We start from the raw sequence: 56,303 nt of genomic DNA on the forward strand, positions 1-56,303 counted from the left end.
GTGTGCCGAGCCGATGTGCTCGATATCGCGCGACCTGCGCCGTGAGGACTACAGGATCTGGACGGCCACTGCCCCCGACGCGGTCTTCACGGTGGGCACGTACGCCACCCGAGGAAACTATGAGCCATGGCCTAGTGCGCAAGTCCGCTGACAAGCAGCAGTAAAACCAAAGCTCACAGCGCTACGACCGAGCGAACCCCGCCCGGATGATCAGAGTCAGGTTAGGCGGTCGTGATCCACGTTCTTGATCGTCCGTCACCGGGCGACCTGTGGTGGTCAGAACGAGCAGGGCGCGCAGCAGGGTCGCGGCCAGGCTTGGCGACTTTCACAGTCCATCGCTCAGGTGTTTGAGTAATTCAGAGCACCAGCCAGTCAGTAACGGTGAATGGGCCGGGCTCGATGCGGATGAACATTTGCGCGTCGTCGGCGGGCTGCGCGGCAAGCAGTGCCCGGTCCAACTCCGGGACCATCTCCTCGGATCCGGTCATCGCGACGGTCACAGCGCCGAACTCGCGGGCGACGCCTGCATTTCCGCCGCCGAGATCTAGGTCCCAAACCCCGTCAGGGGAAGGCTCGCAGTTCTGCGGGGTCTGTTGGTCTTGTGCGTCGCCCTCTGCAACCAGCACCGGGGCGCAGGGCTCGTTGCCGGGGGTGACGGTCTCGGCGGCGAGCGCGACCGGCGGCAGCAGCCAGCCCTCGTCTTGGTGGAAAATCGCGGTCAGTATCCCGCTGGATCGGTCGTACTGGTAGGGCTCTTGCACAAGGCCCGATAAATCAACCCTCTGTATTATTTGGCGCGAGGTGATGCCCTGTGCGCGCATCCACTGCGTCGCGCCCACGTGCTGCTGCACCAAGGCGATCGGATGCGCCACGGCCACCGGCAGCACGCCAGCCGCCATTAACAGCGCCGCCATCACGGCGGGGCGGCGGGCGTGCAGGGCGGTGGCGGCCAGCAGCGCGGGCAGCAGGTAGAGCACGAGGGACAGCAGACCGACGCGGAACGGCGCGATGCGCGCGAGCGCGGCGTCGGTGAGGGCGAGCACGGCCAGCGCGATCCACAACGCGAGCACCGCCCGCCACGTTGGGCGCAGAGGCATGCGGCGGCGCAGCAGCAGCGCAGCGACCGTGCCCAACACCGCTCCGACCCCGAGCACACCCCAGCCCACGTCGGCGGACCGAGCGGATGTGCCGTCGTAGGAGCGCTCCAGTAATGCCAGGCCAGTCGCGGCGGGCACGGCAGCGAGCGCGCAGGCCGCACCGAGTACGATCACCCGGCGCGCCCGGACCACGCGCGATCTTGCTGGCGACGGCGCTGCACTCTCCTGCCGGATACCGGGCGTGTCAGTGTTCGTATCTGTCACTGAGGTCGGTCCGGGCTCGCCAGCCCGGCGGACGATGCGGCACCGGGCTGATCCAGATGTGCAGCGCGGTGCGGGTCGGCGTGCAACAGGGCGCGGGCGGCGGCGTCGGCATCGCGGGCCTTGGACTCCAGTCCGGCCGCGCGTAGCACCTGCGAGCGGATGTTCAGGGTGAGCGCTTCGCCGCGTGTGGCGTGCAGTTCGTGCAGCACGCCGCTGGCCAGGTCGAGTTCCAGCAGGGCGCGCTGCGGGTCGCCGTCGGCGGCCAGCGCGCGGGCATGGTGCGCCAGGCAGAGCGCGGCGCCGTACCGGTCGCCGGCTTGGGCCAGTGCGCGGTGGGCGCCGTCGAGCAGTTCGACCGCAGCCTCCGCCTCACCGCGGGATAGGGCGACCAGGCCCCGGCCCTGACGCGCGAGTGCGACGCCTCGCGCGTGCCCGAGCGTGGCGTGCAGCGCTTGGGCGTCGCGGAAACAGGTGTCGGCCTGATCGGTCTGGTCCGCGTCGAGTAGACACCCCCCGAGACTGCTCAGTGCCCAGGCCAGGCCGACGGTGTCCCCGGTGTGCTCGCAGTGCGTTACCGCGCGGCGGCCGTGCCCGTACGCCGCCACAGGGCTGACGGCGCGCGTCGCATCTGCCAGGGCGGTGAGCATCCATCCGGTGGCGCGGTCGCTGTATGCCAGCCGCGCGGCGGCCAGGCCGAGGGTGAGCGCCTCGATCAGCCGCCCGGTGCGGCGGCGCATCCACAGCGGCCACAGGCAGTACGCCAGGTCGCATACCAGGGCGTAGCGCTGGTCGGCGAAGGCGAACCGCACCGTGTCCAGGTACACCTGCGCCCGCGCGTCCACCCACTGTGCAGCCGCCTGCCCGTCCGGCGGGAAGGGCGGCGCGGGGGCGGGTATGCGCAGCTGTTCGCGCTCCCAAAGCGGCGGGCGGCCCGGGGCGATCAGGCGTGCAGCCGCATCGGCGGCGTCGCGCAGGAACGCCAGCAGCCGGTCGAGTCCGGCGGCGTCCAGTTCGCGCTGCTCAGCGTCGCTCGCCTCGGACTTAATGCGAGCGTGCAGGAGGGCGTGCGGGCTCAGGGCGAACCCGTCGCCGGCCTGGTCGAGCAGACCGCAGCCCACCAGCTGCTTGGGCAGGCGCTCGGCGGCGGGCGCGTCGAGGTCGATCAGTACGGCGAGGGTGTCGGTGTCGAACTGGTTGATCGGGCAAGCGCCCAGCTGCCGGTAGAGCGCGGCGGCCGGTCCGGGCAACGCATCGTACGCGGCATCCCGCTCGCGCGGGGTCATCGCAGTTGTGTGCTGGTCATCTCCCGCGTCGAACGCCGGACGGCCGGTGCCAGCGAGGACCTGCTCGCGTCTGACGCGCAGCTTGTGCTGCCAGGCGCGCACGGCCCTGCGCCGGGAGAAGGTAGTTGTTCCCGAGAACACGCGCAGGTAGAGCACGCGCTCGGGCGGCAATAGCTCGGCAAGCTCGAAGGCCGTAGGGCGCAAGAGGCCAGATGCCTGATCGTGGCCGGGCGTCGGGCGTCTGTGGCGCTGCGCGCGGGCGATGGCGAGTATCGCCTCAGTGGAGAAGGGCACGTGATCGCGTTCCAGGAACGCCAATGCGCCCCGGTGCGCGCGGGCGCGCTGTCGCTCCACCCGCGATGCAGGTCCGGGGGTATCCATCCGCAGCCTCCTCAGGCGCCGTGGTGATCGAATTAATGTGTACAAATGCAGGTTCGTGGTCTACAGGGTCACCGGTCAGGGTTTGCGGGCGACGGCGCTGTAGCCCCAGTTCAGGCCAGGATCTTCGGTGGGGTCTTCATCGGGGCGCCACCAGGGTTGGGCGACCAGGCCGGGCTCCAGCAACTCCAGGCCGTCGAAGAACCGTGCGATCTGCGCCGGGGTGCGCAGGGTGATCGGTATTCCGGCGTCGTGGTAGTGCTCTGCCGCAGCGCGCGCGAGGTGGCTTTGGCCTTCGGCGGTGGCGTGCGAGAGCACCAGGGCACTTCCCGGCGCCAGAGCATTGATTAGGGTCTTGATCTGGTCGGCGGGGTGGTCGTGGTCTGCGAGGAAATGCACGACGAAACCGAGCAGCAGCCCCACCGGGTGGTCCAGGTCCAACACGGAGCGCAAGGCAGGGTGATCCAGGATCGCCGCCGGTTCGCGCAGGTCCGCCTCGATCACCGCCGTGCGCTGAGGTTGCGGTCCGCGCAGTCGCGCGGCGGCGTGGGTGAGCACCACCGGGTTGTTGTCCGCCAGCACCACGCGCGCGCCGGGGCACAGGGCGTGGATAGTCTCGGCGGGGTGCTCATGGTCGGGCAGGCCGGTGCCGACGTCCAGGAACTGCTCGATGCCATCCGCGACCAGCGTGTGCACGGCACGGCGCAGGAAGGCGCGGTTGGCGGCGGCGATCTGCCGCATCTGCGGGAAGTCGGCCAGCACCGCCTCGGCCGCGTCCCGGTCGATCTGGTAGTTGTCCTTGCCCGAAAGCAGGTAATCCTCGACGCGGGCCGCGTGAGGGTGGGCGGTGTCGATCCGCTCGACCGGCCAGCCGACCGGCAGCGGCGGCGGGTCCAGCATCGTCAATGTGCTCATGTGTGAAGGTCTTTCTGTTCGGTGCCGCATGGCGCCTCGCCGCAGCGAGGGTTGGGCGTCGCCCCACCCCGGGGTGCGGGGGACACGGTGGGGGCGGGGCGACGCGGGCCCGGCCGGGCGCACGGCGGGACGCCTCGGCGGGGCCGTTCCGTCCGGTCCGGCGTGCTCTGCCAAGGGGGTGGCGAGCTGCGCCGTCGGTCGCCCGGACGGAATATCAGGAGCCTGTCACGGTGCGCGGGCTGGACTGGCGGACAGAGATTTTGCGTCGATGGCGAGCGCGTGTCCGGCGTGTGCCGGCGCCGGAGCGGGGTCCAGGTGTAGCGAGGAGATCAACGGTCGCCACACCAGCGCGGCGATCACGGCGACCAACGCGAGGCCGATCGCGAGCGCGACCACGATCAGGCGGAGGACCGGGCGGCGTTGCTCAGGCTGCCTGGCCATGGCGCACCTCCTGCCCCGCCCGTGCGATCCCGGAGATCTGTGGGTGGCCGGTGCGCTCGTTCGACACCGGGCGCGTCGGCCGAGCATCTGCGTTCGCCTGCGCGCGCCCGTGGTGGATCCGGTGCAGGTGCGCGTAGAGCGCACCGGTCAGTGCCGCGTCCATCGCGGTGCGCGTGGACCGGGGCGCGGTGGTCACTCCCAACTGAGCGGCGAGACTAGGCAGATTGGGCGGGCACCGCTCGCCGAGTAGCCGTCGGGCGAGCACGGTGATATCTACCAGGTGCGCCGCGTTCAGGGCTGGGCATGCGCCCGCGTGCCGGGCGATCACCGCGCCCAAGGCCGGCGCCTGGTGAGTGACAAGGAGGTAGGGCGGCGCGGTCAGATAGCCTTCCAATACGGTGAGCGCGACCGCGACCGGTGTCCGTTCTCGCACCTGGTCGAGCGGCAGGCAGCAACGTTCACCAATCAGCGCGGCGGACATCCCGGCGTGCAGTACGCAGTGCAAGCTGCCGACGAGGGTGTACCGCTCACCGGCGGGGCGCAGCGCGACCGCAGCCAAGTCGACGCGGTGGTCCAGCCCGCCGTCGGGGACCTCAAACGCGACCGCGAGCAGCGTGGCGACGGCAGGATCTGGGTTCTGCCGCGCCGATGACTGAGTGTGCGGCGGGACTCTGGTGGTGTTCAGGGCGTTCATGCGCGGGCGAACCCCCGCTCGCGCTCCAGGTCGCTGACCCGCCTCCGGTGGTACTCGGCCTCGTGCCACGCGGCCCGCACGTAGTGCGCGACCACATCCACACCGAGCAGCTCGGCGGCGAGTGCGGAATCCTGCATCCGGGCTGCGGCCTCGGGCAGCGTGCGCGGCAGGAACGTGGCGTGCGGATCGTCGTAGGCACTGGCGGCGACGGGGTGCTCGTCCAGCGGCAGCTTCTGCTCGGTGCCGTAAGCCACCGCCGCGATCAGGGCGGCGGCGGCCAGGTGTGGTTGCGCGTCGGCCCCGGGGATGCGGCACTCGATCCGCCCGCTCTCCCCGGCGCCCAAGACGCGCAGGGCGCAGGTGCGGTTGTCGTAGCCCCAGCTCAGGGTGGTGGGGGCGAAAAGCGGCGCGGTGTCTGTGTGCAGGCGCTTGTACGCGTTGACGCTCGGCAGCATCAGGACGGCCAGCTGGTCGAGCGCGGCCAGGCACCCCGCGACGGCGTGCTGTCCCAGATCGGTGAGCCGTCCGTGAGCGTCGACCAGAAGGCTGCGCTCCTGGTCATCGAGGAGGGAGAGGTGCAGGTGGCAGGAGTTGCCGTCACGGCCGGTGAACGGCTTGGCCATGAACGTCAGCGCCATCCCGGCGTGCTCGGCGGCGTGGTGGGCCAGCAGCTTGTAGACCGCGTGCTGGTCGGCCGCCGCCATCGGCTCGCCGTGCCGGAAGGTGACCTCCAGCTGCCCCGCGCCGGCCTCGGTTTTGATTCCCTCCAGCGGCAGCCCAGTGGCGTACGCGGTCTCTCGGATCCGCTCGATCAGGGCGGTGAGCCGTGCCGGGTGGGTCAGGGCGTAGTCGGTGTTGTGGTCGGCGGCCGGGGGCAGGTCGCGCCAGCCCCGCCGGGCCGCGTCGCCGTAGGAGGTGTCGTAGACCATGGCCTCGGACTCGACCCCCAGCGAGGCGGTCAGGCCGAGGTCGGCGAGGCGGTGCAGTTGGCGGGCGAGCACCGCGCGCGGTGCCACGGGGATCGGGCGGCCCTGGCGGTCGCACGGGTCGGCCAGCACCAGTGCGGTGCGCGGGGCCCATCCGGCGGTGCGCAGCGTAGCCGCGTCGGTGCGCAGCCACAGGTCTCCGGCGCCGTGCTCCCAGCCGCCGAACGCGAACCCGGGCAGTACCCGCATATCCGGGTCCGTGGTCAGCAGGTACGCGGCGGCGCGTGTGCCGCTCTCCAGCACGTGCGCGGCGAAGTACCCGGCGTCGTACGCCTTGCCGCGCAGCAGACCGCTCGGGCCCGGCACGGCCACCAGCACAGTGTCGATCTGACCGCTGCCGGTCCTCTCCAGCAGTTCGTCGGTGCTCAGGATCCCGCGCGGCGTGGCACCGGTGTCGTTTTCCGGCTGCGCGATGCTCGTCGTGGACATCGCGTCAGACCATCTCGTCCTGGATCCCGGCGGCCTGCGCCGCGCTCATGGTGGAGATCGGCGCGGCATAGGTGCGGCGCCGGCCCCACCACCACAGCTGCTCGATCACCAGGGTGCCGAGCAGTGCGATCCCGGCGTAGGGGAAGTTCTTGTGCGTGATCGGGCTGGCCTGCGGGGCGACCACGACCAGGCACGCGACCGTGATCCACACCAGGGCGATCCGCGCGAACCAGGGCCCCGCCGCGCCGCGGTTCCACGGGCCGGGGACGAACCGGTCGTCGCGGTGGCGCAGCCGCAGGTAGATCGGCACCGCGTAGGCCGGCAGGAGCCCGATCACGTTGATCGACACGACGTTGTTCAGCACCGTGCTGCCCCACAGCCCCGGCAGCGTCAGCGCGAACCCGAGCGCGACGGAGAGCCACACCGCGTTCACCGGCACCCGCGTACGAGACGAGACCTGGCTCCACCAGCGGTGCCCGGGAAACGCCTTGTTGCGCCCCGAGAACGCGAACACCTGCCGAGATGCGGCCGTGACGACAGCGACCCCGCAGAACACCTGCGCGCCGAACGCGACCACGAGCGCGATCTGCCCCCAGGTCGATCCCAGAGCGTCGAGGAAGATCTGCGCCGCCGCCCCCAGACTGGAGCCAAGTTCGGCGTTGTAGTCGCCGATCGCGAACAACAGTGCGCCGATCAGCACCACTCCTGCGACGGCGGAGACCCAGATCGCGCGCAGGATCGCCCCGGGCACCGTGTCTGCGGCCGAGCGGGTCTCCTCGCTCAGATGCGCGGCCAGGTCGTACCCGCAGTACACGTACGCCCCGCAGTTGAGCACCAGCGCGGTGGCGTACAACCCACCCCAGGACGCGTTGAACCCGGTCTCGTTGACCAGGTGCCCGAGCACGAACGCGACGTTCTGGTGATGCGCCGGCCGCAGAAACAGCGCCGCGGCGATGAAGACGGTGCCGCCCAGCAGCCACAGCGCCGACGCTTTGTTGACGATTCCGATGCGGCCGATGTCCAGCATGTTCACCAGGCCGTAGAGCGCCAACAGTCCGGCGGTGATCCACAGCGTGCGCGTCGGGCTCGTCGAGTACGACGGCCAGTGCAGCGCGATCAACGCCTGCAACGAGATCGCCCCGCCGTACGCGACGGAAGCGACGCCGCCGAGCAGACCCAGGAAGTTGAGCCAGCCGACCCGGTGCGACCAGCGCGGCGCCCGCTTCGGCGAAGCCAGGTCCGAGGTCCACTGGTAGAGCGCGGCGGCCGTGGGCATCGAGGAGGCCAGCTCCGCCATGCACACCCCGACCACCAGCGTGAACGCGGAGACCACGATCCACCCCCAGAACAGCGCCGCAGGTCCGCCGGCGGCCATCCCGGTAGCCAGGGTGCCGACCACCCCGGTGATCACGCTGATGATGTTGAACGGGGCGGTCCAGGCCGCGAACCACGATTGACGGCGGGCCAGCACCGGTGTGATGCCGAAACGCTCGCGTAGCTCCCGGTCCTCGTCCGCGGGGGTGCGCGGATGCGGCAGCGCATGGGATGCAGACACAGGGATCTCCTTCGCATATCAGGGCGAAACGTCGTGCCGTGGGCATGAAAGGGGCCGCGCCGCCGGTGCGGCGACCACAACAAGGCGGCAGCGGCGCGGCCCGGGTTGGTCCCGTGCGCGCCACGGAGTTCGCGCGCACGGGACGACTGAGGGGTTATCCGGACAGCTCGCGCCGTTCCCATCCGCTTAGCCGCCGCGGGGCCGGTACGTGCAGTGCGCGGGCCGCCTCGATGAAACCGGCCGCCCCGTCCTGCTGCGGATCGGTCACGGACCATGGATACGGTGCTGTGTACGGGCGCATCGCCTCGATCACCGCCCCCGCGAAAGTGCGCTCACCCGCCATGTACAGGGCGTGCGCCAGCAGCGAGCAGTCCGTCACCGGCAGCGGCCCGCCGCCCTTGCGCAACGGCAGGAACCAGTCGAAGTATGCGTTCACGCACACCCGCTTCTCCGTCCACACCACCCGCTCGGCCTCATCATCTTGCTGAGCTGCGCGATAGGCCTCCACCCGCGCGCTCAGCGGCAACAGCTGCAACGGATCATCGTCCGGGGCGGCCAGCACCACGAATGTCGCGAACTGCGTCATCGCGCGCGCCGAGCCGCCGCAGCGGGGAGAGAGGCATTCAAGCATTCGGTGGTGCCCCTCACGGCTGCGCGGATCACGCGCCCAAACCTCCAGCATCAGCTCCCACGGCCCCCGCGCGCTGATCAGCCCCAGCTGCTCCGCAGCAACCTCCACCCGGTTATGCGCGGCCCGCGACGGTGGCGGCCAGTGCTGATCGTGACCGCCCAAACCGCGGGCCACCCGCCGCCGCCAGCGCGCGTCCAGATGATCCGGGTGCTCGCGCGGCCCTAACGGTTCATGCCGCGCCCAATACGCGGCCCAACCCTCCCGCACCGTCACTCGTGGAAAGACACCAAGCCGTGCCAGCATCAACAGCGCCACCCATGGCGTGGGATCCGCCGGGAACGCCGCCGCCGCCTCGCTGCACGCCCGCACAGCCAACTGCGTCCAGGCATCTCGCACGCGCAACGAGCGCAGCGCCAGCACCACCGCCGTACGCGCCCACAGCAGCACCGCGTCCGGATCCTCCGGCGCCTCGCGCAACCAATGCCGCGCCGCCTCGCCCTCCCCGGCCGCCGCGACCGACGCCATCACCATCGAGCGCCGCGCACGGGTAGCGAAGTCCTCCCGCGTAGCCACCAACGCCTCCCGGGCCAGGCCGAACCGCCCGGCCTCCAGATCCCGGCACGCCGCCGCCAACTGCTCGTCGGCGCTTGCCGGATCCCACACCCATCCGGACCGCCCGGTCGACAACGCACCAATCACCGCCACGCCGGCCACCCCGGCCGCTCGACGCCAGTAGGCCGCACGGGTGCTGCGGTCTCCCCGCTCGGGCCTATCCGCTGTGCGGTCATCACATTTCCTCTCTCCGGTCTGCGCACGGCGTGCGCCGCCCCACGAAGCCGCCGGGCACGCAGCGAGCCAGAGGAAGTCAGCGAATCAGAAATCAAAGATGCATAACGGGGTGCGAACATATGGAATATGCGCGTGCAGTTCACACCCCGTGTGAAAACGAATTCGCTACCGTCGAACCACGAAGCGTGACCAACAGCGCTCTGTCGTGGGAAGGCGCCGCTTAGCGGTATACAGGCGTCGCAGGCTAAACACCTGAGCGACACAGTTGCACTGAGGCCTGTCGTCCTAGGTGCTAGCCGACTCACGATGCAGTTCATGACGCACCGGGAGCCGTGGGTCGGCTGATGGCTAGTTCCGCGTCGCGCTCTACATGTGGACTGCTTGTCAGATCCGCCGCGAGGCGCGTGTAGCGGATCCGCGGTGCTCGGTCGAGATCCAGCATGAAGCTGCTGATTGCGTCGCCGTCGCCCGTCGCCGGATCGAGTGTGAGGACGAAACCAGGCCCGCAGAATGCCTTTCCGGTCGTTCCGAGCGGCGTGAGGAGGTCACGGGTGCCGCGCCGAACCAGTGCTAGGTCCTTGCCGATCTTAAGCAGCTGAACGCGTCCAGGCACGTCGCTGGCGGCGAAGACACCTAGCTGTGTGTCCCCTGATTCACTTCGCCGTGTGCTCGGTTGCGTTTCACGTTCGCGAGCTGAGATCGGCGTTCCCCGCTCAAGGGCGATTCGCAACGCGTCGCTCGCGCATTGTGGCGGAACGGCCAACCGTCTGATCTCGGAGATAAGCCTCTCCGCAGGAGTCCAGGAAGCGTTAGCCACGCAGAGGATCGCCGCGCCGTCACGTCCGAGGATGGTGGATGCCGAGAACCCGTGCTCATGGCCGTTGTGGAATACCGACTGGGCGGGTTTGCTCGTCGCATACAGGCCAGGGCCGTAGGCGAACTCGGCGCGGTCGGCTGGAACATACGCAAACACTTCGCCGAAGGGCAGGTGTTCGCTCTCGCCGCTGACCCATAGCTGATGCAGGTTGAGCAGCCATCTCATGAGGTCCCGGGTGGAAGTCCACAGCGATCCGGGGCCAGCGAGGGCGACGGGCCGTGTCGCCTTGCGCACCTGGCCATTGCTGTTCTCGTATGAGGCGGCGGCGTGCAGGATCAGCGTTCGCTGGTCGTCGATGAACTGGGTATCTGCCATGCCGAGCGGAGTGAAGATCTCGTCGGCGGCGAGCCGCGCCAGGGGCGTACCGCATGTGATTTCCAGCAGCTTTGCGAGCAGGAGATAGTGCGTGTTGCTGTAGAGGAACTGCTCGCGGGGCACTGCGCGTGCTTGCTGCCGGTATGCCAGATTCAGCAGGTCATCGGCCGTGTAGTGATCAAGGTCTCGGTAGCCACACAGCGAGAGCAGCGTCTCGGCGTCACGGAAGCCGGCGGTGTGCGTGATCAGTTCGCCGACCGTGACGTCATCGATCTGGACTCGAGGCAGGTAGCGTCGGATGTTCGCACCGAGGTCGAGGACGCGCGCGTGATGCATGCGGATCGCCAGGTACGCGGTTATCTGCTTTGCGACGGAACCGACATTGAACACGGTCGACGCGCTCGCTGGGACTTCGTGTTCGAGGATCGCGTTGCCGTGCTCGGCGTAGGTTTCGTGACCGTCCGGATTGCGCATGGCGATGGCGATGGCGGATTCAGTCATAGGGATCGCGCTGCCTGGTGGACGGCCGCGAGGGTTTCACGCAGCTCGGGATCGTAGATCAGCTCCTGTGCCATCGAGTGCTCGCGGTCGGTTCCCGCCAGGAGCGATCGTTGCTGATCCAGGTAGGCGCTAAGGAATGTCGCCACGCGACCGATGGCCGATTCCAAGATCGTGGCGGTGAAGATCATGGTCAGGGGGAAGGCCCAGCAGGCGTGGAGGAACCCAAAAGGCGAACGCGACTGTTGCTTCCATGGCGAGTAGAACAAGGGAGAGTCGGAGATCTCGACCCCTCGGGCGGAGAGTACTGAGTTGAGCCAGTTGTGGCCGGCCTCGTGGATGAGATCGCGGGTCAGGACGAGAGGTTCGTCGGCATGGTCAGTGAAGACGGTGCCGGGCAGCCGCGTGATCGACCAGCTGGCCATAGTCGTGCCGAGCGGTCGCCGCCGCAGGAGGCAGATGATGGCGGCGTGGTGCCGCACGAGGGCGCCGAACCCAGTCTCGTCTGCAGCGGACAGGGCCGAATCCACCAGATGCAGCAGATCGTGCGAGGCAGGCTCACTGTCGGGCCCGAGCAGATAGAACGGTGCATCGGAGATCCCTGATTCGTCCAGTTGCTTTGGATCGATCGCCGGAGCTAGGTGGTAGGGGTGCTCGCTGGCCGTTCGCAAGTCGTCGAAGTCGTGGGAACTGCGTGACCTGTACCAGGCGAGCGTGTCCGCCTTGCCGGCGCGCGCCGCGCGCTCGGCACCTTCGAGCAGGTGATGGGCGATCGCGAACTCCAGTGCGGTCCCTGAGATGCCCGCGGCGTTCGTTGATTGAGTTGAAGGCTTGCGAAGCACCTGGTGCAGCTTGTCCAACCGCGCCTCCCGCCACCGGTCGACGTCGTGGGTGGCGAAGGCGATGAGGTCCAGAGTGTCCACGACGCTCCTCCTGGTGTCGTGCGCCATCCGGCGCCGTGGTGGTGGCGCCGGATGACACGGCTCTTGATCACTGATGCGGGCGGTAAGGCGCAGCGTCAGCTCGCGGCTGCGGTGACCTGCGTGTCCTCGGTGTCGACGATCCAGCCCTCGGCGGAGACGCTGGAGGTATGGGCGGTCGTGCGGACCGTCTCGTCGTCGCCGCGTAGGTCGTCCACGGCCGCGAGGAAGTCCTCAATCTCGGTGTTCTCGGGCACTTCGGTTCCTCCTGATGTCGGTTCGGGTGGTTGCTGAGCGATGGCGTCTGGGCGGCGCTCTACTCCGGTGACTCATTCGGACCCTCACTGCTCGCAGCTCTCAGCCGCCTCGTAGAGCGCTTCGGCTATTTCCGCAGCGACGGGGCGCATGCCCGGGTCATGCCGCAAGGCGGCCGGGACGAGTTGGCGTAGAGATGACGGAAGCTTCGGGATGTCACGCTTGCCGTCAAGTCGAGGCAGGTCGCCGATGAGGAAGCGGAAAACAAGAACAGCGAGGCTGAAGACGTCGGCGGCAGCAGCGGCCGAGTCGTACGCCGTCGCGTATTCGGGAGGCCAGTGCGGTTCCGGCGCCCGAGTTCGCGGCCCGCGGGGTGTACCGATCCGCCGGGCGGCACCGAGATCGGTGAGCAGACCGCGCCCGCCGTGTATCAGGATGTTCTCCTGATACACATCGCGGTGCACGATGCCATGCGTGTGAAGCGCAGCGATGCCATAGGCGATGTCGCCGAGAACGCGAAGTCCGATGGCGCGGTCTTTAGAGTCTCCGAGATAGGGACGGAAGTTGCCGCCATCGCACAGCGGCATGGCGTACCAGTCGAAGTGCTCGCTAGTGCCGTGCTCGACGGCTGGGACGATGTGCTCGATTGAGGTCGCGGCGATCGTAAGGTCACGCTCATATCGGAAGTCGTCGCGTGAAAGCGCCCGCTCGGCGTCAGTGAGCTGCTGATACCAGTAGAAGCCGTAGGCGGCCGGGCGTTGTTCGACACTGAGCTGGTGCAGGACATGGTTGCTGCCGAAACCCACCTTGACCACGAGCGGCGTCGAGGACCCTCGACTGGCGGCCATCAGTGTGCTTGACCTGGTGAAAGCCAGCAGGTCGTGGACTATCCAGCCCTCGGCACGCAGTTCTTCAACCACCCATGCCGCAGGGTGCATTGGATCGAGATGCATGGCGTCACCCACCCGCCGAGACGCCGCCGAGCAGCGTGAGGCACTGGGATGCGATCCGATCGAGATCGGCGCTGGTACGGCAGACGTGGCGCAGTACCGTCTTCCCGGTCACCCGGGTCCATGCCTCAGCGGCCTCCTCGAAGAGCAGCCCGAGCCTCGTCGCGTGGCCGGGTTCCTCGGTGAATCTGCGCGGGCTCTCGCGCTTCCACAGCCGCGCGAGACACACATGAGCCGGAGTGGTCAGCAGCACCGTGATGTCGGGATGGACGGCTGCGTCGGCCGCCAACTGCTTGACGTAGTAGCCGACGGAGCGGCGGTTGACCAATGCAAGCAAGCATGCTGTCGAGATCAGCCAGCGATCTGCGATGACCTGGCCGATGAGCCGGGCGGGTTGGAGATTGAAGTCGAGGTGCAGCGCAAGATCACGGCGGGCGCAGGCTAGTCCGCCAGGCTGACGCCGACCGGAACGCAGGGCGACAAGGGTTCGGGTGGCGCTGGGGTCTAGCCAGGAAAACTGTCCTACGTCAACCGCGGGAATCCCGCTGGAGCGCGTCTCGGAGAGCAGCCGGTCGCGTACGGTGCTCTTGCCGGCTCCGGCTATCCCTTCCAGAGCGATGAGCATGGTTCCTCCGACCGGGGTCAGTCCGCGGCGAGCCAGCTGATGAACTTGCGCGCGACTCCAACGAGCACGGGCTCGGTTCCATGGGCGAGTTGCGAGCCGTAGAGCAGTGCAGTGCCGGACCCCGGCGTGGCGGTCCAGCGAGTGCGCGGCATGGCCACGAACCAGGGCGTGGAATGGTCTGCTCCGTCGTGGGCCAGATGTGTTCCCGGGGCGTAGCCGGACTCTGGGCCAGCGAGGCCGTCTCTCCACAGCCGATGATCGGAGGTCGTTTCGACGTGGAAGGCCCCGCCGCGCTCCGGCTCGCTGATGACGACGCTGATTCCAGCGATCTGCCGCGGCCAGCTGAGCGGATCGGGCGCGATGCCGTCGAGGTGCGCGGTGATGTGCTGGCCTGGACCATACTCGACGTAGGTCCACGGACGGCACAACATGACGGACGGCAATGAGCGGTTCAGCGCCTCGCGTGACCGCTCGAACGCGCCCTGAAGGATCTGCTCGGCGTCGGATGGAATCTGCCGCACTTCAAGACGGCCGGCGGGCTCGTAGACTGCCATCGCGTGCTCGGCGGTGCGGCCAGGGATCTCGTGGATCGTGTCGCCGCGCTCGGTGTCGAAACGCTCGGGGCCGAAGTGCGCGAGATGCTTGGCCATGAGCTGTCCGAGCTGTTCGATCTCGTCCTGGCTGAGAAAGCCCTCGATGCTCCCGATCGTGAGCGTCTCGGCGAGGTGGATCAACGGTCGTGTCATGCCGCCCTCCGAGTCTGGATGACATGGCGCAGGTCGTCCATGCCGGCACAGTGGTTGAGCCATGTGAAGGCCTGGGGCGCCGCCGGCGAGAACGGGTCGCACCAGAGGTTGATGAGTTCGGCAGTCAGCGGCAGGTCGTTCTCCGCGGCCTGCGGGATCTCGCCGCCGTACGTGGAATCTCCGACCAAGGCGCAGGCAGTCTCCTGCTGCACAGCGAAGGCGTGGCCGAGTAGCAGCGAGATCATCGTGTCGGTGGCGTAATCAGGCGTCCCCGCGGGCTTGAAGACGCGCCGCTGCACAGCGGTCCAGGCTGTGGCAACGCACAGACCGTCCGCGATGACGCGGCAGGTCGGACAGCACTCGGCTGTTGCCGTCGGGCAGCGCGGCTTCGCCCCGAGGCAGATCGCTATCTCTTTCAGCAACTTCCACGCCGACTCGTCCAGCAGTCGCATCGAGGCTGGCTTGACGGATTCAGAGTCGGCGTGGTTGCAGCACGGTGCCGCGATGTCTGGAAGTTGCGGGTCAGCACCGCAGTCGGCTGAACGGGATATCTGAGGTTCGATGAACAGCGCGTGGAAGTAGCCGAGTCTGCCGAGGCGTTGGTGGACACTCAGGGTCTGTATGGGGCTCAACATGCAGGACGCCTCGTTTCGCTTTCGCAGGCGCACTCATTTGTTGTAGCTGGCCGAGTGGAGAGCATTGCCGCTGCCACCGTCTCGCTCGCCACATCGAGTTGGGCGAAGTACCCCCTCCAGCAGCCGCTTTGCGCGGGCTCAAGACGGACATCCATCACGGAATGGTTTTGACCCGTGGACTCGCAAGTCAGATCTGTGCGCCCAATCACGAGGCGAACATCTGTGGGCAGAAGTCTCTCCGCGACCGTGGCCACGCGGCACAGGGCGGCGGCCACAGACCGGTACTCGGTGCGGTTTCGCGGCAAAATGCCGAGCTGCCGGATGCGCGGTTCGATGTCCACGCCGTCGTAGGCATGACCCTCGCAGCTGTCGTAGGTAACGCAGCCCCATGAATCCGTCGCGATCTCGACAAGGGTGCGTGCGCCGGGCTCGATGGCCTGATCCCATTGCGGATGGGCAGGGTCCAGGTCGTCTGCCTCGTGGGTGCCAGGGAGCCCCACCGTGTTGATGTTTCCGTAGGGACTGCGCAGCAGCGTGGCGGGTTGCCGTCGCGCGTGTGGGTCGTCCCACCGTGCCAGGAACCCATTGACGTCACGCATCTGGTTCACCGCTCGGGGGCGCCACCGTAGCGTCTGGCATCTGGCCGCGCCAGCGTCGCCAGGCAGGGCGAGCATGCTCGCGACGCCGTCCACCAGGCGCATCCGATACGCGCAGTAGACGTCGTCGCTGCGGGACTCATCGTGAAACCGCACCCGAGTTGCCAGGCAACCCCCGCCGCACGTTTCGCGATAGTCGCAGCTCGCGCACTTGGCTGCCAGCACATGCAATTGCGCCAGCAGCGGTGAACGTCGTTGAGCGGCCCGTATATCGCGCTCCGCGTCGACCTCGCCAAGCCTTGCCAGGTGTGCGGCCGGCCAGGGAAGCTCGTCGCAACTTCCGAAGCGGCCGTCCGGGTACAGGGTGAATACGTGGTCGCATTTGAGGTTGTTGAAGTGGCAGAAGCCCGATTCGAGTCCCCGTATGCGTCGGATCGTCGAAACGATCGGTTCGAGCTTGATCCGCCGGAAGTGGCCCGCGGAGACCCACCTCACCCCGGCGGCAAGGACGAATTCGGCGTATTCATCGGGAGTGACAGCCCATGCGGGGCCGGACGGTTCCGACACCGCGTGCTGCTGAAGAACCCTGCTGGCTGGGGTGCGCCGGGCCGCGGTCGCGGTCGAGCGGCGGATCGATGAGTCGAAGCACGGGGCGAAGTTGACCGCGTTGACGGCGCTGAAGGACGCTAGGTGGTCGATGACCGCTTCGGCCCGGCCAAGTACCGCTGGCGTGACCGCGGCGATGATCCCAGCGTGGCGGCCGCGGGCGGCGAGCAGTTCCAGCGCGGCGGCGACCCGAGTGTAAACGGGTTCGCCGCCGTAGTCCACGCGCCAGGCGTTTCCGCTGGCGTCGCCGTCCAGCGAGATGCCGATGCGTATTCCCGGATAGCAGGAGTCGAACAGATCGAGCCACTCGGTATCCAGGGCGAGCGCATTGGTCTGGATCGAGACGCGCACGACCGTGGGCTGCGCGGCCAGTTGCCGAAGCAGGGTCGCCATGTGCTCCTTGCCGACGGTCAGCGGCTCGCCGCCGTGCAACTCGATTGCCAGGGGACGCTCACCGAAGATCTCACCGAGCCGACGGACCTGCTCATCGCTGATCCGTGCGCCTCCCGGGGCTTCCTTGCGCTTCTCGTAGCAGTAGAGGCAGTCGATATCGCACGTCTCGCCCCGCAGCTTCATGATCACTGAGGCGGCGGTGTCAGCACCGTCAGCGTCAAGGGTGCGGTAGATATCAAGGACCTGCGGGTTCGCGACGTTCGCGTGCGCCATCGACTGCCTCCCACTCCGCCGTCTGCCGCTGGCGGGTTACTCGTACAGGCGCCCGAGCAGGGCGCCTTGGCCGGATTGGAGGATGTGTGCCGCTTCCAGCGGAACCCAGAAGCACTCGAAGTGCGTCGGCTCCTGCTGCCCGTCGTGGTCCTCCTGGCTGGCCCAGCGCTCGGGCGCTTCCTCGGCCAACTCCAGGTGGAAGACGTGGCGGTGCTGGATTTCGAACCGGTACGGGCTGATGTCGTAGTCGGTTTCGCCGAGCTTCTTCACGATCTTGAAGTCGTGCAGGCCGGTCTCCTCGCGCGCCTCGCGCAGGGCGGCGTCCTCGGGGGACTCGTCCGCCCTGATGCTGCCGGCGGGGACCTGGATGCCGACTTCCTCATAGCTGTAGTCCGTGTGCCGGAAGACCAGCAGACGCCCGTCGCGCACGACGTAAACGAGCACCTTGTCCTTGACGACCTTTTCGGGCATGGCTGAACGGTTCCTATCCGTTGGTGGGCAAGCGATCCAGCTGGGCGCGGCCCTGCCGTTCGCGGTGGCACGCTGAGTCTAGGGACGACAACTCAGCGCTACGCCTGCCACTCCGATCGTCGCCGCAGATAGCGGGACGGTGAACCGCCTTTCGCGGATATCTCAGACGTCTGCAACGAATTCAGGGACGTTCTGAAACGTCCCGAGCCTGTCTTAGCCGTCCAGGCCGAGAGCCGTAAGAACCCTGGCGCTGTCCGTCAGGTCGTCGAGAATCTTTCCCGCCCCTGCGGCGTGCAGGTCGGCAGGGCTGTGTATGCCCGATGCCACGGCCAGAATCTCGGCGCCGCCACTGAGCGCGGCTTCCACATCCCGAGGTGTGTCGCCGACCAGCACCGTTCGATCGGGCTCACGCCCCCTGGCGTCGGCAAAGCGGCGGCGGGCGACACCGACCAACTCCGCCCGACGTTCTCCGTCCGACCCGTACGCCCCGAGGTTGAGGTCGAGCAGCGTGTCAAGGCCGAACGCCGATAGCTTCACCAGGGCATTGGCACGGATGTTCCCCGTCAGCGTCGATTGAACGACGCCCGATCGCTCACCGAGCAACGTAAGCACGGCAACTGCTCCGGGAAGCACCGAGCCCTTCGCCTTGAGCAGGTCTGCGTGGCGCGCTCCGGCTTGCGCAAGCGCCCTCTCCACACGCTCCCAGGGTGGCATCGCCAGCCCATGTAGTTGGTAGAACGCCCTCATGATCCCGGGATCGGTACGCCCCTCGGTAGGGGCGGCGAGGCGCGGTGGCCGACCGGTCAGCGTTTCGAAGGCCGCAGCGTAGATCAACTTGCTTACGCCGGCGTTCTCGATGAGCGTGTGGTCGACGTCCCAGAGGATCAAGAGCGTCACACTGCCAGCGTACGTAACCTCGATCGTCTTCGGCGCACCAACCGCCGCCGATACGTGTTGGCGCGCGATACCCAGGTCCGGTTGAATATGGCCGTGAACGAACGACTGCGCATCGTGATGAAGGAGCGCGGCGTGGACGTCCGCGAACTCGCCGCCACGTGCCAGGTCGATCCGAAGACCGTCGAGCGATGGATCACCCCAGGCCGCCAACCGCACCGCAAGCATCGCTCGGCTGTTGCGGCGACCCTACAAGTCGCCGAGTCGGAGCTTTGGCCCGAATCGCAACTGACCAACACAGATCCCCAGCCGCCTCGGAATGCCGAACTGGTCGACGTCTACCCCAACCGCGCCTCAGTTCCCCGAGACACGTGGCTGACACTGCTCGACGGCGCCGAAGAACGCATCGACGTGCTCGTTTTCTCCGGTACCTTCTTCGCCCAGACCAACCCGAGAATCGCCAAGATGCTCGCCCGGCGTGCCGCCGACGGCGTCGAGATCCGGCTCTGCTTCGGCGACCCGCGAAGCGACGCCGTCAAGACCCGGGACTCCGAGGAAGGTCTGCACGGAACATTGTCCGCGAAGATCCGCGCCTCACTGACCTACTATCTGGACCTGCTCGCGGTCGACGGATGCTCGATACGCCTGCATGCCACGACCCTGTATGCCTCGCTCTTCCGCTACGACGACCAGGTCCTCGTCAATCCTCACATCTGGGGACAACCAGCGAGTGCCAACCCACTGCTGCACCTCCGGCGATCGGAAGAGGGCGGCTGGTTCGACCTGTACACCGAGAGCTTCGACACGGTATGGCAGCAGGCCAGACCGCTGACCGCCGACGAAGGGATCCTCCATGGGTAGGACCGAGTACTACGGCGACCCCACCGCACCGACACCCAACACGCTGATCCCCGCCAGCAACCTGCTCGTCGTCGACGCGGACGGCGCCATCCTGCTGCAACGCCGCCGCGACACCGGCCAGTGGGCGTTGCCCGGTGGAGCCCAGGAGATCGGCGAGACCCCGGCACAGTGCGCGGTCCGGGAGTGCGAAGAGGAGACCGGAGTGGTCGCGGAGGTTACCGGATTCCTCGGCGTCTACTCGGACCCGGCCCACATCGTCGCCTACACCGACGGAGAAGTGCGCCAGGAGTACGAGGTCACGCTGATCGGCCGCCCCGTCGGCGGCGCGCCCGCGGAGAACGAAGAAGCCTCGGACGTGCGCTGGTTCCAGCCAACCGAGTTCGACTCACTCGACATCCACCCGACCATGCGCCGACAGCTCGACCACTTCCTCGCGAAGGAATACCCGCACATCGACTGACTGATTCACGAAGTCTCACGCGGCGCGAGGCGAATCTCGGTCCTGAGAACCGCCGCACGCAGTTCACCGGCGGCCTGGCTGATCGCAGTGTGCACCACGGAGCCTTCAGGGTAACGCTCGAAGATGTCCGCGAGCCGCTTGTCGACGGTCAGAGGCTGTCCGCGAGGACCGGTCACCATGTCTGCATAGATCAGCGCATCGGCAACGGCGCCTTGCTCCCGTTGGAATTCGTCCAGCGCCCGACCGAGACCACGCAACTGCGCCTCGAATCGCGCGCATGAGTGATGCGCCACCAGAGCGACAACCCGCTCGTCCACGCCGATCGCCCGCAGGTACTGGGCCCCGTCGAGCGGGTGGAAGCCGGTCAGGGCAATCTGCGGGGCATAGCCGATGTCATGCAGCCACGCCGCCGCGATCAACGCCGGCCGATCCTCCGGTCGCAGCGACTCAGACGCGACCTTCCCAGCGCGCCTGCCGACCGCCTCGACGTGCAGCCACCTGTCGCCGAGCGGCTGGAGCAGCTCGGATGCGCATAACTCGTACCAGACTGGCTCTCTCTCCGTCACCGGAGCATCGTTGCATGGTGGCACGTTGGAGTGTCCCCACGCGGCGCTACCCACGTGATCCGAACCACGGAGCTCTTAGCCGCGGGAACCACTCACCGTGATCTCACTAGACCGAGATTGGAGACCGTCACGGTGAAGGAGCGCGTCCGCGCGATTCTGTTCACTTCGAACGACACCATGCTCGTGATGAAGCGAGCCCGACCAGGTGTCGCTCCCTACTGGGTCGTGCCCGGCGGCGGCGTCGAGCCGACCGACCTAGACCGTGAGACCGCACTCAAACGCGAGATCAAGGAAGAGCTCGCAGGCGAGATCAACGTGATCAGCCTGCTTCACGTGCTGGAAGCTGAAAACGAGCGGCAGTACTTCTACCTGGCAACAATCAAGAACTGGTCCTTCGAGGAGCGAACCGGACCAGAGTTCGCCGACGATAGCCGTGGCGAGTATCTGCTCGAAGAAATCCCGTTCACGCGAGGCGGCATCGCTTCCATCGACCTCAAGCCTGAGGCAATCGGCGACCTTCTGAGAGGGGCGCTCTCCACGACAGGCGGACTGTATGCGCAGACCGACTTGCGGCAGCCCCCCGAATGAGAACTCGCTTCTCGGGCTGGGCATCGCGTTGAGCGGAATGACCCGTTGACCGGCCCGCCCTTGCGAGGAATGACGGAACTCAGCCCGGTATTGGGCGCCAAGGCCGGAACTAGGGACGTTTCAGGGCGTCCTGCGGGCCAGTAAGACGTCTGAGAAGTCCGGCAGAGGCGGTTCCATGTCCCTCGTTCCGCGGCGACCATCGGAGTGGAAAACATCGCGCTGAGATTCACCTCGGGCCTCTACGCGCCAGCTGGAGCGCGCCAATCGGCATCAGAGAATCACCAGGCAGGCCGGAGTCGAAGCCCGAAAGGAGCGGACGACACGGAAAACCGGCTGCCATATCAGCAGTCTCCATGCACACTAGTGAATCAGCATTCAGCGATACCCGATCGTCCTGTCAGCTGAGCTGGGGGAACTTCATGTCCGTACTCGGGCGCACTGTCATGGTCACCGGCGTTTCCGGCTACCTGGCACCTCACATAGTGTCTGCATTCGAGGCGCAGCGGCGCCGCGTCGTCGGGGTGGACAAGGTGGCGGCCGACGACCAAACGGGGCCTCCTGTCAATGTGATCGACCTGGCAGAGGCTGACGTTCTAGCACGCTCAGGACTGCTGGGTGATGTGGATGTGGTCTGCCACTTGGGCGGAGTCGGTGACATCTACAAAGCGGCAGAGGACCCCATCGGCGCGTTCCGCGACAACGCCGGGGCAACGCTGGAAGTCGTGCGTGCGGCTGCCAAGGCCGGTGTGCGTCGGGTTGTCGTGGCTTCGAGCTGGCACATCTATGGCGAGGCTACGCAGGAGCCTGTCGATGAGGGCCACCCGTGCCGGCCTCGTGGCGCGTATGCGTTGTCCAAGTTCAGTGCGGAACAGCTTGCCTTGCAAGAAGGTGCGGAACTAGGTCTCGATGTCGTCGCGCTGCGTCTGGGTACTGCGTACGGGCCGGGGATGCGGCCGAGGGCGGTCGTACGCGCGATGATCGAGGCAGCGGCGGCCGGCCGAGCGCTGACCGTGACGGATTCACGCGGCGTATTCCGGCAGCTGACTCACGTATCAGACCTGGGTTCGGCGTTCGTGACGGCCTCGGATGAGCAAGTACCGCCTGGGGTGTACAACGCGGTATCCGAGGAGGTCGTTCACATAGCGGACCTGGGTGAGATGATCGCGCGCCGCTTTGGGGTCGGGCTCGTGCGGGCGAGCCTTCGCGACGAGACCGCGTCATTCCGGATCTCCTCGGCGAAGTTCCGCCAGTACGGCTGGGTCGAGCGCGTGTCGTTTGCCGCCGGGCTTGAGGAAGCGATCGGTCTGTACGGCGATCGACCGGCTGCGGCGAAGTGACATGGGCGCGGATCAGGTTAACGGCTATTCGACGCCGACGACGGTAATCGCTGGCGAGACGCTTAACCTCCACGTCTCCACTCGGGCTGCGAGGTTCAGCGCCGACTTCTATCGCTTCGGCAACCCCGCGCGGTACGTAGGTTCGTGCGATTGGCCCGGAGCGTACGTGCCAGACGGAGTGTTCGACCGAGATTGGCAGTGGCCCGCTTACGAATTCCCCGTCCCTCGGGACTGGGAACCGGGAGCGTACATCGCTGTACTGAGAACGAGTGCCACTCGACCGCTCACGCGGCCGTCGGCGCAGAAGCTTGACGCGCGCTGCGCTCGGCTACTGTTCGCAATCAGGCCGGATTCTCCGCGCAGCGGGTGTTTACTGGTCAAGCTACCTCTGTCGACCTACCACGCCTACAACCAGGCGGGCGGTGGCAGTCTCTACGGTACCTGCGATGGGGTGGCACCGGCGCAGGTCTCAACGGTCACCCTCAATCGGCCGGGCGGTGGGGTGGGTGGCCCGGTCAAGGGCGTCGCGGACTACTACGATGCAAGTTCCCCGCGTCAAACGTTCGCCCATTGGGACGGGAAGTTGCTCACATGGCTGGACAGCGAGGGCATCGGCTATGACGTATGCACCGATCTCGACATCGACCAGGGCATGCCGCTGACCGGCTACAGCCTGATCGTCTCTGCCGGGCACGACGAGTACTGGACCGCTCGCACACGCGAGCAGATCGAGGATTACTGCGCGCACGGGGGCAATCTTGCCGTGCTGGGCGCTAACACCTGCTGGTGGAGGACACGCGCCAAAAGCACAGGAGCTCTCCTGATCTGCGAGAAGTTTCCGCCCGGTGCCGCAGGCGTTGATCCGGATTCGACCCGTGGCTGCCCGGACAAGTGGTGGGAGGCTCGTCCGGAAAACAGCCTGCTCGGTGCGAGCTATCGCAATGCCGGCGGCCACTGGGACGGGCCGCGCGAACAGATCGGTTATGAGGTGCGTTATCCCGGGCACTGGGCGTTCGACGGCACCGGGCTCGCGGCCGGGGACGTCTTCGGAGCCGAGGGCGCCTTGGTCGGCTACGAGTGCGACGGGGCGCAACTCGATTTCGACCACGACGGTCGGCTTGGCCTGACCTACCGGGATGGCACGCCGGAGAGCCTGGACCTGCTCGGACTGGCGGTACTGCCCGAGGGGCCTCGATCCGGATGGAGCTTCCCGGTCCGGGAGCACGAGACGAGTGTGCGGGCTGCGACGCTGAGCGTTCATGTCGCGGGTGGCACCGTGTTCAACGCCGGGACGACCGACTGGCCTCGCCTGCTGCTGACCGATCCGGTTGTCCAGCTGGTCACCCGCAACGTGCTGCGCCGTCTGGGCGGCGAGGAATCCTTGTGACGCCGCTGTTCGATCGTGCTCTGCGCATCGCCGTCGGGGTCAACGGCATCGGGATGGGCCACGCCTCCCGGCAGGCGGCCCTGGCCGAACACTTGCGACGCTGCGGCCACGAGGTGCAGTTCATCGCCACCGGCGGCGGCGCCCAGCACCTGCGAGGCCTCGGGTTCACCGTGCATGAATCCTGGATGCCGACCCTGATCGCGAGCCGGGGCCGGGTGCGCTGGTGGCCCGCGATCACAGCGAACATCGGCAACCTGCACGATGGGCTGCGCCGTTACCGCGCCATCGCACAGGTGCTTCGGCGTACCGGCGTTCCCGATGTGTTCATCACCGACTATGAGCCGGCCGCGTCCTACCTGGCCTACCAGTTTGACCGGCCCTTGCTGTCCATCGACCAGCAGAGCAAATTCCGCTTCCTCGATCTGCCCGACATCGGCGCGTACACGCCGACGGCCGACCGCCAGCGCCTTAGCTGGTTCACGCCCCACGCGACCCGCGCCTTCATCTGTTCCTTCGTGCCGCTCGCCGCGCCGAATGCATCGATCGAGATCATCCCGCCACTGCTCGCCGACGACGTGTGGCACTCCACCCCCACGAGCGAACCGGTGATCACCGCCTACTTTTCGCGCTACTTCGGCCACGGGCCGAACGCAAGCGCCCGCGCTTTGGCGCGGATCGTTGCCGACAACCTCCCAGAAATCAGCTTGCGGATCTACGCGCACGACGCCGACGCACGACAACTGGTGGATCTGAACAGCGCGGACGACCGGATCGTGGTCCGCCGCTTCGACCGAGCGTCTTTTCTCGCTGACCTAGCCCGCTCACGCTGCCTGGTCGCGAACGCCGGATTCAACCTGATCGCCGAGGCGGCATTGCTGGGCAAACCACAGTTGCTGATCCCGCTTCCGACCTACGACCAGCACTGGTGCGCCCGCACCGTGCATGATCAGCACCTCGGTGTCGCCTCGCCGAACGTCACGCTGAACAGCCTGCTGGCCCTGCTCGACAGAACGGATGAGATCAGCAGCCGCGCGCAAAGGCTCCGTGACGAATTCCTCGCCAAGGATGCCAGACCATTGATTGCGCAGCACATTGAGCGCCTTGCCACGCGCAAGACCAACCCAGATCGGGTCAGCACCAGGTGAGCGGCGCAGAGGTCGCATTGATCGTTATGGCGCTGGCCGTGTACCGCTTCGCGGTCTCACCTATCGCGCAGCGCTATGGCTCCGCCGGCCAGCGAGATCAGCACCGATCTGAGCCGGTGCTCGTTCTCGCCGCGAGCACCCTCGTGATATGTACGGTTCTTGATCTGACAACACACGTCCGCGCGACACCGCTCGCGCAGTGGCCTTACGGGCTCATCGTTATCCTGCTGACCTGGCGCACGACAACCGCCGACTTCGACGTCGCCTTGCCGCTGCGACCGCAGGCGATCGATCGCGCAGCATGTCTCGCCTGCGCGGCTGCGGGATTGTGCTGGCCACCGGTGTTGCTGGCATGGCTTGCTATCGGATGCGCTCGACTTCGCGGGTGGCAGCATCACGCGAAAATGCCCACGCGCGTCGTGAAGATGTACGTCGCGTGGTTTCTGGCCGATGGGCTCGTCCGTAGTATGAGCGTCCACACTCAACCCGCCGAACGGGACGGCGCCATCCTGTTCCTGACGTGTTGTATCTCGCTGTCTCACTATCTCAAACCGGCATGGAGCAAGGCGCGTCTGGGCAGCGGAGCACTCGACTGGATGCTGAACAACCGCACCCACCACCTCGCGGCCTCCGCCTACGGCTGGGGCTGGGCTCGCTTCCTTCCTGAGGAGACAGTCGCCCGCGTCCTGGTTCGCCTCGCGCCGTTCGATCGCGCGATGAACACGGGAACCATGCTGGTCGAAGGTGTCTGTCCGCTGATCGCCTTTCTCGGGCGCTGGGAACTGGTCGCAGCACTCGCGGCGACAGCGCTGTTCAACTGTGTCATCGCCGCCGCATCTGGGATCCTTTTCTGGGAGAACATCGCGACCAACGCAATCCTGGCCGCTGCCGTCGCCGCCGCGCCCCTGCGGGTGTTAGCCGGTGTCGCCGGCCCGCGCGTGCTGCCCGCCGCGATCGGGGTGCTCATGTTGGGTGTGCTCGATCTGCTGTGGCAGCCCGATCACCTCGGCTGGTGGGACACTCCGTTCACTGCGCGCGTCCACTGGACACTCACGACGCGGAGCGGAGAACACTACGGGCTCTACAACGACTTCATGAGCCCTTACGAACGCGAATACGGCCGCACGCACGGCACATTCCTGTGCACGCAGCCCCTCGTCCATGGCCACCTGGGCATCGTCTGGGATCGCCAGCTACGCGACCGCATCGCTGCGTCCGCGGGCTGCCCAGAGGCCATCGACGCCATCAAGCAGGATCACGGGACGCTGCACTGGGATCCAGCACAGACCGCCGACCACCACGGCTACTTGACCGCGATGTTCACCGCCCTCAATCACGGCGTGCGCAAAAGCCCGCTGCCGTGCTGTCTGCGCTGGGCCAAAGCACCCGGAGGACAGCTGTTCTACTGGGGCGACCTGCCCCAATACCGGGGAGGACACGATGTAGCCACGGTCTCAGCCTGGTACCAAGAGCGCTACTTCCACGACGACACCGGGCGATTCTCACTGATCAGAAGTGACCACCTGTTCGACCTCGCCATCCCCCCGGCTCAAGGAGCGTCAAGTGCGCAAGATCTTTATTGATTGCGGCGCGAACCTCGGCCGCGTGCTCGCCGACTTCATCAAGACGCTGCCGGACCACGACTTCTACGCCTTCGAACCCAACGCGGAGCTGCACACATCCCTGCGCAGTGAAGTGGAACGCACCGGCCATCCGCACGTGACGCTCTACGACAAGGCCGTTTGGACCCACGACGGAACCGCCAGCCTTTACCTCGGCCATCACGAGAGCTCGACCCTGTTGCTCGGCAAGCGAGTGCCGCCGGTCTACGACCAACAGATCGACTACGACAATCCGCTCCCAGTCCCCTGCATCGACTTCAGTGCCTGGCTGGCGCACGAAGTCGACAGTGAGGACCAGGTCATTGTGAAGATGGACATCGAAGGCGCCGAATACCCGGTCCTGCGCAAGATGATCCACGACGGCACGCTCGGGCTGATCTCCGTGCTCTACATCGAGTGGCACCACGACCGCTTTCCCGAAATGCCGACGCACGAGCACGAGGAACTGGCTGCGGCGGTAGCAAAGATCGTTGAGGTACGTCCGTGGGACTGACAACATCCCACGCCGACTGGCCCACCAGGATCTACGTCGTGCGCCACGGCGAGACCGAGGAGAACCTGCTAGGCATCCACCAAGGGCACGGCATCCAGGGCCGCCTTAGCCGCCAGGGAGTCGAAGATGCCACCGAACTCGCCGCACATCTGGCCACGGTGCGTTTCGACGCGCTATTCACAGGCCCGGCCGGGCGCGCCACCGCAACAGCCGACATCCTCGCCGAGCGGCTGCGCCCCGCCGTCACGATCCACGAGCCGCGGCTGGCCGCTAAGAACAGCGGCCACCTCTCCGGCCAGCGCCGTGACCTCATCGAACAGGAAGCCGCCCGCGTCGGCACGCCCATCCATTTGTTCAAGACTCCAGGCGGCGAATCCAGCGTAGACGTCCAGCACCGGCACGTCGGCCTTTGGAACGAGCTGGCCGCTCGACCCGGCACCTTCCTCCTAGTCGGTCACGGCGCTGGCATCGCGCTCCTACTGCTGCACCTGACCGGGCACGACTACGACCGCTTCCACCAGTACGTCCACGGCTCGGCGCACCGCACCGTCATCGACGCGGGCGTTGTCGGGCACCACATCCTCGAAGTCAACGCCCCGCCGCGCGCGTAATCCGGCCGCGAACCGCCGCTCACACCTCGTCGGCCGGGGCTCCGAACCGCTCGCGCCAGCCCACCACGTCCTCCTCGGTGATCTTCCGGAACAGCACTGGCGGAACCGTGAACGCGGCACCAGACTTGAGCGCGTCCAAGGCTCTCACTTCGCCCTCGGTCGGCCACGGGATCTCGCGTTCCCCGAACGCCGCGTCCAGTTTCGCCGCCGTCTGCGGGATCAACGGCCGTGAGAGCGGAGCGAACAGCCTGATCAGGTTCATCGCCGTGCGCAGCGTCAATGCGGCCTCGTCTGGATCGGTCTTGATTGCCGTCCACGGCGCCTTCGTGTCCAGGTAGGCGTTCGCGGCCGACCACGCCGAGCGCAGCGCATGCGCCGCCTTGCGGAACTGGATCGCCTCCAAGTGCCCCTCGTACTCGGCAACCAACTCGGCAATCTGCTCACCGAGCGCCGCCTCCGCCGGGCCGGGCAGCCCGCCGTCCGGCACGTTGGGCCCGAACCGCTTCGTGCTGAAGGAGAGCACTCGGTTGACCAGATTGCCCAGCGTGTCGGCCAGGTCCTTGTTGCACTGCGCGGCCAGCAGCTCCCAGGTGAAGGACACATCGTCGGACTCGGGCATGTTGGCGATCAGGAAGTAGCGCCAGTAGTCCGCAGGCAGGATCTCCAGCGCTGCGTCGGTGAAGATCCCATATTTACGGCTGGTGGAGAACTTGCCCCCGTAGTAGTTCAGCCAGTTGACACCCTTGATGTAGTCCGCCATCTTCCACGGTTCCCGCGTGCCCAGCTCCATGCCCGGGAACATGATCGTGTGGAAGGGAATGTTGTCTTTGGCCATAAACTGCGTGTAGTGCACGTCGCGCGCGTCGAACCACCATGAGCGCCAGTCGCGATGCTCGGGGTCCAGTTCGGCCCACTCGCGCGTCGCGCCGATGTACTCGATCGGGGCGTCGAACCACACGTAGAAGACCTTGCCTTCGAAACCCGGTCGGTCCACTGGCACGCCCCAGCTGAGGTCGCGCGTGATGCCCCGATCCTCCAGCCCTTCGTTCAACCATTTGAGCGCGATCGAGGTCGTGAGTACCGGCCAGCCCTCGCGCGTGGTGATCCATTCCCGCAGTTCGTTTGCGAGCTCGGACTGCTCGAAGAACAGATGGTGGCTGTCGCGCACCTCAAGATCAGTGCTGCCGCTGATCGCCGACCGCGGATTGATCAGCTCGGTGGGATCAAGCAGGCGGGTACAGTTCTCGCACTGATCTCCGCGCGCTGCCTCGTAGCCGCAGTGCGGGCAGGTGCCGATGACATACCGGTCCGGCAGGAAACGCCCGTCGGCCACCGAGTACACCTGCTTGACCACCCGCTCGGCGATGAAGCCGTTGTCCGTCAGACGCCGGGCGAAATGCTGGGTCAGCTCACGATTGGCCACAGACGACGAACGGCCGAAGTGATCGAACTGGAGCAGGAACCCCTCGTAGACGGCCTTCTGCGCCTCGTACTGCTGTCGACAGAACTCCTCGACCGGCAACCCGGCCTCCTGCGCAGCGAGCTCGGCGGGCGTACCGTGCTCGTCGGTAGCGCAGATATACAGCACCTCGTGACCGCGCTCCCGCAAGTACCGCGAGTACACGTCCGCTGGCAGCATAGAGCCGACGAGATTGCCAAGATGCTTAATCCCGTTGATATACGGGAGGGCACTGGTGACCAGATATCTCGCCATGCTCGGCTACACTCCAAACGCAGAGGCGAAATGCCCGTGACGGGCATTTCGCCATTTGGGCTAATAGGCGGTACTAGCAGCACCTCCAGCATACCGGGTGTAGCGCGACCGACGCCGACAATAGCGACTCTCGCGATCATGCTCTGACCAGATCAGAGGCCCTCTTGGTTGCTGGAGGCTCGCGACTCCGGCGAGATGGCAATAGTGGATCACAGCGCGCCCTACTCCCTCCGGCGGAGTCATCTCAAGTCTGCTGAGTTCGCGGCGCGACCTCCACGGCATCTGGTACCGCCGACATCGCTGCTGAGCGTACGTATTTTGCTCAGATCCATGAGGCGGATTAGGACGTCGTCAATGCCCGAGCTGGTGCTCGACCTGCGCCGGGTAGTGGACGGACGCGGTATCCCGCTGGGCGGTCGGCGACAGGCTGTGATCGCGTTGCACAAGCAGTTCGCTGTCCAGATCGCGCTTGCGGGAGGCATGAAGCGCTGCCGCCCGCTTGCTGTTGGAACTGTGCGGTGAGGGTCGACGACGGCTTGCAGATTGTGCGTCGTCCTCGCCTTCTGAGGTCGGGCTAAGTGCGCGCAGGGCTTGCCGATAGGTGTGGTGGTCGGCGCTCTCGGCAGGGATGAACGGTCCGAGGGGCTGGGTCGGATCTGCGTCAGTGATCTGGTACTGGTCTCGGAAAGCCGCGACGATGGCGATGCGGTCCACAAGCAGGTCCGCTGCCCATACTGGCTGCTCCTTTGCCGCGAGTTGCTGGAGTTCCTGGACGCGCATCTCCGTGAGGTCGCCGAGTGTTCGCAGGTAGCTGTGCAGTTCGGGGTCTAGGTTCGTGTGGCTGCGGGCGGGTATGGTCAGCCACTTCGGCTGGCCGGATTCGTCGGTCACGGTGCCGGTGGGGCGCTTGTCGAGGTAGGTGTTGATGCGTAGGTCGAGTCGTTCGGCCGGGTCGCTGACTCCGGTCAGGTTCTCGCGGTCGGCGGCTTGCTTGAGAAGGAAGTCGCCGTGGTGTCCGGCCTGTTCGGCGGCGATGAGTGTGCGGCGCAGGCTCGCCCACGTTGGCGAGTCGGTTACTGCCTGCGCGAGTTCGTCGTCGAAGGTGTCGTGCACCAGGCGGTGGTAGCCCGGTCGGGAGACGATCTCCAGGGTGTGCTGGAAGTACGGTGCGAGCGTTGCGAGCGAGCCTGCGAGGCGCTGGCTTTCGCGCATCGCCTCGGTGGCCGATAGTTCGGCGCCCTCGGTGTTGATGATGCGTAGCAGGATTTCCATGCCCGCGTACGCGCGCGGGTCGTTGCGCGGGTAATCGGTCCGCTCGTCCTCGTCCAGCGGCAGGATGTCGTGGGTTGCGACGTACAGGGTCGTGTGGAACTGCGCGCGGGTGAGCGCGACGTAGAGCTCTTCGCGGGTCATCTCCTCCGTGATCAGGGGGTGGGCGGTTTCGACGGTCAGTCCCTGGGTGCGGATGACGGTGGAGGCGTAGAGGAGCTGGACGTGCTCGCGCACGTACTCGGCTGGGAGCGTCAGGCGTCCGTGGTGTTTGTCGTGTTCCACGGTCAAGGCGCCGTCGTCGTGGCGGGCCAGGACGGTCCAGCCGTCGCCGTTCTTGACGAAGTCGCGCCCGCCGTGTGTGAGCAGTTTGCGGTTGTTGTCGCGGGTGATGATCCAGTCCCCGACACCTGCGAGGTTACCGTCACGCAGCTCGACGCCGTCGACTTCGACCTGTCCGGCGGCCACGCGGTCTTCGCGTGCCTGCGCGGATAGTCGTGTGGTGTCGATGCCGGTTGCGGCGGTCAGGATGGTCTTCTTGCCGGCCAGCATGTCGGTGCGCCAGCCCTGGTAGGCAGCTTCGGTCATGCCGTCGCGGGAGCCGGTGTGGATGCGGTGGTTCTCGGTGTAGAAGTCGAGTGCGCTGGCGTCGCCCACGCGCAGCTTGAGGGTAGCTGCGGCCTCGGCGGGGTTGGCGAAGCGGTAGAGCGTGGTCAGCTCGATGGCTCCGGCGTCGTGGGCGAGGAGGCGCAGGGCGCCGCCGGATTCGATGGCGCCGAGCTGGCGGTAGTCGCCGAGCAGCACGATGCGCGTCTGGTGCTCCCGGGCGATGGTGAGCAGGCGATCGAGGTTGGGGGTTCCGGCAAGTCCGGCCTCGTCGACGAGGATGACATCGCCGGCGCGCACCTGGAGGTGCTGGAGCGCTACGGGAACCCGGCTGCCGGAACGCAGGCGATCGGCGTGGTATCCGTCGAGGTGTTCGTAGACGAACTTGTGCAGGTTCTCGGCTGGGACGCCGAGCTGCCGCGCTAGGACCGCGGCCGAGGCGGAGGAGGTGGCCAGCGGGATGACGCGGTGGCCGGCTTCGCGGGTGAGCGCGGTGAACGCGGTCATCGCGGTGGTCTTGCCGGAGCCAGCCGGGCCGAGGCCGACGGTGATGCGGGCGGGGTGGCAGGCGAAGCGGATCGCCAGTTCCCGCTGACCAGGGTCGAGGGTGCGGCCGGATTCGCGCTCGACGCCGGCGAGCAGGATGTGCGCGATCTGCGGGTCCATGGTGGGTACGAACTCGTGCTGGGCGGCGTGCAACAGCCGCTGCTCGGCGGTGAGGATGCGGGCGCTGGTGTAGCGCTCGGCGGCGTGCTGGGTGAAGACGGACTCGCCGTCGTTGCGGCGCAGCTGCTTGGGCTCGTTGGTGAGTGGAGGGGCGTTGACGCGCACGGCGTGGCGGTCGCTGGTGGCCTCTTGCACCACGAGGGCGACGGTTCGCTTCTGCTCGTCGAGGCTGTTGAATCGGTGCTCGGCACGCAGGAGGCGTTCGGCTTCGGCGTGCAGATTCCAGCGCGTCCAGGTGGAGCGGGACTCTTCGACGGTTGCGGTGACCTTCGCCGCGAGGGCGCCGATGTTCAAGGTCTCGGCGCCGATGGTCTGGGGTCGCGCGGGGACGGCGTCGGTGATGGCGCGCACTCCGGCCGGTCCGAAGGTGGCCAGCAGCGAGGCGTGCCAGGTCCCGCGCATCGCGGCGAGCGAGCGGGGCTGCTTCTTGTGCTGGCGGGTCTCCAGCGTGGCCTGGCGGGCGAGTTGGTAGGCGGCCTTTCGGCTGGGGTCGTAGCCGTGCTCGCGTCGGTAGGTGCGCACCAGTTCGGCGTAGCGGGCTTCGAGCGCCGTGCGCCGGGAGGAGTAGTGGTCGATCATCGTCAGCGGGATTCCGGTGACCTCGCGGACCGGCTGCTTGCCGTCCGGCGTGTCTTCCCGGGGGGAGAACCCGATGCCGAACCGCGTGCTGACGATGGTCTCCAGGGCGGTGTTGTAGTGCTCCGAGGCGGCCACGGTCATCCGGAAAAGCGCACGGGCGTCGAGCGAGCGCCAGATGCCGTCAACGCCCTGCACCTTGTTGCTTACGACGTAGTGCGTGTGCAGGTTGGGGTCGCCGTCGCGTGAGTCGTAGTGGTCGAACGCGACCGCGACCATGCCGCGGGTGGCGATCTGGGCGATGCCGTTGCGGCCGGTGCGGGTGAAGGCGGCGTGTGTTTCCAGCATGTCCAGCGCGGAGGCCATCGCCTCCTGATGGGCTTGGCGGATGCCGGCTCGGACTTGCGGGTCCGGGTGCAGCGCCCAGAGCAGTGCGATGGACTTGACCGGCGAGAAAACGAGATCGTAGCCGGCGACCGCGGCGCGCTGCGCGCGGGCTTCGAGCACCATCGCGCGCTTGGCATCGGCCTCGGTCGGCTCGCGGCCGGTCTCCTCGCGGATGGCGTCGAGTCGCTGGTCCACGCGCTTTTGGAAGTGCTCGGGCGGTTCGTAGCTGCGGAAGGGTCCGCCGAGTTCGGCGGCCTTGTCCGCAGCCTGCTGAACCTTCTTGGCGTGGGCCGGAGTGAGGTCTTCGCGCAGGTGCTCGGCGAGGTATTCCTTCTTGATTCGCTCGGCCTCGGGGTGGATGCCCAGGCCGAACAGGTTGCGCATGGCCTGCTCGGTGACCTCGCGGGTTCGCAGGTCCAGCGTGGCCAGTCCGCGGCCGGCCCAGCGTCCGGGCGGGTTGCCCTCGGCGGTGTAGTAGTCGGTGGCGTCCTGGCCGCGTTCGCGCTGTACGTCGCCGCCTGCGATGTGGCGGGTCAGGTAGGTGTAGCCGTCTCCGGCGGTCAGCTTGTGAAGGGACAACACGCGGCCACACCTCCCGTCTTCAGCAGCCCACTCACGACAGATCCGTAAACTAAAAAATACAGTCTAGCCGGTCCGGATGCTGGTGATGCAAGAGGTGTCTTGTTGAGGGAGGGTCGGGGTGACGGATGGCTGGCTGGGAAGGTGGTGGGTCGGCGATGTTTGTGCAGGTGGAAATGGTGGTGTGGTTAGCTGATTGGCGAGTGGTGGGGGTTCTGGGGTTGACAAAAGGTCGTATGCTGATGACGACATGGCGGAACGGTTCCGGTCTCACAGCGACACATGGAGGGTGAATGGCGCGGCGCGGCAGCGGGATTCGGCTGGCGGCTCTCAAGGCGGCGCAGGAGGCGCTGCGGGAGGAACAGGAGGCTCAGCAGCAGCAACTGCGGATCAAGACGGAGGCGGTGGCGGCGGTGCTGGACGCGCGATCGCAAGCGTCCCGAGTGCGGGCCAGGGGCAAGGCGGCGATCGAGCGCCTGCGCGAGGAGGCCGAGCGGGACGCGGCCCCGTTCGAGGAGCGAGCCCGAGCAGGCTTGCGCGTCCTGCGAGGACTGAGCGCGAGCAATGCGGAGGTTGCTGCGCTGTGCGGGCTCACGGCGAAAGAGGTGCGCGACGCGCTGTCGGCTCCGTGCGCGTCGTCGGCTGACGCGAAGTAGGCCGCCGTGCGCGAGGTCGGCGACTGGGAGGTGGTCAAGCCGGTGACGCTCTCGGCCTAGCGGACATGCAGTTCTCGGAGGGCCGCCGCGCGATCCGGCGGTCCTCCGAGCTGTCTGGACTACAGGGCGCGGACGAGGCGGTTGAGTGCGTCGAACGCCGCGCTGGCTCCGGCCTGGTGGGCGGTGACGAGCTGTTCGAAAGTCGCCCGGTGGCGGCGAAGGCGCTCGACGTGCAGGGGCATCCGGCGCTGGGTGCGACGGGTGCGGTAGTTGGCCCGGAAGAGGGTTTCGGCGTAGGCGTGCTCCCAGAGGGTGTACGCCAGCTCGTGCGCGGCGAGCAGTTGCGGGTTCGCGCCGAGGCGGCAGGTGCAGCGGGAGCTGTAGCGCACGGCCTTGGCGATGTAGTCGGCCATCGCGTTGAAATCGTCGAGCGCCGTCGGGGTTTCGCCGGTCGGCGGCAGGATCGGCAGGTGCTCGCAGGGCATGACGTCGCGGGCGAGTTGGTCGACGGCGCGCAGGTGCCCGGCGACGGCGATCAAATCGGGCAGGTTGTGGCGAGTGTGCTTGGTGTCGGGCAGCGGATCGAGGATCACGGGTCGCGCCTTTCGCGAATCGGGCGCCAGGGCACGCACGGCGCCCCGGCCGGAGGAATCAGGGGGAGAGGAGTTCGAGCTGTTCCCAGTCGCCGGCCGGGGCATGACGGCGCAGTGCGGCGGCGAGGGAGGCGCGCGTGATGGAGCGGGGCGCGGCGGCCAGCAGGGATTGGGTGTCCTTGCCGGCGGCGAGGTAGGCGTCATACAGCTCGCGGTAGCGGCGCGTCTCGGCGTCGCCGAGGCCGGCGCGGGTGGCCTGGTACTCGCATTCGGCTTCGAGCAGCCGGGTGAGCGTGTTCGTGTCGAGAGCGGAGCGGGGCTGATCAAGGTCGGGTTCGGTCATGGATGTGCTCCCGCGTGTGCCGAGCGGTTCGGGGTTCGCCGGAGGTCCGGCGTGGACGGGCTCGGCCCACCGGAGGGCTGCGGACTGCGCAACCCCCGGCAGAGCGACGCAGGAGCGTGGGGTTGCGCCGGTCGCAGGTTTCTGGTGCCCCTGCGGCGGAACACGCGGGCGGCCGGCTCTCCGATGACCGACGGCGGCACGGGTCGAGTCCCGTGTCCGACACGGCGATCGGCGTGTAGCCGGCAGAGACCCGCCCGGATGGCCGGATCTGAGACGCGGCACGCCCGGACCGGTCCGAGGATGGTCGCCGGGAGTGCGGGATGCAGACTGCGACGACCAGCAACGGCGCACAGAAGCGGCAGGTACTGGCGTCGTTGGCCGCCGAGGTTCCGGGACTGCGGCTCGGCGGGGCTCGAGCGCGGTTGTTCAGCTTCGCCGCGTGGCCACTGTGCGAGATGATCGCGCTGGTGCGCTATCGGTCGGCGTGGCGCGAGGAACCACGCGCGGCGATCCGGCGCACGGTGCTGCTCCTGCCGGTCGTGGTGCTGGTGTTCAGCGTCTCGGCCGGGTTGGGCGCGGCCGAACTGGCGATCGCGGCTCTGGTGATTGCCGTGCTGCTGGTCGGGCCGGGCTGGGTGCGCGTTATGGATGCTCGTCGCGCCGGGTTGTCGGTGCGCGCGATGGCGCCGCTCGAAGGCAGGGCGCGCATTGCCGCAGGGTTCTTCTGGGCGTATCCGCCGGGCCGCGGACAGGGCCGCCGGCTGATGGGCGCGGTGCTGTCCGTGGCGGACGCGCACGGCGTGGTGATCGAGCTGCGTGCATCGTGCTGGCGCCTGGTGCGCCAGGTCTACGAGCCCGCCTGGTTCATGGTGCTGCCCGGCCAGGAACGGGCGGTGATGCCGAAGCTGCGCCGGGTGTCGAAGGCGAACACCGCGCAGCGCCGGACGTGAACCCGGCGCTGCGCGGTCGAGTCTCAGGCCAGGCGCAGGCGGCGGCGAGTGGAGCGCGCCATCTCGCGGTAGGCAGCGGCGGGCAGGTCGCACAGGTAGATGCCGAGCGCGAGCTGGTGGGCCAGGACGTAATCGTGCCCGAGCGCGTCTTCGGCTTCCAGCGCGGCGTCGAGCAGGAGGATGCCGCGCTCGCGTTGGCCGAGCGCGAGCGCGGCGAAGGCGGCGGCGGTGTAGGCGGCCACGGCGTGTTCCGCGGTTCGGGCTCCGTGGCCGAGTGCGAGGGTCAGGGCGAGCACCCGGCGCGCCCCGGACTCGCGGGCGCAGTAGGTGAGCAGGTAGTCCCGCGCGGCGTGGTTCAGCAGCGCGTCGCGCAGTTCGGCGCCGATCTGCGTGGCGTCGATCCGGTGGACGAGGGTTCGGCCGGTCATCGCGGCGTCGATCAGCGTGTGGTGGACTAGGTCGACGGGTGTGGGTGTGGGTGTGGGTGTGGGTGTGGGTGCGGGTTCGGTGAGGTGGGGCATGGGCGTCTTTCGAGCTGGGAGGTTCGGGCCGTGTGGCCCGCTGGCGGGCCACGGGCCAAGCGCGCCGGTCCGGTCTCGGGCCAAGGCTCGCGCGCAGCGCGACCGCGCAGCGGCTCCGGCCTTGGCGCGGGGGCCGGGTGGTGTGCTTACCTCCAGGTCGCAGGCGGGCCGGTCCGCGACTCGCTCAGGTAGCGTCCGGCGGTAGTCGCCCGAGTCCGGCTGCACCTGCTCCGACGGGTGAGTTGTGCGGCTGAGTTTGCCCCTAGATCGATCGCGATCGGGCCCTGTGCGCCGACAGACGGTCACAACCGCAGACGTAATCGACCCGCAATCAGGACACGAAGTGCGGCTCGGGCTACACGAGCGCCCCTGCCGCTAAGGTCGGCGTCGCGACGGACCCGTCGCCGTCAGCAGTTGTCACGGGAGGGTGAATGGGTAATCAAAACGCCAACATGCCCTCCGCGGGGCGCGGCCCCAAGACGAACTGGCCGAAGGTGGCTGCCATACTCAGCGCCGCGGCATCCGCGGTTGCCGTCCTGAGCTGGCTTGGAATATCAGGCGTCCCAAGCCCAGGCGCGCACCCCGCTGCGACTTCCAATCCCGGCGCTAACACCGTGCCCGATCCCGCTACTACCCAGACCGCCATCCACGTCATGAATTCATCCAACCCCAATGACACTGCCACTAACTTTGCCGGTCCAGCTGCGGCGCCGGCGGTCTGCTCACAGGTAGATGCGGTGGTCGCAACGTTCTACAGGGACGTGGGTACGACGAGGTACAGCGAGATTCAGGCGGCTGAACGTGCGCTAACGGTGCTTGCTCAAATCGAAGCTGGTGGATCTCAACTCACTCCCGCGGTCAGCGCGGACCTCCAGGCCGTCGATAACGACTTTCAGCAGTTGTACGGAGAGGTGGGCAACAGTGCCTTCTACAACCAGGCACTTGCTCAACTCGGCGTCGACTACCGGCAGTTTCAGTCGGACTGCGGGAGCAGCTAATCTGCGGCCGAGATTCGAGCTGCCTGAGCGATGAAGCCGGGCTGGGCAGATACCGGCCCATCCTGCCTCGCGGAGGTGATGCCGCGCGATCTTGGGGCAATGAGACGCGGACGGGACATCGGCGCTCCGCAGGGCAGCCACACCCGACCTGCGGAATGCACGGGCGGGTCGGATTCACGCTCGTGGTAGGGCCAAAGAAAAGCTACGGCCGACACGCGCTGCACGCCGAGAACATGCGGTATTCGGCTGGCTGGGCGGTCTCCGTGCCGCCCGCGAGACCCGCCTGCGGATGAGCGTTAGGCCGAGTGGAGCAGCAGGCAGCGCACGGCGCCTGCGGCGTAGCCGTCGAGGTGTTCGGGCACGTACGGCAGCTGCGCGCCGGTGCCGCAGGCGTCGTTGAGCAGCAGGCGCATTTCGCGCAGGTCTCTGGGGTCGTAGCGGCCGAAGTGCGCGGCCAGGTCGACGGGCAGCTCGGGAAGCGGCTGGCCGTCGTGCTCGGCGAAGTCGTAGACCTGGGCGCCGTCGGCGCCCAGGGCGAGCGCGAGGTACCGGCCTTCGTCGACGCTGTCGAGGCTCACCGTGACGTACGAGGCGGTCGGGTACATCGCGCGTAGCGCACGGCTGAGCAGTCCGAACAACCGGTAGCCCAGGGTGTTGAGCGCGAGTCGTTGCGCGTCGAACTCGTCGGCCAGGGCAACGCCGTTGGAAGGGGCGGGCGTGGACATGACGCTCCTTGCGTAAGAAAGGGAAGAGACGATCAACGCCCCGACACCGCGCGGCGAGGCGGGCTGGCCGGGCCACCCGTGGGCGGCCCGGCCGCCGGGGTCATACAGGCAGCGGTTCGACGGTCAGCGTGTTGAGCAGGCGCAGGCGCGGGCCGGGCCCGGTGGGTGCGTTGAGCACCGGGCTGCCCTGGACGACGACGCGCAAGCCGCGCTTGACCTGGTCGAACATGTAGTCGGCCACCAAGCCGCGCGCGGCGGTGCACTGGATCTGGACGGTGCGCGGCTGCGCGGGAGCCCCGGGAGTCGCAGCGAGGAGCAGGGTGGTGGCCAGGGTGATGCAGGCTACGCCCCCGCCGCCGGGCAGCGGGCGCAGGCGGGCGTCTTGGGTGACGGTGCCGGTCAAGGTGACGGGTCGGGTCGCGGGCATCGCGGGTCCTTGTCTGTCTCGGGCCGCCGTGCGGTCCTCGTGGGGTTGACAGACCAGGTCAAAGCTCGCGCGGGCGGCGGGTGGGCAAGGCTCGGCGCAGCCGACCGCGCAGCGGCTTGGCCTTGACGCGCGCCGCCCGGGGGTGCTGACCTGCTCGGGCGGGCAACCTCCGAGGACGCGCAGGTGCCCGGGGCATCAAAGCCCTGAAGATGACCGCGGACTGCGGCGTCGAGCGGCCCGTTGCGAAGACCGACCTGCGCCTGCCCAGCGACTGGTGAATGCGGACTGCTACCCGTCGCCGACCCGCCGCTGCGCGGCGACTGTCGTCATCTCGAACTGGATCGGCACGCCGTGTCGCGCCGGTGGCTGGTCGTCGCCCAGAGCCAGGAGCGACCACGTTCGGCGCAACTCAGCCGCCAGGGAGACGTCCTCGGTGGTTACCGCGAGCTGAGCGTCTCCGATCAAGTGCTGAATCCGTTCGTAGGCAGTGATGCGCGTCTTCGTGTCGAGCCTGCTGAAGATGCCCTCCATGATGAGGAAGGTCGGTTCGACCTCGGCGTGGCGACGAGCTAGCGCGGCTGCGAACTCCGCCACCACAAACAGTTTCGTGATGTGGCCCCAGTCGTCCGTCCGGATGTTGCCGTGCCACTCCACTGCGCTCTTCACGGAATCCCCGTCTACATCGATGCGTCTGACGGCGCCGTCGCGGCTGGGCAGTTCGCTCAGGATCCCCTTCGTCGCGCTCACGCTGAGCTGAAAGAGACTCGCAAGGTCAGACACCGTTAGCGGCGACAACTGTGGGCACCGGTCGTCGAGATAGATCGTCTTGAAGGGGCGAGCCACATAGGGCACGGCGACCCCGTCCAGCACGTGCTTGACCTCGCCCGCGCGGCCCCGCGTGTTCACCTCGTGCGTCAAGGGGTTGAACCATCGGACGGCGAAGTCGATGTCGGTCTGTCTCGACAACGCGGCGACATGATCGGCGTCGGCGACGCTGGAGATGAGCCGCGACAAGACGGTCTTGCCCGAGCCGATGTTCCCGTAGATCACGTTGCACATCCCGAAGTCGAACCGCCGGCCCGACAGCGTGGCCGGCGCAGAGTGGATCGCGATCGTGTCGACAAGGCCGAAGCCGTCGAACGCGATCCCGCCGTTGACCTCGGCCCCCGTACGCGCCTCGTGCAGGCGCTTCCAGGCGCGCAACTGTGCGACTGAGTAGATCCCCTCGCTGTCGTCGTCGATCGCCTTGCCGTGCACGTAGCAGCACCAGATCCCGTTGGCGAAAGAGCTGCGCTCGGCGTTGGAGAGCCCGCCGGTTCCGCGCGGCCCACGTTCGGCTGCCGCGTAGATGTGGGCGGCCATGCCGGTGCGCACGACGGCGCTCGGGCTGGAGCCAGGTCCGATGGTCCGTACCCCACACCTCGGGACGGAGCATTGGAAGCCCGCGCGCTCGGCGAGCATCCTGCGCGTCGCGGCAGAAAACCCGGCACGTCCGCTCATGTCGTCATCCCCTGGTGTGTGCTGGCCTGCCCGTTGAGGCGCAAGGCGTCACTGCTCTGGGACTGGTCTCGTCGAGAGTGTGGCAGGACCGTGTGACACCACGCACTGGACCTTCGGCGACTGCGCTCCGGACACGCTGGCGGCCTCGAAAGAGATATCGAACGTAGGTTCGATAGTCTGCGCTGCATGTCCCAGTCTTTGCGCTTCGGCCCGCACCCGCCGGACCTCCAGCCGGCAGCCGACGCCGCGCCGAAGGACGGGTACGCCCGGTTGGAACGGCGCGACTTCCAGATCGTTCGCGCTCGCGTTGCGGGAGAGTGGAAACTCGGCGTGCTGCGCGAGTGGCGCAGGGGCAAGCACGGCCGCGCGGTGCGTATCGAGTTCCCGGACCCGCGCAGCCCGAGCAGATCGCGCGACGTCTGGTTCCGGTTTGAGCCTGCGAGTGTCGATCCTGTGGCGGTGGATCCCGAGACCGGGATCGTTCTACTACTGCCGCCAAGGCTGCGCGGCGGCGCGGCGTAACGGTCCGCGCCGCGCCGATAGGTGCCGTGAGGCGCGTTCGACGTGCGTGCCACCACGCGGGCCGAGGTGATGCGGTAGTCCGGATAGACGAAGGTACGGGACGGTCAGGCGCTTGGCGTTTATGCGCATGACTTCGTGCCAGGTCCATTCGATACACGTGAAATCGCCCAGGCGGACGTGCGTCTTCGACTACGGCTCGATGTCGGCATCGCATTCGTCCTGGGGCGCTCTGGCTGATCGGACGGCATTGCTCGGCCGCGACCCGGGCTGGTCTGGCAGACTCGGGCGGGTGGTGCACTGGTGGGAGCGGGCTTCGGCCGAGCAGATCGCGCAGCGTACGCACCGGGTCTCCCGGCGGCTGCTGCGCGCGCAGGCGGCCGGGCCCGAGGTTTTCCGGCAGGTGTTCGCCGAGGTCTCCAGCGAGGACGGGATGCTGGTCTACCTGCTCGGTTCCTGGGCGAACCTGGTTGCGGGGCACGCCGGGCGCACTGGGGCGCAAGTGGTGGACGCCCGCGTGGCCGGTCGCCCCGGGTGGGCGCGGTACCTGTCCGACCTCATCGACGCCGGCGCGGACGGGCCGCGGCTGAAGAGCGCGGTGGAGGCGGTGCTGCTGCACATCCCCGCGGACGAGGACATCCTTGCGCTCACGGCGGCGCTGGCCGCCGAGGTGATCGAGGTTTACACGGCCTGCGGCGGGCCTCAGCGCCTGGCCGAGGTGATCAGCGTGGTGGCGCCGCAGCTGGCCGAGCACGGGATCAGCGCGCTGGGCGCGCCGCTGGGCTACCTGCTGGCGGCCACGGCGCTGGGGAACGGGTCGGCGGCGGCGCACCTGCTGCCCCGGTTGCAGGCTCGCGCCGTTCCGGTGGTCGTGGCGCTGGCGCAGTTGGCCGCGCGCGCCAAGGGCGAGGGGCGCTCGGTGGTGCGTCTGGACCCGGACGGGGTGCCCGCGGAGTTGTTCGACGTCGAGCAGTTGCCGCTGCTGGCCGACGCCGAGGACGCCCAGAACGATGTGCGGCTGATCGCGCTGTACGACCAGGGCATCGAGGCGGCCCGGCGGGGCGATCAGGCCGCAAGCGCGGCGTTCGCCGCGCGGGTGCGCTCGCTGCCCGGGGAGCAGGCGGCGCTGCTGACCGAGCAGGCGGTCACCTCCACCGCGCTGTTCATCGGCCAGACCTGGTCGAGCGGATCAGCCCTCGAACCCTGAGTTCGTCGCCGCCCCGCGCGGGTTATGCCGGACCGTGGTCATACTGGTGTCGCGGGCCGGCGGGCGGGAGGTGGTCGGCGTGGAGCATCCGATGCTCGCCCTGTACCCCGGCGCGCGGGTACCGGCGGCGATGATCGACGCCCACGCGGTCGGCGACGACGCAGGCGGCCGGGTACTGGCCGTGCACCTGACCCGCTACCCGCTCGATCCACCCGACCAGCGATACCAGCGCCCCGACTCACTGCTCTGGCTGCACCTGGCCGCCGTCGTGCCCGAGCCGTGGCAGACGATCAGCGAGCGCATCCCCGCGAACTACAACCGGGAGCACCGCGCGCGTCTGCGCGACCAATGGATCCAGCAAGACCGGTTGGTGAGCTTCGCCGACGTGGTGGTCACTCACGCCCGGGAGCAGCCTCCGCTGCTGGTGCTCGACGCCGCGATGAGCAAGGGCGCCCCCAGCGCCGTCGGCGTCGTCATCGACGAGCGCACCTGCCTGGTCGGCCTGCGCACCCGCGAGGAGGCCCGCGTACAGGAGACGCGCGGCTACGCGGTGGTCATGACAGCCGACGGCCCGCAGCCCGGCCCGGTCGCCCTGTACGCCAGCGCCCTGCTGGGCTGGAAGCAATGGTGGCTTGATCGCGCCGACGAACTCTCGGACCGGCCCGTCTCGCTCGACCGTCTGCCACCCCCGCCGCTCGAACTGGACGTCGTCGAGGCCTGGACACCCCACCGGGTGCATCTGGAGGCGCCCGAACACGCCCGCTGGCCCGCCCGTCCCCTTCGGCCGCGCCGCATCGGCCTCGACTGGCTGGACGAACCCGGCCTGCTCTAGGTCCTGTATCCAGCGGTGCTGTTCGCAGGCCGTGTCGTGGTGAGATGCTCGCTCTACGCGGGGTCTCGCCACACAGCCCTGTCAGCGGACGGACGAGCCTGTGGGTGATCGGTCCAGGGCAGCGTTCGGCGTATGTCAGAGCTGTGTCCTAGCCTGCGCGGGTGACTGATCCTCAGCCCGCATGCCATCTCTGGGACGCGCCGGACGTGGCCGAACTCGGGCCGCCGGTTCTCGCTGCCCCCTGGTGGGGCCTTAAGGGGCAGATGCGTGCGACGCTGGAGGCGTACCAGCAGGGCCGGTGCGCCGTCTGCGGTGAGGCGGCCCCGATAAACTTCGACCACTGCCACGACGCTGGCTTGGTACGCGGTCTGCTGTGCCGGCGCTGCAACCCAGCTGAGGGCCGCGACCGCAGGTGGGATGCGCGGTTGGTCGCGTACCGGCTCAGGCCGCCGGCAGTGCTCCTCGGCGCCACGGTGCCGTACTGTCGCGAGCTGGTCAGACAGTCCTTCTGCTCCGCAGTGGAGATCGGCGGCCCGTGTCAGCTCGACTTCAGGCCGCGCCAGCCCGCGCAGGCGGCGCAGTACCTTGCCGAGCACGCCGCCGCGAGCTGCCTGGATGCCTGGAAGCGGGCGCACGGTCCGTGGCAGGGTATGGGCAGAGTGCCCCGCGGCCTGCTGCACGCCTGGTTCGACGCGCCCAAGACGACTGTCACCGGGTGGATATCCAAGCGTGCCTCCAACCACTTCCCCTACCCCGGCGACGACCGTCTCTATGACGAACAGGCCTTGCGGCGCTGGGGCGCGCAGAATGGCCTGCTCGACGACCACGGGCTGCCAAGGACCAGTTACCGCAGGAGGCCAGGCGGGTAAAGCCGCTTTGCTGGCGCGGCGGCGGGCGGGTCAGACGAGAACTCGCAGCGGCGCATGTGGTGGCAACCTGCGCCCGCCGACATGACGATGAAAACGATGGGCCGCGGGCAGGACAGGACCCACGCGGTTCCGGCCGAGCCCACGTCCGCGCTGGTGCAGAACCTGCAACTACTCATAGGTCTTCCCCGAGCCGGGAGCTTCCTCATGTCACGGGTCGGACAGTCTCGGACAGTCTCGCGGGACATGTCGCGTGGGCGTGCCCAAGGTGGTTGTCCCCCACGTCACCGGCGTTGAGGATGGTGCGTCAGGGAACTGCGCCCGGTTGCCGCGGCGGCCCGCCAAAGCCAGTCGCCTGTCACCAGACGGCTATTGTATTTCACTGCTCAAGGAGCCCACGTGTCGTACTTTCATCCTGCCCGGAAACGACGCACGCCGCCGCCGGACCTGCCCGATCCGGACCCGCGGCCAACGTCCGCCTGGCCTTGGACGCTGCTGGCCGTGGCCGCGCTCGGGATCGAAGTCCCGACCGCGGTGGTGTTGTCCGTGCTGCATGTCCCGATCGCTGCGGTGCTTACGCTGATCGGCGGGGCGTCGCTGGTCACGGTAGCCGCCGTCGACCAGATCCACCGACTGCTGCGCGATAGTGGGACCTCGTGAGCGACTCCACGAGGCGGCGCTACGGGACGGAGAACGATCTGCGCTACGGCGTCATGCTTGTGGCCAGGGATTTGCCGGTGATCGCAGAATCACTCAGCCGACACAAGGAGAAGCCCCGGTTGATCATCCCGTCCACGGGCGAACCCACGACCAACCCCTTCTACGGTGTCTCCATCAGCGTGATTCTGAGGCATACGCGCAGGGTGCTGGACCAGCAGAGAGTCACGTACCGGGACATCGGCCACCAGGCGTGGTACGCGGCGGAGACCGTGCGGGCCCAGGTATCGGGCCGCAGGACACTGGCACCGAAAACCGCCGAGGCGATCTCGGTCCTGCTTGGAGGCCCGGACGGTGCATGGTCGGCGGCACGGAAGCCCGAACACTCGCGCAGTCACTGCGTTGTTCCCGCGGAAGTGCCCCGCCCTGTCGAGCCGTCCGGGCGGTCGCTTCCTCCGGATCCGACAGCGGCAACAACGACGGGGCAGTTTCATGCGAAGCTGGTCGAACTCAAGGTGTGGGCCGGCGATCCGAGCCTGCGCCAGCTGGCCGCCCGGCGCGACCAACTCGCGCGCAGCAGCCTCAGTGACATGCTGCGCCGCGCCGCTCGACTGCCGCGTTACGACCTGCTGCGCGAGTACGTCATTGCATGCGGTGCCCTTGACCAGTGGCCCCTATGGGACTTGGCCTGGCAGCGACTAAAAAGCCGGGCAAGCGCCACGGACTGCCCGCGGCTGACAACCGACGCGCAGTCAAGGGCAGAAACGTGACGTGGCCCTGGACACGAACCCGTCGAACCGCAGGACTGAATTGTGTCGCTCGACAGCGACGGTGCGCTGCGACGAAAGCCGAGTGTGTTCGTTCTCGCATTCGCCTGCGCTAGATTCGCGGTGCCCTTACAGTAGCGCCAGTACCCGCAGATGCGGATGCAATTGCCGATCGCAGGTCACGGCACACTGAAAACTCAACAGCCACATCGGTACTCCGGCCGGTCCCCCACGCTGCGCAATAGACGGCCGTCGGCGAAGCCGCCCCGCGAACCTCGTGGGGCACGGTGGAACCGGAAAGGAGGAACTGATGGACGATCAGCCCAAGCAGAAGAAGGAGGTGCCGGACACGAGGCTGGAGTGGGTCAAGGTTTTCGCCACTCTCGCCGACGCCGCCTCCCGCATCCTCGATCTCCTGCGCCGCTGATCACGAAGACCTCCCGCCGAAGAGAGCGGCGGGGAGGTCTTCACCCATTGCAGCACAGCCACATTCCCTGGCGCAGCACTTCACCGAACCACGCCAGGAAGTCGGCGCGTGGCGCACACCGGTTGCGTGACCGGATCAGGGCTCGATGGTGCGGCGCAATCGCTGCGTGACTGGCTCGACCGCACGCTTCACCCATCTGGCCGCGCCCGAGGTGACCGCTCACCTGACCGGCAGTGTTGCGAGGTGGGCCGAGCAGTACGGCTACTGGGTGCAGCGTGAGGTGCCGCCGCCTGGTGTCGCAGACAGAAGGCTGGATCTTCGCGTGGCGCACCCGGCCGAAGGTAGGGCGATCAGCATCGAGATAGACCGCGGCAACAAGCGCTGGAGCCTGGAGAAGGTGGTGGCCGTGGCCGAGCACGGCGACCTCGCCTTGTGGGTGCGCTGGCCCACGGCGTCGGTCCCGCTCTCTGTCCCCCCGGGCGTGCGGCTGATCCGTCTCGGGGTGATCCGGTACCGCAGGCGCGTCAGCCTCCAACCAGGATGCTGCCAGCTTGTCGGCCACGGCGCGGCAGCCGGCGACGCCTCTCGCACGTGACCGGCCGCGAGCGTTGCGCGGACGGTAGTCGGGATCGGCGCGTCATCTCGGCCCACTCGTCGTCTGCCAAGGTGCAGCGGCCATCCGCGCCGAGTGCTTCGGCGGACTGCGGGGTACGATCCGGTGTGCTCTGAGCACTGGTCAGCGCGTGGCACCGCCGGCGAACTGGACGGGCAGGATCCGCGCGGTGCGTCCGCGTAGGCGGTGGTTGAGGGTGAACTGCGCATCGCCGATGCCGTCCTCCCAGGTCTCCAGCCGCCACGCCGCGCCGTGGCGGGTGTCGTGCAGCACGGCGACGGCGTAGGGGAAGTCGTTCAGGGCGCTGCTGCGCCGTTCGACGAGCCTGCCGTCGGGCAGCACGATGTACGCGGCGGCGGGGCCCTCGGCCATGCAGTGGTAGCAGGTGACGTGTTCGGCGTTGTCGGTGACGCGGTTGGGGGCGCCGATGGCGAACAGGCCGCAGCGGGTCAGTTCCCCGTCCTGGGCGCTGCGGTCGCGCAGGTGGGTGGGGAAGCCGAAGCGGATCTCGATCGGGTCGGCCTGGTCTGGGTGCTGCGTTGCGGGTGCGGGGGTCATGGTCGGTTGTTTCCGTTCTGGTTCGGGCCGGGTGGCCTGCGGGTGGTGGCCGGGGGCGGTCGAGCGCGCGGGCCCGAATGCGGTGGGAAGGCTCGCGCGCAGCGCGACCGCGAAGCGGCCTTGGCCTTCGTGCCGTCGGGGCCGGGTGCTTCGCTCGCGGGCCACCACCCGGGCCTGCGGCAACCGCAGACGGGGGACGGCCCGTGTCGGTCCACCGGGATCAGCTCTCGTCGAGGGCGATCAGCAGCGGCAGTTCGCGCGGCCCGCCGCCGTAGCGGGTACGCGCGGTGCGCTCGGAGATCCCGAGGGCGGCGGCGACGGCCTCAAGGCCGGGGCCGGCGTATAGGTCGTAGGTGACGGTTTGCTCGGTCAGCGCGTCGAGCAGGCGGCGCAGGGTGATCGTGACCGGGGTGTAGCCGCCGGGAGGCGGGGTCGGGCCGGTGATCGTCTCGACCGTTGCGGTCAGGGTGTTGGCGGCGTCGCGTACGCGGTCGGCGAGGTGTTCGGCGAGCGCGGCGGCGGGATTGAACGGGTGAGAGTTCGCGGGCATGAAGACTCCTGATACGAGGCGGGATATGAGGTGGTCCGGCCGGGCGATCCCGGCCGGACCGGTCAGGCACGGGTGCCGGCCGGGACGAGAACGGCGGCGGCGTCCTGCGGCGGGTCGGCGGGGACCGGGCCGTCCTGGGCGGCCAGGCGGGCGGTGTGCTGGCGTAGGCGGCGGTTGAGCTCGGTGGCCTTGTCGGTGCCGATGCTCAGTGCCTCGCGCAGCGCGTCGCGGGTGATCGGGCGTCCCCGCTCGGCGCGGTGCGCGGCGTCCAGGCGCAATGCCCTGGCCCACAATCCGGCCTCGTCGCGGCCGCCTGCGGATCGCTGCTCGTGTTGCTCGGGCGGCTGCGGCGCGGCGCGCAGGTTGTCGGCGTGCTCGCCCTCGGCGCTCGCCTCTCTGGCGAACCCAGCGAGAGGTAGCGGGGATTCGTCCTGCTGCGCGTCCGCGCTCTGCAGGACGGGGTCGGCCTCGTCCTGTGCGAGGGGGGTGTGGATCTGCCGCAGCAGCCACGGGCCGACGTCGGCCCAGCAGATCAGCAGCACGGGGCCGATCGCATCGACCGCGGCGGTACCGTACCGGCCCCGGGTGATCGCGTCCGCCGTGTTCAGCGCGAGGGTCAGCAGGCCGCACAGGATCAGCAGTCGACGCGGCTTGGACAGTTGCCCGTCGCTGTAGCCGAGCAAGGCGAGGTACCGCACGCCGAGCAGCAGCCCGACCACGCTCAGGTCCACCGAGGGACCGATTAGCCAGGCGATCCAGCCCTCGATACCCAGACTTATGCACAGCCTGTGTGCATTGCCGAAACAGAACGCGAACGAGAGCGCGGCGATGAGCAGGGTGATGGCCGTGACGGTCCAGCGGGTCAGCCCCGCGTTGGGCGGGGCTGACGCTGGGGTGCGTTGCGCGCTCACGCTGTGCTCTCCAGGCCGTCCGTGTCGTCGGCTTCCTCGGCGGCCTCGTAGTTGTGGTGGCCGATGCCGCGCTCGATCGTCGCGTGTGCGTCGGCGCCGACGTGGTCGAGCAGGTGCATCAGGTCACACGCCAGGTCTCCGGCCATTTCCGCGACCAGGTCGGCACCGGCGCCGTGCCGACGCTGCACGGTGGACTGTCCGTAGGCGGCCAGGGCTCGGGCGGCCCACGCCGCCCGGTCGAGGTTGTCCGGGTAGTGCGGATTCCAGGTCGGCAGGTCGAGCGGGTCCGGGTCGTCCTGGGTTGGGGAGGTCGGCAGGGGGTGGACTGCCCCGAGGTCCGGGTTAGTGGCCTGGCTGAGCAGGTCGGAATCGACGCTGGCCGCGCGTGCGTCCTCGACGGCGCGGCGCAGGTCGCTGACAGCTGTCCGGATCCGTTTGGCATGTACGTAGGCCGGGGCGTGGGTTGGCTGCGGCCATGAGGCGTTGGTCGCCCAGTTCGGTTGAGTCAGCCTGCGTACGTGGGTGGGGCGGCCAGCGAGGTCGGCGCGGGCGTTGGTGGCGCTTTAGACGATGGTGTCCAGGCTGGTGGTCGATCCCCAGTCGAGCAGGGTGCCGCTGGCTGCGTCGAGTACTTCGTAGTGGATGACGGATTCGGCGGGAGCGGGCGCAGGGCTGGCGGCGCGGTGCAGTGAGGGAGGCTTCATGGCGGTGGTGCCTTCATGGTGGTTGGTGGCTTTGGGGACCTGGCCGGGCGGGATGCCGCCCGCCCGGCCAGGGACGAAGGGGGATAAGGTCCGCCGGTCGCCCGGCGCGGGTGAGGGTTAAACTCCGGCGGTCTGCCAGGCGGCGTCGGTGTCGGCGGGGGCCTGGGTGCCGCGCTGGGCCTTGGACGGCTTGGCGACGGCGTATTTGACGGACGGGCCGATCTCCTCGATGTCCATCTCGATCACGCTGCGCTTGTTGCCGTCGCGGTCGTCGTAGGTGCGCTGCTTGAGCTTGCCGTGGGCGATGACGCGGGCGCCCTTATCCAGGGACTCGGCCAGGTTCTCGGCACCGTTGTTCTTCCAGACGGTGCCGCGCACGAAGGTGGTCTCCCCGTCCTTCCACTCGTTGCTGGAGCGGTCGAAGTACCGCTCGGTCGATGCGATGGTTACGGACGCAACGGCGGTTCCGGACTGGGTGAAGCGCAACTGCGGGTCCTCGGTGAGGTTGCCGACGACGGTGATGGCGGTGGTGATGCTCATGCGGATGCCTTTCTGCGGATCTCGCCCGGGTGGGCGGGTGCCGGGGCGGCCGGCCTGGTCGTGGTGACGGGCCACCGGATAAGTCCGCGGGTTCTGGTCCGGGGCAAGGGCGCGAGCGCAGCTCGCCCGCGCAGCGGCGTGGCCCTTGCGGCGGGCCGGGCCCGTGGACTCCGCTGGGCGAGGAACCAACGACCCGCCGCACCGGCTCACCTCAAGCCGGACCAACCCGCTGGAGGCGTCGGCGTGCGTTGCAATTGCGGTCCGTCTCGGTGCCCCGTGGTGGCGGTGTCTTCACCAGATCGGGCGGCGGTCACGGAGACTCGCACGCCCGAGCCGACCGGTACAGACACGGGGAGACCCGGAAATCACCGTGTGCCGGCGATGCGGGAGGCAGCGATCACGAGCGTGGCCCGGAGCCGAGGAGGGCCGCACGTGGTTCCTGCGGTGCTCTGCCTCGTCGACGGGCGATGGGAGGGTTTGGGCGAGCGTGCTTCGAGGCGCGGGCGGGTCGCCCGTCAGATCGCTGACTCGCCGCCGGTCTGGTCGGCCTCGGTACCGTTCTCGGCCACGACGAGCTTGGCGATTGTCAGGATGCGGGCTGCCACTGCGGCGCTGACCGGGCGTCCGAGCCCGGCCAATCCGTCTTGCACGGCGCGGGCGCTTAGCTCCCGTCCTGCGCGCATCCAGCCGAGCACGGCGTGCAGCCGTTCATCGTCTTCGTACGGGTGCGCTTTGGCGTGCCGGCTGGGTGTTCCCGCCGGGCGTCCTTGCCCCGGTGTGCGCTGGTACTGCGCGAACCACGCGGTCCACTCGTCTTCGTACCAGGCCAGGGGCTTGCCGCCGGGGTTGGCCGCCTCGGGGTGCCCGGTGCTCGCCCGGTTGCGGTAGGTCCACTTGAGCGTGGCCAGCGGTACGCCGCGTTCGGTCAGCTCGGCCCGGGTCACCACGCGGCGGCCGTGGATGCTGCTCGGCACCGTCGCCTCCTGGGGACCGGGCCGGGGCACCGGCCGTCGGGATTCGTCGCGCCGATGGTGTCATACGCGGCCCGTCGTGTGCACTGACCTGGCCGTCTGGACGGTGCGGCAGGCGCGACCGAGTAGACTCGCAGCACGTTCCGCGCCGTATGAAAGGCACCGGTTGGTTGCTTTTGGGGACGGCGCGGGGCCAGATGGCCGACAGAGCCTTATGCCAAAGGCGCCGCCTGCGGGCGAACCTGTCGGCCATCGCCCTATTTCCCGCTGCGGTCACGTCCGATCGCCCCCGTGCGCCGTGGCGGCACGGATGGCCTCGGCCAGGTACGCGACGGCGGAGATCAGCGAGCGGCGGGCGTCGCGTAGTTCCTCGGCCAGGGTGCGCGGATCGCTGCCGGTCGTGGCGTGGAGCATCATCGCGGCGGCCTTCATCGCCTGGTGGATGGCGGAGGTCGCCGGATCGACGGAGACGTTCAGCCCGGCCGGGTGCACGATGTTGCAGTAGGTGCTCAGCCGGTAGGCGATGCCGGAGCGGGGCCGGGCGTGGAACAGGACGCTCAGCGCCTGCCCGTAGCCGCGCACGGTCGGCGGGCTGTAGAGCTCCGCGGGAGCGTACAGATCGGGGCGCGCGGCGAGCGTGTCGATCGCGGCCGAGAGCACGCCGGTGAACCAGGCGATCTGCGCGCCGGGCGTCAGGTCCCCGGGCGGTTCGTCCTGCATGAGGACGGCGCGGCACGCCCGGTGCAGTCCTTCGAGGATCACGCGTTGGCCGTTGGTCGGTTCGCCCGGGTTGGGCCGGTCGGTGGAGTCGGTCATGAGAGTTTTCCTTCGCGGTCGGTGTTCTTCGGGGCGCGCGGGCGGCGATGCCGCGCCGTACCGCGCGATGCGAGTGTGATCAGGGGTCTGTTGTCGCGTGCCGGGTTCAGTCGTACGGCGGCAGCGGCAACGGCTGCCAGACCTCTCCGGTCCATAGCTCCCAGGTCACGGTGAGATCCGGCGCGGGCGGATGCTGCTCGTTCAGGAGCCGGCCGAGGTGCGCGCGTTCCTGCTCGGTGCGGGGCCGCTGCTCGACGTGCGCGTAGTCGACCGTCCAGCCGTCAGCGACCTGCCGGGCGTAGGTGCCCGCGAGGCCGTGCACGTCGCGGGTCATCACGGTGCTGTCGTACTCTTCCACCAGCAGTTCCATGACGTGTTCGGCCGGGACTGGCGAGCCGTCGCGGGCGCACGTGGCGGCGAACCGTTCGAAGTCCAGGGTGCTGTAGACGCTGGTGTCGCAGGGGACGAAGCAGGTCGCCGTGCCGCGCCCGTCGTTCTCGAAGGTGCCGATGCGCGCTCCGTCCAGCTCGACGGCGGCCACCCACGCAACGCCGTGGGAGGTCTCCAGTTCGCTTAGCGCGGTGACGGCCGGGTGCCGGTCGGGAACATCGAGGCGGGTGTGAATCAGGGTTGGCATAGTGTGTTCCTCGCGATTCTCGGGAGCGTGCGGGGTGTTGGGTGGCTGGGTCATGCGATCGAGGCGGGCCGCTCGTCCCGGGCGGTCAGCGCGCGCCAGTGGTGTTCGAAGTGCGTGCGCTGCTTCTCCGTGGCACCGGCCGGGGCCAGCGCGAGGGTCCGTTCAACGGCGGGGTACTGGTCGGGGCGGCGCGCGATGAGCACGGCGCGGCGCGCGCCGTTGTCCGCAACGCTCACCGCGGCCCCGGCCTGTGCGGCGCGCCGTTGCAGTTCCGCGGTCATCCGGCTGCGGCTGCCGACGCACGCGCGGCGTACCGAGCGCCAAACTGTGCCTTTCTGACCGGGCCGGTCGCGACGTGGAAAGGCGATCCTGCGCACGTCGTAGACGGCCCATTCGGCTGCGGACAACTGGCGCTCGTGCAGCATCAGGGCGTCGGTCAAGCCGTGGCGCTGGACCAGGTCGAAGGCGGAAAGCCGACCGAACAGCGGCATGCGGTCGTTCAGCGCCACGGCGGTGTATTCGAGGCTGAGCGCCTGGGCTGCCAGGTGCGGCTCCGCGCGCCAGCGCGCGACCAGAGCGGGCAGGCTGCGCGTCGTGGCGGCGTACGGGCAGTACCCGCACGCCGACCTGACCCAGGGTTCGCCCACCGTCTCGTACAGATACCGGGCGCACCGCTCGCGGTCCCACGACCAGCGGCGCAACGGGTAGTCCGGGATGCGCAGCGCGCTGGCGTAGCTGATGTCCCGCTGCGCGCGCCGAGTCTCCTCGGCGGCGTATCCCATTACGCTGATATGCGGGCGGTCGCCGAACTCGTCGCGCGTCCAGGCGTCCAAGGGCTCTGATTTCGCGTGCGCCGAGCACCAGCGGTGGGAGAGCTGCGGGATCGTCGCAGCGGCGGCCAGCTCGTCCGACAAGCTCCAGGGACCGCGCATGATCATGCGCTTCGGGGCGCGCGAGTCGTCCAGGACGACGTACCCACCACCCTGGCCGGCGCGCGAGAGCTGCACCAGCCTCCAGCCGTGCGCGCGGAAGCGCGGCAGCAGGTGGGTCTCCATCAGGCGCCGTGTGGCGTCGTACTCGTCGCCGGTCATCGCGACGACGAACACGAGGTCAGACATGTCGCCGTACTCATAGGTCCCGGGCTCTTCAGACCAGCGCATGGCGACGGCGGCCGAGTCCAGACCCATGCCGAAACTGAACTTCACCGGATACCCGGCGGCCGTGGCCGGGATCGGTACGCCGGTCATGACGGGCCGTCCTGCCGGGGATCGTCGTGGCCGCGTTCGATGCCGAACAGGTCGCGCAGGGCCGCATCCACGCGTACAAGGCTCAGCGCCTCGGGCTGTTCGGGGGTGCCTCCGGTGACGATCAGCGGGCCGTACACGAGAGGGTCACGGGTGCCGTACAAGTGCGAGAACAGGATGCAGGCGCGTCCGTTCGGCTCACGCCTGCGGGCGCCCTGCGAAGCGTCGATCCACAGCAGTAATCCGTCGTGGACCGGCGGGCTGGCCGCGAGTCGGCTGGTGCGCAGCAGCGCGGAGATCAAGGCGAGATCGATGGACTGCTCTTCGCAGATAAGAGCCTCGAATTGGTCGTTCGTATCGAGTACGAGGAAGTAGAAGCTCATGACGGTCACCTCGGATGTTCTGTCGCGGGAGGTCAGGGCGGTGTCAGTGCGCGAACACTCGCCGCCCGGGTGATCACGGCCCATCAGGGCTGCGGTCTGGCGGAGCACGACGCCGCGCCCGGACCGGGTGACGGCGAAGGAGGGCCGCCACCCGGCCAATTCGGGCGGAGCGGTCTACTGCCCGGATTCGTCCGGCTCGTCGTCGGTGGGCTGAGGGCCGTCCGCGTCCCCGCCGGTGATCGTGTTCGCGGTCGCGGGTGACAGGTCGGCGGGCACGTACGTTTCGTTGGCCACGATCGCCCGTTCGATCGGGGCGAGGGCGTGGCCCAGCGCCCTGCAGCATTCGAGCCAGCGGCGCGCGTCCGCGCGCCCGGACTGGACGTAGGAACCGGTGTCCGTGCGCCACATGTCGTTGGTCAGCGCCTTCTCGTACGCCGTGGCGACCGGCGCGAAGGTGAGCAGGATCAGCCGCCGCTGCCCGGCCGTGGTGACCGCGCCGCTGAACGCCTCGGGCTTGCTCGACGACAGTCCGAGGAATTCCGCCAGCCGCTCGCGGGCCTGGTAGTCGGCGGCGTACCTGCGCATCGGCTCGGGCATCGACAGATACGTCTGCGCACTGAACCTGGTGATCAGGTCGGCATCCTCGCGCGAGAGCGACGTGCGCGCCAGCAGTTCGGTCAGCCACTTGCGCCGGTTGATCTCAGCGGCCTTATGGTCCTTGTTGCCCCGGATCACCAGCCGCCGCGCGGCGCTCGTCTCCGCCTTGCTCTGCGGGTCGCCCGACGTGCCGCCTGGCGCGTGCGTCGTGCTTGAAGCCCAGCGGTCCACGTGGCCGTGCGCGGCGAAGTCCTCGCAGAAGTAGGACACGCGCGGTTCGCCATACCGCTCGAACACCGCGACGTGCCCGGGGCAGGCGGCGTGCGCCTGCTCGTCGATCTCCGCGCCGTCCTGGGTACGCAGCCGCAGCAGCCGCCTGCCCGCGTCGGGCTCCTCGTCGAGCACGCGCACACCGGCGGCGGTCAACTCGGCCCGGATCGGTTCGCGCCGGGCCCGCTCCTCGCGCTCCAGGATCTCGCGCTCGACCTGGTAGCTGAAGCTGTCGTCCTCGGCGGCCTCGATCAGACGCGCGGTGGCCGCCGGATCCCCGGCGAAATCGTGAAGCGCCGCGAGCTCGCTCAGCGTCCACTCGTAGCCGGACTCGATCGCAGCCGTCTTCGTCTCCTGCGGCAGGGCGGCGACCGTCAGTGCCTCGGCCACCTGCTCCCGCTTGCCGTACGCCTTCGCCAGGCGCGTTTTCGACGCTCCTGCCTGGGCGGCGGCGAACAGGGCCGCCGACTCCTCGAACGCGGTCAGCGCCGTCTTGTGCCGCGAAGTGATCAGCATGTCCAGGTACTGACCCGCCTCGTCGGCGGCGCGCGCCGCGTCGAAGGTGTACGGGACCTGCTCCAAGCCGACCTTGCGCGCGGCGGCGAACCGCTTGTGCCCGTCGATGATCCGGAACACCCCCGGCTCGCTCGTGCCCGTGATCAGCAGGGGGATGCGGATGCCCTCGGCCCGCACGCTGCCGACGAACTCGGCATCGGGCGTGACGTCCGTGCGCACGTTGCCGGGGTGCGCGGCCAGCGCGCCGATGCTGATCGTCGCGACGGCCTGCGGGCCGGGCGCCGCCAGGTCCACGCCGGTACCCGTGTCAGGGGTCTCAGCCCGCGTCGGTGCGGGTCGGTCGGTGTCGAACTGCTCGGCGGCGTCGAGCACGGCGTTGACGTGGGAAGTGGTTGTGGTGGTCATGGTCCGTCCTGTTCTCGGTGGTTGGTTTCTCTTGGGGCCGCGCGGGTGGGGATGCCGCCCCGCCCGCGCGGACGAGTGGGAAGCGCCGGGGACCGGCGTGTGGGGTCAGAAAGGTTCGGTGTCGCTCCGCTCGCAGCGCGGCGCGGGTGGGTCGTGCGGCTCACCCAGACCGGTGGGACAGTCCAGGCGGCAACGCACGCCGCCGGGGGCGCCGCAGTCCTCGCCCGGCGGGTCGTCCGGGTAGCCGAACAGCGGAGTGCGTGGGTATTCGCGCTCGTCGATGTCGTCGGTCATGGTGACCTCGCCGGGTGTCAGCCGGTGGCCGGGCCGCTCGGCCCGGCCACGCGGGCGCGTCAGGCGGCGGCCAGTTCCATGGCGCGGATGCCCTGGGCTTCGAGTTCGTGCGCGTCGTCAGGGTCTTGGACGGTCTGGGCGTAGGAGGTCACGGCGTGCAGCACGCCTCCGGCCGTCAGGTCCCCGCCCCGGATGAAGTGGTCGAAGACGCCCTTGCGCTGCTCCTCGGTGAAGCGCAGCGTCTTGGACACCGACTTGATGGTCTCCTCCACGTCCGCGACCGGCGCGCCCGAGGTTCGCTCGATCTCTCGGATGTTCGCCTCGACGTAGTCCCGGTCCAGGAAGCGCCGCACGGTGTCGCGGGCCTGGGCGGTGTAGACCGCGAGGGTCTTGCGCTGGGTGTCGTCGCTCCACTCCACTCGGCCCTCGTCCAGCTTCGCGCCCAAGTGCACGGCGCGCACGACGTCCCTGGTCATCGGCATGCCGTTGTCGCAGATCTGGACGGTCAGTTGCGGGGTCATCGACAGCGAGCCGCATCCGGTCTCGCTGTTGGAGATCAGCAGACCGGCGAACACGGTCGGGTTCTCGGCGCCGGTCCTGCCGCTGTACGGGCTGCGGTAGTTGCGCAGCAGGTACGGCGCATAGCCGCGAATCTCCGGAGCCGTCAGGCGCACGTACATCCGCTGGTCCGACAGGTCACAGCTGGCGATGTCCACCTGCACGCCCGCCTGGCGCACGCCGTCGAGGACGGCGGTGAGCACGTCGAAGTTATCGATGATCTTATATCCGTTGGACAGGAACGCCCGTGCCTGGCCGGTACCGCCGTCCTCGGCGCTCAGCGCCCGCACCAGGAAACGGCGCCC

The 56,303-nt window shown here is 68.4% G+C and carries 60 protein-coding genes (1 of these 60 running past the window's edge); 19 read left to right on the forward strand and 41 right to left on the reverse strand.

Going from position 1 to position 56,303, the window contains the following annotated elements; all coding sequences use genetic code 11:
• Positions 1–356 precede the first annotated feature (356 nt).
• The 18 genes from VGS97_RS23080 to VGS97_RS23165 form a co-directional block, all read right to left on the reverse strand.
• Positions 357–1,271, reverse strand: coding sequence for a hypothetical protein (locus tag VGS97_RS23080; RefSeq protein ID WP_326855722.1), 915 nt, complete (start codon positions 1,269–1,271; stop codon positions 357–359).
• An 86-nt stretch (positions 1,272–1,357) separates the two neighbouring features.
• Positions 1,358–3,025: a hypothetical protein gene (locus tag VGS97_RS23085; RefSeq protein ID WP_326855723.1), complete on the reverse strand. Its 1,668-nt coding sequence runs from the start codon at positions 3,023–3,025 to the stop codon at positions 1,358–1,360.
• Positions 3,026–3,100: 75 nt separating this feature from the next.
• Positions 3,101–3,937, reverse strand: coding sequence for an SAM-dependent methyltransferase (locus VGS97_RS23090; protein WP_326855724.1), 837 nt, complete (start codon positions 3,935–3,937; stop codon positions 3,101–3,103).
• A gap of 225 nt (positions 3,938–4,162) precedes the next feature.
• Positions 4,163–4,378: a hypothetical protein gene (locus VGS97_RS23095; protein WP_326855725.1), complete on the reverse strand. Its 216-nt coding sequence runs from the start codon at positions 4,376–4,378 to the stop codon at positions 4,163–4,165.
• A complete protein-coding gene (locus tag VGS97_RS23100) occupies positions 4,362–5,072 on the reverse strand; it encodes a hypothetical protein (protein WP_326855726.1) in 711 nt (236 codons plus the stop codon). Before VGS97_RS23100 ends, VGS97_RS23095 begins: the two co-directional genes overlap by 17 nt.
• Entirely contained in the window at positions 5,069–6,487 is a 1,419-nt protein-coding gene (locus tag VGS97_RS23105; protein WP_326855727.1) for a glutamine synthetase family protein, read from the reverse strand. Before VGS97_RS23105 ends, VGS97_RS23100 begins: the two co-directional genes overlap by 4 nt.
• A gap of 4 nt (positions 6,488–6,491) precedes the next feature.
• Entirely contained in the window at positions 6,492–8,042 is a 1,551-nt protein-coding gene (locus VGS97_RS23110; protein ID WP_326855728.1) for an amino acid permease, read from the reverse strand.
• Positions 8,043–8,196: 154 nt separating this feature from the next.
• Positions 8,197–9,387: a hypothetical protein gene (locus tag VGS97_RS23115; RefSeq protein WP_326855729.1), complete on the reverse strand. Its 1,191-nt coding sequence runs from the start codon at positions 9,385–9,387 to the stop codon at positions 8,197–8,199.
• Between the two features lie 388 nt (positions 9,388–9,775).
• On the reverse strand, positions 9,776–11,155 hold the full coding sequence (locus VGS97_RS23120; protein ID WP_326855730.1) for a serine hydrolase domain-containing protein: 1,380 nt from the start codon (positions 11,153–11,155) through the stop codon (positions 9,776–9,778).
• The gene (locus VGS97_RS23125) at positions 11,152–12,075 is read right to left on the reverse strand and encodes an aKG-HExxH-type peptide beta-hydroxylase (RefSeq protein WP_326855731.1); all 924 of its coding nucleotides are present in this window, start codon (positions 12,073–12,075) and stop codon (positions 11,152–11,154) included. Before VGS97_RS23125 ends, VGS97_RS23120 begins: the two co-directional genes overlap by 4 nt.
• 95 nt (positions 12,076–12,170) lie before the next feature.
• Positions 12,171–12,329 carry a hypothetical protein gene (locus VGS97_RS23130; protein WP_326855732.1) on the reverse strand — a complete coding sequence of 53 codons (159 nt, stop codon included), beginning with the start codon at positions 12,327–12,329 and terminating at the stop codon, positions 12,171–12,173.
• A gap of 84 nt (positions 12,330–12,413) precedes the next feature.
• On the reverse strand, positions 12,414–13,280 hold the full coding sequence (locus VGS97_RS23135; protein ID WP_326855733.1) for a protein kinase domain-containing protein: 867 nt from the start codon (positions 13,278–13,280) through the stop codon (positions 12,414–12,416).
• Between the two features lie 4 nt (positions 13,281–13,284).
• Complete coding sequence (locus tag VGS97_RS23140; RefSeq protein WP_326855734.1) at positions 13,285–13,902, reverse strand: hypothetical protein; 618 nt, start codon at positions 13,900–13,902, stop codon at positions 13,285–13,287.
• 17 nt (positions 13,903–13,919) lie between these two features.
• Positions 13,920–14,648, reverse strand: a complete 729-nt coding sequence (locus tag VGS97_RS23145; RefSeq protein WP_326855735.1) for a hypothetical protein — start codon at positions 14,646–14,648, stop codon at positions 13,920–13,922.
• A complete protein-coding gene (locus tag VGS97_RS23150) occupies positions 14,645–15,283 on the reverse strand; it encodes a hypothetical protein (protein ID WP_326855736.1) in 639 nt (212 codons plus the stop codon). The genes VGS97_RS23145 and VGS97_RS23150 overlap by 4 nt, the downstream gene beginning before the upstream one ends.
• Positions 15,277–17,151 carry a radical SAM/SPASM domain-containing protein gene (locus VGS97_RS23155; RefSeq protein WP_326855737.1) on the reverse strand — a complete coding sequence of 625 codons (1,875 nt, stop codon included), beginning with the start codon at positions 17,149–17,151 and terminating at the stop codon, positions 15,277–15,279. The genes VGS97_RS23150 and VGS97_RS23155 overlap by 7 nt, the downstream gene beginning before the upstream one ends.
• A gap of 36 nt (positions 17,152–17,187) precedes the next feature.
• Positions 17,188–17,622, reverse strand: a complete 435-nt coding sequence (locus tag VGS97_RS23160; protein WP_326855738.1) for an NUDIX hydrolase — start codon at positions 17,620–17,622, stop codon at positions 17,188–17,190.
• A 213-nt stretch (positions 17,623–17,835) separates the two neighbouring features.
• Entirely contained in the window at positions 17,836–18,519 is a 684-nt protein-coding gene (locus tag VGS97_RS23165) for an HAD family hydrolase (protein WP_326855739.1), read from the reverse strand.
• A 93-nt stretch (positions 18,520–18,612) separates the two neighbouring features.
• On the opposite strand from VGS97_RS23165, the gene VGS97_RS23170 reads away from it, so the two are divergent.
• Entirely contained in the window at positions 18,613–19,377 is a 765-nt protein-coding gene (locus tag VGS97_RS23170) for an XRE family transcriptional regulator (protein WP_349262233.1), read from the forward strand.
• Complete coding sequence (locus VGS97_RS23175) at positions 19,370–19,837, forward strand: NUDIX domain-containing protein (RefSeq protein WP_326855741.1); 468 nt, start codon at positions 19,370–19,372, stop codon at positions 19,835–19,837. Before VGS97_RS23170 ends, VGS97_RS23175 begins: the two co-directional genes overlap by 8 nt.
• Before the next feature lie 5 nt (positions 19,838–19,842).
• On the opposite strand, the gene VGS97_RS23180 is transcribed toward VGS97_RS23175, so the two are convergent.
• Positions 19,843–20,403, reverse strand: a complete 561-nt coding sequence (locus VGS97_RS23180; RefSeq protein WP_349262234.1) for an HDIG domain-containing metalloprotein — start codon at positions 20,401–20,403, stop codon at positions 19,843–19,845.
• 132 nt (positions 20,404–20,535) lie between these two features.
• On the opposite strand from VGS97_RS23180, the gene VGS97_RS23185 reads away from it, so the two are divergent.
• From VGS97_RS23185 to VGS97_RS23215, 7 genes are all read left to right on the forward strand, one after another.
• Positions 20,536–20,991, forward strand: a complete 456-nt coding sequence (locus VGS97_RS23185) for an NUDIX hydrolase (RefSeq protein WP_326855743.1) — start codon at positions 20,536–20,538, stop codon at positions 20,989–20,991.
• 419 nt (positions 20,992–21,410) lie between these two features.
• Positions 21,411–22,328 (forward strand): NAD(P)-dependent oxidoreductase, encoded by a 918-nt coding sequence (locus tag VGS97_RS23190; protein WP_326855744.1) that lies wholly within the window; start codon positions 21,411–21,413, stop codon positions 22,326–22,328.
• A 1-nt stretch (position 22,329) separates the two neighbouring features.
• Positions 22,330–23,715, forward strand: coding sequence for a N,N-dimethylformamidase beta subunit family domain-containing protein (locus VGS97_RS23195; RefSeq protein WP_326855745.1), 1,386 nt, complete (start codon positions 22,330–22,332; stop codon positions 23,713–23,715).
• Positions 23,712–24,860 carry a glycosyltransferase family protein gene (locus VGS97_RS23200; protein ID WP_326855746.1) on the forward strand — a complete coding sequence of 383 codons (1,149 nt, stop codon included), beginning with the start codon at positions 23,712–23,714 and terminating at the stop codon, positions 24,858–24,860. Before VGS97_RS23195 ends, VGS97_RS23200 begins: the two co-directional genes overlap by 4 nt.
• Positions 24,857–26,443, forward strand: a complete 1,587-nt coding sequence (locus tag VGS97_RS23205; protein ID WP_326855747.1) for a hypothetical protein — start codon at positions 24,857–24,859, stop codon at positions 26,441–26,443. The genes VGS97_RS23200 and VGS97_RS23205 overlap by 4 nt, the downstream gene beginning before the upstream one ends.
• Positions 26,424–26,975, forward strand: coding sequence for an FkbM family methyltransferase (locus VGS97_RS23210; protein WP_326855748.1), 552 nt, complete (start codon positions 26,424–26,426; stop codon positions 26,973–26,975). The genes VGS97_RS23205 and VGS97_RS23210 overlap by 20 nt, the downstream gene beginning before the upstream one ends.
• Positions 26,966–27,586 carry a histidine phosphatase family protein gene (locus tag VGS97_RS23215; RefSeq protein WP_326855749.1) on the forward strand — a complete coding sequence of 207 codons (621 nt, stop codon included), beginning with the start codon at positions 26,966–26,968 and terminating at the stop codon, positions 27,584–27,586. The genes VGS97_RS23210 and VGS97_RS23215 overlap by 10 nt, the downstream gene beginning before the upstream one ends.
• A 19-nt stretch (positions 27,587–27,605) precedes the next feature.
• Here VGS97_RS23215 and metG read toward each other — a convergent pair whose 3' ends face one another.
• Together metG and mobF are read right to left on the reverse strand one after the other, a co-directional pair.
• Entirely contained in the window at positions 27,606–29,300 is a 1,695-nt protein-coding gene (metG, locus tag VGS97_RS23220; RefSeq protein ID WP_326855750.1) for a methionine--tRNA ligase, read from the reverse strand.
• 351 nt (positions 29,301–29,651) lie between these two features.
• Positions 29,652–33,446 (reverse strand): MobF family relaxase, encoded by a 3,795-nt coding sequence (gene mobF, locus VGS97_RS23225; RefSeq protein WP_326855751.1) that lies wholly within the window; start codon positions 33,444–33,446, stop codon positions 29,652–29,654.
• A 290-nt stretch (positions 33,447–33,736) separates the two neighbouring features.
• Here mobF and VGS97_RS23230 point away from each other — a divergent pair, with 290 nt between their 5' ends.
• A complete protein-coding gene (locus VGS97_RS23230; RefSeq protein ID WP_326855752.1) occupies positions 33,737–34,099 on the forward strand; it encodes a hypothetical protein in 363 nt (120 codons plus the stop codon).
• 119 nt (positions 34,100–34,218) lie between these two features.
• On the opposite strand, the gene VGS97_RS23235 is transcribed toward VGS97_RS23230, so the two are convergent.
• Both VGS97_RS23235 and VGS97_RS23240 read right to left on the reverse strand, forming a co-directional pair.
• On the reverse strand, positions 34,219–34,692 hold the full coding sequence (locus tag VGS97_RS23235) for a hypothetical protein (RefSeq protein ID WP_326855753.1): 474 nt from the start codon (positions 34,690–34,692) through the stop codon (positions 34,219–34,221).
• Positions 34,693–34,750: 58 nt separating this feature from the next.
• The gene (locus VGS97_RS23240; RefSeq protein WP_326855754.1) at positions 34,751–35,035 is read right to left on the reverse strand and encodes a hypothetical protein; all 285 of its coding nucleotides are present in this window, start codon (positions 35,033–35,035) and stop codon (positions 34,751–34,753) included.
• 320 nt (positions 35,036–35,355) lie between these two features.
• Here VGS97_RS23240 and VGS97_RS23245 point away from each other — a divergent pair, with 320 nt between their 5' ends.
• Positions 35,356–35,985, forward strand: a complete 630-nt coding sequence (locus tag VGS97_RS23245) for a hypothetical protein (protein WP_326855755.1) — start codon at positions 35,356–35,358, stop codon at positions 35,983–35,985.
• Positions 35,986–36,008: 23 nt separating this feature from the next.
• On the opposite strand, the gene VGS97_RS23250 is transcribed toward VGS97_RS23245, so the two are convergent.
• The gene (locus VGS97_RS23250) at positions 36,009–36,506 is read right to left on the reverse strand and encodes a hypothetical protein (protein WP_326855756.1); all 498 of its coding nucleotides are present in this window, start codon (positions 36,504–36,506) and stop codon (positions 36,009–36,011) included.
• 614 nt (positions 36,507–37,120) lie between these two features.
• Between VGS97_RS23250 and VGS97_RS23255 the strand changes: the two genes are divergently transcribed.
• Entirely contained in the window at positions 37,121–37,504 is a 384-nt protein-coding gene (locus VGS97_RS23255) for a hypothetical protein (protein WP_326855757.1), read from the forward strand.
• Between the two features lie 296 nt (positions 37,505–37,800).
• On the opposite strand, the gene VGS97_RS23260 is transcribed toward VGS97_RS23255, so the two are convergent.
• From VGS97_RS23260 to VGS97_RS23270, 3 genes are all read right to left on the reverse strand, one after another.
• Positions 37,801–38,229, reverse strand: a complete 429-nt coding sequence (locus VGS97_RS23260; protein WP_326855758.1) for a hypothetical protein — start codon at positions 38,227–38,229, stop codon at positions 37,801–37,803.
• 100 nt (positions 38,230–38,329) lie between these two features.
• On the reverse strand, positions 38,330–38,656 hold the full coding sequence (locus VGS97_RS23265; protein ID WP_326855759.1) for a hypothetical protein: 327 nt from the start codon (positions 38,654–38,656) through the stop codon (positions 38,330–38,332).
• 288 nt (positions 38,657–38,944) lie between these two features.
• Positions 38,945–40,156, reverse strand: a complete 1,212-nt coding sequence (locus tag VGS97_RS23270; RefSeq protein WP_326855760.1) for a hypothetical protein — start codon at positions 40,154–40,156, stop codon at positions 38,945–38,947.
• 186 nt (positions 40,157–40,342) lie between these two features.
• On the opposite strand from VGS97_RS23270, the gene VGS97_RS23275 reads away from it, so the two are divergent.
• From VGS97_RS23275 to VGS97_RS23305, 7 genes are all read left to right on the forward strand, one after another.
• Positions 40,343–40,678 (forward strand): hypothetical protein, encoded by a 336-nt coding sequence (locus tag VGS97_RS23275; protein ID WP_326855761.1) that lies wholly within the window; start codon positions 40,343–40,345, stop codon positions 40,676–40,678.
• A gap of 157 nt (positions 40,679–40,835) precedes the next feature.
• Positions 40,836–41,882: a hypothetical protein gene (locus tag VGS97_RS23280; RefSeq protein WP_326855762.1), complete on the forward strand. Its 1,047-nt coding sequence runs from the start codon at positions 40,836–40,838 to the stop codon at positions 41,880–41,882.
• 79 nt (positions 41,883–41,961) lie between these two features.
• Positions 41,962–42,714 carry a hypothetical protein gene (locus VGS97_RS23285; protein WP_326855763.1) on the forward strand — a complete coding sequence of 251 codons (753 nt, stop codon included), beginning with the start codon at positions 41,962–41,964 and terminating at the stop codon, positions 42,712–42,714.
• A 161-nt stretch (positions 42,715–42,875) separates the two neighbouring features.
• Positions 42,876–43,583, forward strand: a complete 708-nt coding sequence (locus VGS97_RS23290; protein WP_326855764.1) for an endonuclease domain-containing protein — start codon at positions 42,876–42,878, stop codon at positions 43,581–43,583.
• Between the two features lie 396 nt (positions 43,584–43,979).
• Positions 43,980–44,240 (forward strand): hypothetical protein, encoded by a 261-nt coding sequence (locus tag VGS97_RS23295; RefSeq protein WP_326855765.1) that lies wholly within the window; start codon positions 43,980–43,982, stop codon positions 44,238–44,240.
• Positions 44,237–45,007: a hypothetical protein gene (locus VGS97_RS23300; protein WP_326855766.1), complete on the forward strand. Its 771-nt coding sequence runs from the start codon at positions 44,237–44,239 to the stop codon at positions 45,005–45,007. Before VGS97_RS23295 ends, VGS97_RS23300 begins: the two co-directional genes overlap by 4 nt.
• Before the next feature lie 590 nt (positions 45,008–45,597).
• On the forward strand, positions 45,598–46,026 hold the full coding sequence (locus VGS97_RS23305; protein ID WP_326855767.1) for a hypothetical protein: 429 nt from the start codon (positions 45,598–45,600) through the stop codon (positions 46,024–46,026).
• A gap of 141 nt (positions 46,027–46,167) precedes the next feature.
• Here VGS97_RS23305 and VGS97_RS23310 read toward each other — a convergent pair whose 3' ends face one another.
• The 14 genes from VGS97_RS23310 to VGS97_RS23375 all read right to left on the reverse strand — a co-directional run.
• Positions 46,168–46,602 carry a hypothetical protein gene (locus VGS97_RS23310; protein ID WP_326855768.1) on the reverse strand — a complete coding sequence of 145 codons (435 nt, stop codon included), beginning with the start codon at positions 46,600–46,602 and terminating at the stop codon, positions 46,168–46,170.
• Positions 46,603–46,822: 220 nt separating this feature from the next.
• The gene (locus tag VGS97_RS23315) at positions 46,823–47,152 is read right to left on the reverse strand and encodes a hypothetical protein (protein ID WP_326855769.1); all 330 of its coding nucleotides are present in this window, start codon (positions 47,150–47,152) and stop codon (positions 46,823–46,825) included.
• A gap of 62 nt (positions 47,153–47,214) precedes the next feature.
• Complete coding sequence (locus tag VGS97_RS23320) at positions 47,215–48,063, reverse strand: DUF2637 domain-containing protein (protein ID WP_326855770.1); 849 nt, start codon at positions 48,061–48,063, stop codon at positions 47,215–47,217.
• On the reverse strand, positions 48,060–48,251 hold the full coding sequence (locus VGS97_RS23325; RefSeq protein ID WP_326855771.1) for a hypothetical protein: 192 nt from the start codon (positions 48,249–48,251) through the stop codon (positions 48,060–48,062). The genes VGS97_RS23320 and VGS97_RS23325 overlap by 4 nt, the downstream gene beginning before the upstream one ends.
• Positions 48,252–48,626: 375 nt before the next feature.
• Positions 48,627–48,767: a hypothetical protein gene (locus VGS97_RS23330; RefSeq protein ID WP_326855772.1), complete on the reverse strand. Its 141-nt coding sequence runs from the start codon at positions 48,765–48,767 to the stop codon at positions 48,627–48,629.
• 117 nt (positions 48,768–48,884) lie between these two features.
• Positions 48,885–49,307: a single-stranded DNA-binding protein gene (gene ssb / locus VGS97_RS23335; protein WP_326855773.1), complete on the reverse strand. Its 423-nt coding sequence runs from the start codon at positions 49,305–49,307 to the stop codon at positions 48,885–48,887.
• A gap of 515 nt (positions 49,308–49,822) precedes the next feature.
• Positions 49,823–50,281 carry a hypothetical protein gene (locus VGS97_RS23340; protein WP_326855774.1) on the reverse strand — a complete coding sequence of 153 codons (459 nt, stop codon included), beginning with the start codon at positions 50,279–50,281 and terminating at the stop codon, positions 49,823–49,825.
• A 270-nt stretch (positions 50,282–50,551) separates the two neighbouring features.
• Positions 50,552–51,094, reverse strand: coding sequence for a hypothetical protein (locus VGS97_RS23345; RefSeq protein WP_326855775.1), 543 nt, complete (start codon positions 51,092–51,094; stop codon positions 50,552–50,554).
• Positions 51,095–51,200: 106 nt separating this feature from the next.
• Entirely contained in the window at positions 51,201–51,731 is a 531-nt protein-coding gene (locus tag VGS97_RS23350; RefSeq protein ID WP_326855776.1) for a hypothetical protein, read from the reverse strand.
• 50 nt (positions 51,732–51,781) lie between these two features.
• Positions 51,782–52,978 carry a hypothetical protein gene (locus VGS97_RS23355; protein WP_326855777.1) on the reverse strand — a complete coding sequence of 399 codons (1,197 nt, stop codon included), beginning with the start codon at positions 52,976–52,978 and terminating at the stop codon, positions 51,782–51,784.
• Positions 52,975–53,358, reverse strand: a complete 384-nt coding sequence (locus tag VGS97_RS23360) for a hypothetical protein (protein ID WP_326855778.1) — start codon at positions 53,356–53,358, stop codon at positions 52,975–52,977. The genes VGS97_RS23355 and VGS97_RS23360 overlap by 4 nt, the downstream gene beginning before the upstream one ends.
• A 174-nt stretch (positions 53,359–53,532) precedes the next feature.
• A complete protein-coding gene (locus tag VGS97_RS23365; RefSeq protein ID WP_326855779.1) occupies positions 53,533–55,146 on the reverse strand; it encodes a ParB/RepB/Spo0J family partition protein in 1,614 nt (537 codons plus the stop codon).
• A gap of 105 nt (positions 55,147–55,251) precedes the next feature.
• Complete coding sequence (locus VGS97_RS23370; RefSeq protein WP_326855780.1) at positions 55,252–55,440, reverse strand: hypothetical protein; 189 nt, start codon at positions 55,438–55,440, stop codon at positions 55,252–55,254.
• 59 nt (positions 55,441–55,499) lie between these two features.
• On the reverse strand, positions 55,500–56,303 hold the 3' portion of the coding sequence (locus VGS97_RS23375; protein WP_326855781.1) for a DUF932 domain-containing protein. The gene runs 342 nt beyond the window's last position; only the last 804 of its 1,146 coding nucleotides appear in the window; its start codon lies off the right edge, out of view; it ends in the stop codon at positions 55,500–55,502.

The organism is Actinocrinis sp., assembly GCF_035946395.1.
In the GTDB taxonomy this organism is placed as follows: Bacteria; Actinomycetota; Actinomycetes; order Streptomycetales; family Catenulisporaceae; genus Actinocrinis.

What these genes read in the sequence shown, in the direction of transcription:
- VGS97_RS23240 (WP_326855754.1), bottom strand. Translation starts at nt 35,035, where the DNA reads ATGACCGAACCCGACCTTGATCAGCCCCGCTCCGCTCTCGACACGAAC.
- VGS97_RS23085 (WP_326855723.1), bottom strand. Translation starts at nt 3,025, where the DNA reads ATGGATACCCCCGGACCTGCATCGCGGGTGGAGCGACAGCGCGCCCGC.
- VGS97_RS23155 (WP_326855737.1), bottom strand. Translation starts at nt 17,151, where the DNA reads ATGGCGCACGCGAACGTCGCGAACCCGCAGGTCCTTGATATCTACCGC.
- VGS97_RS23190 (WP_326855744.1), top strand. Translation starts at nt 21,411, where the DNA reads ATGTCCGTACTCGGGCGCACTGTCATGGTCACCGGCGTTTCCGGCTAC.
- VGS97_RS23330 (WP_326855772.1), bottom strand. Translation starts at nt 48,767, where the DNA reads ATGAAGCCTCCCTCACTGCACCGCGCCGCCAGCCCTGCGCCCGCTCCC.
- VGS97_RS23345 (WP_326855775.1), bottom strand. Translation starts at nt 51,094, where the DNA reads ATGACCGACTCCACCGACCGGCCCAACCCGGGCGAACCGACCAACGGC.
- VGS97_RS23140 (WP_326855734.1), bottom strand. Translation starts at nt 13,902, where the DNA reads ATGCTCATCGCTCTGGAAGGGATAGCCGGAGCCGGCAAGAGCACCGTA.
- VGS97_RS23145 (WP_326855735.1), bottom strand. Translation starts at nt 14,648, where the DNA reads ATGACACGACCGTTGATCCACCTCGCCGAGACGCTCACGATCGGGAGC.
- VGS97_RS23230 (WP_326855752.1), top strand. Translation starts at nt 33,737, where the DNA reads ATGGCGCGGCGCGGCAGCGGGATTCGGCTGGCGGCTCTCAAGGCGGCG.
- VGS97_RS23150 (WP_326855736.1), bottom strand. Translation starts at nt 15,283, where the DNA reads ATGTTGAGCCCCATACAGACCCTGAGTGTCCACCAACGCCTCGGCAGA.
- VGS97_RS23135 (WP_326855733.1), bottom strand. Translation starts at nt 13,280, where the DNA reads ATGCATCTCGATCCAATGCACCCTGCGGCATGGGTGGTTGAAGAACTG.
- VGS97_RS23270 (WP_326855760.1), bottom strand. Translation starts at nt 40,156, where the DNA reads ATGAGCGGACGTGCCGGGTTTTCTGCCGCGACGCGCAGGATGCTCGCC.
- VGS97_RS23275 (WP_326855761.1), top strand. Translation starts at nt 40,343, where the DNA reads ATGTCCCAGTCTTTGCGCTTCGGCCCGCACCCGCCGGACCTCCAGCCG.
- VGS97_RS23090 (WP_326855724.1), bottom strand. Translation starts at nt 3,937, where the DNA reads ATGAGCACATTGACGATGCTGGACCCGCCGCCGCTGCCGGTCGGCTGG.
- VGS97_RS23260 (WP_326855758.1), bottom strand. Translation starts at nt 38,229, where the DNA reads ATGTCCACGCCCGCCCCTTCCAACGGCGTTGCCCTGGCCGACGAGTTC.
- VGS97_RS23095 (WP_326855725.1), bottom strand. Translation starts at nt 4,378, where the DNA reads ATGGCCAGGCAGCCTGAGCAACGCCGCCCGGTCCTCCGCCTGATCGTG.
- VGS97_RS23160 (WP_326855738.1), bottom strand. Translation starts at nt 17,622, where the DNA reads ATGCCCGAAAAGGTCGTCAAGGACAAGGTGCTCGTTTACGTCGTGCGC.
- VGS97_RS23365 (WP_326855779.1), bottom strand. Translation starts at nt 55,146, where the DNA reads ATGACCACCACAACCACTTCCCACGTCAACGCCGTGCTCGACGCCGCC.
- VGS97_RS23315 (WP_326855769.1), bottom strand. Translation starts at nt 47,152, where the DNA reads ATGCCCGCGAACTCTCACCCGTTCAATCCCGCCGCCGCGCTCGCCGAA.
- VGS97_RS23310 (WP_326855768.1), bottom strand. Translation starts at nt 46,602, where the DNA reads ATGACCCCCGCACCCGCAACGCAGCACCCAGACCAGGCCGACCCGATC.
- VGS97_RS23350 (WP_326855776.1), bottom strand. Translation starts at nt 51,731, where the DNA reads ATGCCAACCCTGATTCACACCCGCCTCGATGTTCCCGACCGGCACCCG.
- VGS97_RS23100 (WP_326855726.1), bottom strand. Translation starts at nt 5,072, where the DNA reads ATGAACGCCCTGAACACCACCAGAGTCCCGCCGCACACTCAGTCATCG.
- VGS97_RS23250 (WP_326855756.1), bottom strand. Translation starts at nt 36,506, where the DNA reads ATGCCCCACCTCACCGAACCCGCACCCACACCCACACCCACACCCACA.
- VGS97_RS23195 (WP_326855745.1), top strand. Translation starts at nt 22,330, where the DNA reads ATGGGCGCGGATCAGGTTAACGGCTATTCGACGCCGACGACGGTAATC.
- VGS97_RS23245 (WP_326855755.1), top strand. Translation starts at nt 35,356, where the DNA reads ATGCAGACTGCGACGACCAGCAACGGCGCACAGAAGCGGCAGGTACTG.
- metG (WP_326855750.1), bottom strand. Translation starts at nt 29,300, where the DNA reads ATGGCGAGATATCTGGTCACCAGTGCCCTCCCGTATATCAACGGGATT.
- VGS97_RS23370 (WP_326855780.1), bottom strand. Translation starts at nt 55,440, where the DNA reads ATGACCGACGACATCGACGAGCGCGAATACCCACGCACTCCGCTGTTC.
- VGS97_RS23360 (WP_326855778.1), bottom strand. Translation starts at nt 53,358, where the DNA reads ATGAGCTTCTACTTCCTCGTACTCGATACGAACGACCAATTCGAGGCT.
- VGS97_RS23120 (WP_326855730.1), bottom strand. Translation starts at nt 11,155, where the DNA reads ATGACTGAATCCGCCATCGCCATCGCCATGCGCAATCCGGACGGTCAC.
- VGS97_RS23265 (WP_326855759.1), bottom strand. Translation starts at nt 38,656, where the DNA reads ATGCCCGCGACCCGACCCGTCACCTTGACCGGCACCGTCACCCAAGAC.
- VGS97_RS23105 (WP_326855727.1), bottom strand. Translation starts at nt 6,487, where the DNA reads ATGTCCACGACGAGCATCGCGCAGCCGGAAAACGACACCGGTGCCACG.
- VGS97_RS23175 (WP_326855741.1), top strand. Translation starts at nt 19,370, where the DNA reads ATGGGTAGGACCGAGTACTACGGCGACCCCACCGCACCGACACCCAAC.
- ssb (WP_326855773.1), bottom strand. Translation starts at nt 49,307, where the DNA reads ATGAGCATCACCACCGCCATCACCGTCGTCGGCAACCTCACCGAGGAC.
- VGS97_RS23355 (WP_326855777.1), bottom strand. Translation starts at nt 52,978, where the DNA reads ATGACCGGCGTACCGATCCCGGCCACGGCCGCCGGGTATCCGGTGAAG.